Origin of the sequence: Lysinibacillus sp. NPDC056232, from assembly GCF_042267565.1 — a bacterium.
Taxonomy (GTDB): Bacteria; Bacillota; Bacilli; order Bacillales_A; family Planococcaceae; genus Lysinibacillus.
Window position 1 is genome coordinate 113,197 of sequence record NZ_JBHJTF010000003.1, and the last position, 50,973, is coordinate 164,169.

Sequence of the window (50,973 nt, forward strand, 5' to 3'; positions counted from 1 at the left end):
CAGAATGGCTAACATACTTAAATAATCATGCAAAGGAATATCCATTATGGTACAGCAAGGAGCCGGGGGACAAAGAAGTTTTACCGCAGGAAGCATTAGAGCTTGTGCATAAAATTACAGAAGGTGATGCAATTGTCACGACAGATGTTGGACAGCATCAAATGTGGGCTGCGCAATATTATCGATTAAACAATGATCATGGATGGGTAACGTCTGGTGGACTTGGTACGATGGGCTTCGGCTTCCCGGCTGCAATTGGCGCCCAGTTTGCGAAGCCAGACAAAAAAGTTGTTGCTATTGTGGGTGATGCAGGATTCCAAATGACTGCGCAAGAGCTTTCTATACTGCAAGAATTCAACTTACCGGTAAAAGTGGTGATTTTAAATAACAGTTGTTTAGGAATGGTTCGCCAATGGCAAGAAACATTCTACGAGGAGCGTTATTCATCTTCACTTATGCCGATCCAACCAGACTTTGTTAAATTAGCTGATGCATATGATCTGAAGGGCTATCGAATTAACACAATTGATGAAGCGGAAAGTATTTTCCGCGAGGCACTACTTTCTGATGAGCCAGTGTTAATTGATTGTCGTGTTAAACAGCTTCAATGTGTTTACCCAATGGTAGCACCAGGCAAAGGCTTACATGAAATGATTGGGGTGAAAAAGAATTGAAACGAGTAATTACAGTAACAGTGATTAACCAAAGTGGTGTCTTAAACCGTGTAACAGGTTTACTTATGAAGCGTCAATTCAATATTGAATCAATCACAGTTGGTCATACTGAACAGCCAAACTTCTCGAAAATGACTTTTGTTGTAAACGTTGAGGATGAGCGTAAGATTGAACAGCTAGTGAAGCAATTATCTAAGCAAATTGATGTGTTAAAGGTCAATGACATTACAGACAAATCAATCGTGCTTCGCGAGTTAGCGCTTGTAAAGGTAATTTCACCACCAAATTTACGACTGGAAATGAATTCAATTGTTGAACCATTCCGTCCGCAAATTATTGATACAGCGAAAAACGTTGTCACCTATCAAGTAGTAGGAGATCCAGATAAGATTGATGCTTTTATTGAACTAATTCGACCTTATGGTATTAAAGAATTAACGCGTACAGGGGCTACTGCATCTGTTCGTGAAACACAAAAAATCTCAAATACGCAGCTCTCTATTTTAAAATAGTTTGCATATAAAATGGATAGCTTTGGATACATAGACCTTAGTGGTTTACTAGCATCCGAAGTTTAAAAAAACAAACCAAAAATTAGGAGGAAACAAACAATGGCTACTATGTATTATGATCAAAACATCAACGAGGAAGTATTAAAAGGGAAAAAAATCGCAATCATCGGTTATGGTTCACAAGGTCATGCACATGCACTAAACCTTAAAGAATCAGGATTCGATGTAGTAGTAGGAGTTCGTCCAGGCGGATCTTTCGATGCAGCAAAAGCGGATGGATTAGATGTAAAGACTGTTGCTGAAGCAGCGCAAGAAGCAGATGTTATCCAAATTTTACTTCCAGATGAGCGTCAAAAAGCTGTATATGAGGCTGAAATCGCTCCACATCTTGAAGCGGGTAAAGCACTTATGTTTGCACACGGCTTCAACATTCACTTCGGTCAAATTACACCACCAGCAGATGTGGACGTATTCTTAGTTGCACCAAAAGGTCCAGGACACTTAGTTCGTCGTCAATTCCAAGAAGGTGCTGGTGTACCAGGTTTATTCGCAATTCATCAAGATGCAACTGGTCAAGCAAAAGATTTAGCTCTAGCTTACGGTAAAGGAATCGGTGCAGCTCGTGGCGGTTTACTTGAAACATCATTCAAAGAAGAAACTGAAACTGATTTATTCGGTGAGCAAGCAGTACTTTGCGGTGGTGCTACACAATTAGTAAAAGCAGGTTTCGAAACATTAGTAGAAGCTGGCTACCAACCAGAATTAGCATACTTTGAAACGCTTCACGAACTAAAATTAATTGTTGACCTAATGTTTGAAGGTGGTATGGCAACAATGCGTTACTCAGTATCGGATACTGCAGAGTGGGGTGACTATGTGGCAGGACCACGTCTTATCGACGACTCTGTAAAAGCTCGTATGAAAGATGTATTAACGGATATTCAAGATGGTACATTCGCTCGTCGTTGGATTCAAGAAAACGAAAACGGTCGTCCAGACTATACAAAATTCAAAGAAGCTGGTGCAAATCACCAAATCGAAGAAGTTGGTGCTAAATTACGTGCAATGATGCCATTCATCAACGAAGGTAAAGAAAAAGTTGTGAGAGAAGTGGCTACAAGTGCGAAAAATTGATATTTTCGATACAACACTTCGCGACGGCGAACAATCTGCTGGGATTAATCTAAACACCGCAGAGAAGATTGAAATCGCGAAGCAACTGGAGCGCCTAGGTGTGACAATTATTGAAGCAGGTTTTCCTGCTTCGTCACCCGGTGACTTTGAGGCGGTAAACCGTATTGCTGGAACAGTGAAAAACTCGATCGTAACAGGTTTAGCTCGCTGTGTACAAAAAGATATCGACACAACTTGGGAAGCCATTAAAGTGGCCGAACAACCACATATTCATATTTTCCTAGCAACTTCTCCAATTCATATGGAATACAAGCTGAAAAAATCACCTGATCAAGTGGTAGAACAAGCGGTGGAAGCCGTAAAATATGCGAAAAAATTCTTTCCGCTTGTACAATGGTCTGCAGAAGATGCATTCCGCTCAGATCATGAATTTTTAGTACGTATTATGAATGAAGTTGTTGCGGCAGGTGCGACAACCATAAATGTACCTGACACAGTAGGATATGCATCACCACAAGAATATGGTGCATTATTTAAATTCCTACTTGAAAACGTAAAAGGTGCGGAACAGGTAAAATTCTCTGCACATTGCCATGATGATTTAGGTATGGCAACCGCTAACACGATTGCTGCCATTGAAAATGGTGCCTCACAAGTAGAGGGCACGATTAACGGTATCGGAGAGCGGGCTGGAAATGTTGCGCTTGAAGAAATCGCAGTTGCCCTTCATATCCGTAAAGATATTTACCCTGTAGAAACAGGTATTCATTTACAAGAAATTAAGCGGACATCTCAATTAGTCAGTAAGCTCACGAATGTGGTTATTCAGCCGAATAAAGCGATTGTTGGTAAAAACGCATTTGCACACGAATCAGGTATTCACCAAGATGGTGTGTTAAAAAATCCTGAAACGTATGAAATTATTTCACCTGCTCTTATTGGTGAAGGGGAGGTACCGCTCGTTCTTGGTAAACACTCAGGTCGCGCAGCATTCCGTGACCGAGCAGAAACAATGGGCTTCCATCTTTCGGATGAAAAACTAAATAAAGCATTTACTGAATTTAAAAAATTGGCTGACCGTAAAAAAGAAATTACGGAAGAAGACTTACTAACGCTTCTTACTGAGCAACAAATTCAAATAGAAGATGTTCCACTTTACGAACTAAAGATGGTACAGGTGCAATATGGTACAGAAAATATACCAACAGCAACAGCGATTGTTTTAACACCAGAAGGTATAGAGAAGACAGTTGTTGCAACTGGTTCAGGCTCGGTGGAAGCCATTTTCAATACGCTTGAGCAACTTGTACAAGGGGATATTCATGTGATTGATTACCGTGTTAAGTCTGTCGGTAAGGGACGAGATGCACTAGGAGAAGCCGTGATTAATATCCGATACGATGATTTATCGACTACTGGACGAAACTCATCACAGGATGTTTTAGAAGCATCGGCAAAAGCTTATTTAAATGCCATTAACCGTCATTTGATACAAGCAAGCCTTCGTGCACAGCCTGTAAGTTAATCGATCTTCAAGCTTCAGTAAATGTCGCAGATTTTGATGGTAGTGAATGGAATCAGCATAATGCATATTCCAAACGCAATTATGCCAATTACGTGTAGTCGTAATATTACTGACCTCACCTATTCATATAGGTGAGAGTCTAACTAAAATAGCGTAGTCAACGCTATACAAAGAAAGGTGTTTTGACGATGGAGAAAAAAATTACAGTACTTCCTGGTGACGGAATTGGGCCAGAGGTTGTTGCTTCTGCTGTACGTGTATTGCAGGTGATTGGTAAGCGATTCAACCATACATTCCATTTAGGTTATGCAACAATCGGAGGCGCTGCCATCGACCAACACAATAATCCACTACCAGACGAAACAATTGAGATGTGCGAAAATAGTGACGCAGTTTTACTTGGAGCCGTTGGTGGCCCGAAATGGGATAATAATCCACCTGAATTACGTCCAGAAAAAGGATTATTACGTATTCGCAAACACTTTGACTTATTCGCAAACTTACGTCCAGTAAAGGCGTTCCCGAGTTTACTAGATGCTTCACCATTAAAGCGTGAAGTAGCCGAAAACGTCGATTTAATGATTGTACGTGAATTAACAGGCGGCGTATACTTCGGGGAACCACGTATGCGTACTGAGAATGGCGCGATAGATACAACTGTTTACTCAACTGCAGAAGTTGAGCGTATTGTTGAAAATGCCTTTGAATTAGCACGTTTACGTGGAGGCAAATTATGCTCTGTTGATAAAGCCAATGTACTTGAAACAAGTCGTTTATGGCGCGAAGTTGTAGAAGCGAAGAAAAAAGAGTATCCAGATGTGCAAGTTGAGCACAATTTAGTAGACTCAGTTGCTATGAAATTAATTACAAATCCTAGCCAATATGATGTGGTAGTTACTGAAAATATGTTTGGAGATATTTTAAGTGATGAAGCATCTGTTATTACAGGCTCTTTAGGCGTATTACCTTCTGCGTCCATTCGTGGAGATAATTTTGGTCTATATGAACCAGTACATGGCTCAGCACCAGAAATCGCAGGCCAAGGTGTAGCTAATCCGGCAGCAACAATTCTATCAGTTGCCATGATGCTACAATATTCATTTGGCTTAAAAGAAGAAGCAGCAGAAATCGAACGTGCTGTAAGTGCAGTATTTGATGATGGTTACTTCACCGCAGATCTTGCACGTGGTGGCAGTCGTATACTATCGACGAATGAATGGACAGATAAAGTAATTAACGAAATAGATACAAGCTTTGTTTCAGAAAGCATTATGACAACATACATTTAAGAAATGAGTGAAGATAATGGGTAAAAATATAATTGAAAAGATTTGGGATAAACATGTTGTTTATCAGGAAGAGGGCAAACCGGACCTGTTATATATTGATCTCCATTTAATTCATGAAGTAACTTCTCCGCAAGCTTTTGAAGGTCTACGTTTGAACGGACGTCAAGTGCGTCGTCCAGATTTAAGCTTTGCGACAATGGATCATAACGTGCCTACAAAAAATCTACCGACGATTCATGATCCAATTGCACGTAACCAAATTGAGACGTTAGCTAAAAACGCTGAAGAATTTGGCGTTGAGCTTGCAGGGATGGGGCACCCTGACCAAGGAATTGTCCACGTAATTGGGCCTGAGCTAGGCTTAACTCAGCCTGGTAAAACGATTGTCTGTGGGGACTCTCATACGTCTACACATGGTGCTTTCGGAGCGATTGCCTTCGGTATTGGTACATCTGAGGTAGAACATGTATTGTCAACACAAACCCTATGGCAAAACAAGCCAAAAACAATGGAAATTCGTGTTGAAGGTGAGCTATCTGTAGGTGTAGCTGCAAAAGATATTATTCTAGCGATTATTTCTAAATTCGGTATCGGTGTCGGCACAGGATATATTGTGGAATTCACTGGAGAGGCTATCCACAAACTTTCTATGGAAGAACGGATGACAATTTGTAACATGTCGATTGAGGCGGGTGCAAAGGCTGGGCTAATTTCTCCTGACCAAACAACTGTTGATTATATCCGTGGACGCAAACATGCACCTCAAGAAGAAAAGTTTGAGGAAGCGGCAAAGTATTGGTTAAGCTTAGCATCCGATGAAGATGCAACTTACGATACAGTTCGAATTATTCAAGCTGAAGAAATCGAGCCATTCATCACTTGGGGAACGAATCCGTCAATGGGTTCAGGTGTTTCAAGTAATGTTCCAACACAGGCAGATTATGAGGATGAATCAGATAAAGCAGCTCTTCGTAAAGCACTTGCCTACATGGACTTAGAGGAAGGTCAACCATTAACTTCAATTGATATCCAACACGTATTTATCGGTTCTTGCACAAACTCACGCATTAGTGATTTACGTGCAGCTGCAAATGTCATCGAAGGGCGTAAGGTACATGAAAATGTATCAGCGATCGTTGTTCCAGGCTCCTATTCGACGAAACAACTAGCAGAAGCAGAAGGATTAGATAAAATCTTTACAGATGCTGGCTTTGAATGGCGTGAGACGGGTTGCTCGATGTGTCTGGCAATGAATGATGATGTAGTACCAGCTGGTGAACGCTGTGCATCAACATCAAACCGCAACTTTGAAGGACGCCAGGGAGCTGGTTCTCGTACACACTTAGTATCACCGCCAATGGCAGCAGCGGCAGCAATTGCTGGTCATTTTGTGGATGTTCGTGAATTCGTAAAGGAAACTGTGTAATTTCCATTTACACGGAAGGGATGATTGCAAATGGAACCAATTAATATCGTAAAAAGTGTGATAACACCACTTGATCGTAAAAATGTCGATACAGACCAAATTATTTCGAAAGAGTTTTTAAAGCGTATTGAGCGTACAGGGTTTGGGCAGTATTTATTTTACCATTGGCGCTTCGATGCAGAGGGCAATGCAATAAAGGACTTTGTGTTAAACAAACCTGAATTTAAAGACTCTAAGATTTTAGTAGCACAAGATAACTTCGGCTGTGGTTCTTCTCGTGAACATGCACCGTGGGCAATCTTAGATTACGGCTTCAATGTAGTGATTGCACCATCATTCGCAGATATTTTCCATAATAACTGCTTCAAAAATGGGATTCTACCAATCAAACTAACTGAAGCAGAGTGTGATGAAATTTTAGCAAAAGGCTTAGAAAAATCGTACACGATGGAAGTCAATCTTAAAGCACAAACAGTAACGGGTGAAGATGGTACAGTCTATAATTTTAGCATCGATCCTTACTATAAAGAAACACTGCTAAATGGTTGGGATGAAATTGCCCTAACCTTTAAATACGAAGAACAAATCGCTGCTTACGAAGCAAAACGTATTGCATATTAATAGAATAAGGAATTTCCTTTTGACTGAAGACACACTTGATGTTGTCTTCAGTTTTTTTATTGCATAAGGAAAGAGTTGCCGGGTTGAAGTGAACAATGCTCAGGTAGTGAAAAACTCATTGATTGGAAAATGATTAGTCCTTACCACTTTACATAATAAAAATACAGCATTAGTTATTGTAATTTGTTAATTATTTGTAAAAGAAGTATAACAAATTGAAGCAATATTTTGATAATATATAAATAGAGTTATGGTAAATAAATGAAATGTCCTTTAGTTCAGTTAATAGAACATTTACCGAAAAAAACTTTTATGAAAAGTGGAAGTAAGCTCTTACTAAATATAAGGGGCGGAACTATCATGACAATTCTGCAAAAATACAGCTTGTTAATTGGGGGCTTAGGTTTTTCTAAATTAGGGGACTGGATTTACCTTGTAGCGCTTAATTTATTTATATGGCATTTAACACAATCGCCGGCAGCGATGGCTGGAATTTTTATTGTCGGACCAATAGCAAGAGTTTTAACAAGTTTGGTAGCTGGCTCTTTTATTGATCGTATGAATAAACGCAAGTTGATGATTGCAACTGATATTATACGAGGTTTCATTGTTTTTTGTATGCCTTTTATGGAATCTATTTGGCTCATTTATACGCTGTTATTTTTAGCGAATATAGCGAGTAGTTTCTTTGGACCTAGTAGTACCTATTATATTACAAAGTTTGTTCCCTCAGAAGATAGACAACGTTTTAACGCAATACTTGGCACGTTCAATTCAGGCTCGTTTTTAGTAGGTCCAGCACTAGCAGGACTCCTCATCATGCTTTTTAATACGACAGTTACGATTTGGTTTAATAGCTTTACATTTTTTGTTTGTGCTTTGATCATTTACTTTTTACCAGATGTAGATGAGCTGAAGGAAACTTTACGGCAACGTATAACTTGGCACCTATTAAAAAGTGACTATCTAGCCGTCATAGCTTTCATTCGACAAAATTCATTATTTATAACGATTTATTTACTGTTTCAAAGTGTGTTTATGATTGCATTTGCGCTTGATTCTCAAGAAACAACATTTATAAAACAAGATTTAGCTTTATCCGATAGCTTATACGGAACCTTTATAAGTAGTGCAGGAGCCGGAGCAATTATAGGTGGAATGGTTGCCGCAAGCTTCGCTAAAAAATGGTCCACTCGATCATATATAGCTTTTGGTTTGTTCCTGACAATGTTGTTTTACACCGCCTTTTATGCTTCGACATCAAGTATTTTGGCATGTGTAAGTTTAGTTTTTCTAGGCTTTTTTATGGCATTTAGTAATACTGGTTATGAAACGTTTTATCAGCAAAATGTACCGCCTGAAATGATGGGGAGATTCGGTAGTATTTCTAGTATTTTTCAAAATATTTTACAAATCTCCTTAACCTTACTATTAGGTCTATTTGCAGAATTATTTATGCTTCAAATGACTGCAATTATTTTCGGCATTATAAGTATTCTATTGTCGATTTCATTATATTTTGTGCTATATTCCCCAAAAAACTACATCGGGTTAAAGGAGGAAATATTATGATTAGCTATTTACTTCGTTGTATTTTTTGTAAGAAAACATTTGAAGTTGTAGAAGGGACAAAGAAATATAAATTATATAAACAAAATATGAATGGGAAATTTTCCTGTGAAGATTGTGATAGAAAAATTGAATTAGAGGCAAGGAAAGGTCTATTGGGAAAACTTTAAATAGGGTAACGATAAACGGCATAGTAGAACATCTAATAAGAAGATTAGTACTCCACAATTTTCTAATGTAAATGCCCTGTCTTTCTACGGATTTCTCAGTTAAAATGAAAAAATAAGATGGAAGGTAGGGTATAAAGATGATTACAGTTATAGGTAGCATAAATATGGATTTAGTTGTACAAATGGGGGTTTTTCCAAAGCAGGGAGAAACGATCCTCGGTAAAGATTTTCAAACGATTCCAGGAGGCAAAGGGGCTAATCAGGCAGTAGCTGCGGCACGTCTTGGAAGTGAAGTCACAATGATCGGCTGTGTGGGCTCCGATAGTTTTGGTGAAACATTGCGCACTGTTTTACAGCAAGAGCATGTTCAAACTGATGCTATTACAAGTGTATCGGCACCTACTGGGATTGCTAATATTTTACTCTACAATAATGATAACCGAATCATTGTAGTGCCTGGGGCAAATTATGAATTAATGCCTGCGCATATAGAGGCAGCGAAAGAAATCATTCAAAAAAGTCAGATGGTCATTATGCAGCTAGAAATCCCAATGGAAACGACCGCTTATGCAATAAAACTTTGCAAAGAAGCGAATGTACCTGTTTTATTAAATCCAGCACCGGCCACAAATTTTGATGTGCAATGGATGGAGGATATTACTTATATCACACCAAATGAAACGGAGTGTGCCGAAATTTTTGGAGATGATATTGAGCAAGCATTAGAAAAATATCCTAATAAAATGATAATGACGCTAGGTAGTGATGGCGCACGCTATTTTGATGGTGAATATCCTATTCATGTTCCGGGTTATTTGACGAGAGCGGTAGATACTACAGGTGCAGGTGATACGTTTAACGGTGCACTCGCTTATGCTTTAGTTGAAGGGCAATCATTAGATCAGGCAGTGTATTTTGCAAATATTGCTGCTTCATTATCAGTCGAGAAATTCGGTGCACAAGGTGGTATGCCAACACTTGGAGCGGTTTATGCACGTATGGCTGGAGTTGAAGAATAAAGAGGAGAAGACTAACTCATTTACAAATTTATAAAAAATATTATTTCTTTTAGTCTGAGTGAGGAATAATATCTATGGTAGAAGGTTTTGTAGAATAAGAGTTATTGCCTATTTGTGACAACTGAATTTAAGTATATTGTCCTTTTTTGTCGTTATTTCTTAGTACTATGTATTAATAAAGGAATATTTTCATTTATAATAACTTTAGATACATACGAAAAGAGGTTTTGAGTATGACAAATATTGATAATGTGCCGATCGAATATACAGCCTCAGCGAATAATATTTTGCCACAGCTTGTTGATCATTTGCGACAATTACATGGCATTATTGTACAAAATACATATGTAAAAGATACAGCTAAACACTTAAATCGAATCATTCAAGATGCTAACAACGAAACGATGATTCTTATAGTTGGGAAAGAGCGTGTTGGAAAAACAACACTTGTGAATGGATTACTAGGACGTCAAGTTTTGCCTATTAGTGATCAGCATCCAACAGGGGTAAATACATTTTTGCGATACGGTGAACATGAAGAAATAAAGGCGTATTTTTTAGATGGTGTTGTAGCCATATTCGATATGAGCAAGCTAGAATTATTGACAACTGGTGATACTTTTGCATCTCAAATACTACGAGAACATTTAGATTACTTAGAAGTATATTTAAAAAATGATTTATTAAAATCAGTGACAATTATTGATTCTGTTTCATTGGAAGCTGGGGGAGGAGAAATGGCCTACTTCCCAGAAGCATTGATGAACCGTGTTGACGAAATCTTTTGGGTGCTACGCTCAGGTTCGATGGCTATTTATCCTGAAATATTATTGATGGAAACGTTAAAGGACAAAGGTGTTGAGCCTCTTTGTGTCATCAATGCCATAGATTCAAATGAAAATACAAAGACGTTTATCAATGCTGAGAGAGAACGATTGGGTCATTTAATAAGTGATTTTGTTGCTATCTCTGCAAGAGAAGCAATTGAAGCTACACAGACTAATAGTGATGAGCTGTGGCAAAAAAGTCAGTACGAGCAATTAATTTCAGAAATTCATCGAGTTGCAGAAAATAGTGATAAGAAAACGTATGGCATTTTAATTCGCTTCTTGCAATGGCTTGAACGATTCCGCTTCGAATTAACTGTTATTCCACAAAGAGATCCATTCCAATCTGCTGTTAAGAACATTGAAAAGTATACAGGCGATACCCAATACGAATTTTCACGCTATCAACGTGATTTAGCGATTGTGACTGAATATGAGCAAGAATACGAACAGGTTGCCGATGTATTTAAAAATGTTCAAACATTATACCAACTTTTACAAACCATTTCACAAAATGATTATTTACAGGATGAAATCGTGGAAAGCTTTACAGAAAAGGCTGTTGCTTATCAACAAATGTTACGAGAATATCGAAATATGCATAGCGAATATATACGTGAATATGATCGATTGGACGCACAGCATAAAAAAATTCACGGAAAAGGTCTTATGAAGGCTATCTTTGGTCAGCATACACAAAATGGATTTTTCAAGGAACGTGTTAACAAGTTAAATGAGCAGCAATTGGTTTGTATTGCGCAATATGAAAAAGTGCAAGAAGCGGAGGCATTAATGCTTCAGTCCATTCATTCAATACAAAGTTACCTTATGGAGTTAACGAAAAAACGTTTGGTACGTATTGAGCAAAAAGTTCAAGAGCTAAATCAACAACGTTCAAAAGAAAAGTGCCAATTACAATTATACGCAAATAAATTGAATGAATTTTCTTGTTTGATGGAGGCGCAGGGCTATATTAAAGAAAATATTCAGCCATTTTTAATGGACGAACAAATGCCGCTCAAAGCAAAGGATATTGACATGCTAAAAGAAACGATTAACAGTATTATGAGCATTGACCTGTCCAATAATGGCCTACTTGCACGTAGTCAGATGAACAATAAAATGGAGAATGCTGAGATTCCTTTCGATGTTCAGAAGAAATATCCATTACATACGTTAGCTTTAGCAGAAGTAGATGTAAAATCAAACGATATACCAGAAATTCCGAAAAAACTAGATGTTCAATATGAAGAATAGACGTTAAAGAAAATGTTCTAAAAGTAATTTATACTTTTAGAACATTTTTTTAGTATCTCGTGATTTTTTGCTCTTCACCACACGTTACGCTGATGCCCCTGATTTTTCGTGAATTGGGATTAAATTGAAACGAAATGAAATGTTTTTTCGTATAGATAGTAGGAGGGATTAAAATGATACGAATTAACGGACGTTTTACGGATGCGAAAATTTATTCAAATACAGCATTACAATCAGCTATCGATCAAATTAAAGAATTGGCAAATCAAGCCTTTATGGAAGGAACAAAAGTACGGATTATGCCAGATTATCATGCAGGGAAGGGCTGTGTTATTGGCACAACGATTCAGCTTCAAAATCGTGTAGTGCCTAACCTTGTAGGCATTGATGTTGGTTGCGGGGTATTTGTAGCTGAGTTAAATGAGGCGGATATAGATTTTTCTAAACTCGATGCTACAATTCGAGCACATATACCAAGCGGAAAGGATATCCATCAGGAAGTATCTCCTGCACGCTATTTTGTTGAATTCGAGGGGAGACAGTTTGTAGCGAGTGGCTTAAAGGATGACTATACGAATTTATCGCTGGGAACACTTGGGGGAGGCAACCATTTTATAGAGCTTGCAAAAGATGAAGCAGGTACACATTACTTACTTATCCATACTGGCTCGCGTTACGTCGGAGCTAAGGTAGCAAATTGGCATCAAAAAAGAGCCTTTGAAACATTGCAACGGGAAGATTTAAAAGTAAAAATAGCCGAATTGAAAGATCAGGGGCGCGAAAAAGAAATTCAAGCGATGATTAAAGCTTATAAAGAGCAAAATCCAATTGTACCAAAAGATTTAGCCTATTTAGAAGGTGAATATTTCCATGATTATATTCACGATATGAAAATCGCTCAGCAATATGCTCGGATGAACCGCTGGACAATTGCTGAAACAATCGCCAAGCATATGAACTGGCATTTTAACGAAACTTTTGATACGATCCATAACTATATTGATACGGAAACAATGACGTTAAGAAAAGGCGCCGTTCGAGCAAATAAAGGGGAGAAGCTCGTTATTCCTATGAATATGCGAGATGGTTCGCTCATTTGTTTGGGAAAAGGGAATGCAGATTGGAATTACTCTGCACCACATGGGGCAGGTCGTATGTATTCTCGACGTGCTGCAAAAGAAGCACTAAACATGGAAGATTTTAAAGAAACGATGCAAGGTATTTGGACAACATCCGTAAACGAAGAAACATTGGATGAAGCCCCAATGGCATATAAGCCGATGTCAGAAATTACATCTGTTCTCGAGGAAACTGCGGATATATTAAAAGTGATTACACCCGTTTATAATTTTAAAGCTAGTGAAGCAGCTAAGCCTTATGAGCGAAAAAATAATTCCTAATAATAGAAATTAGTGATACTTGTACTTACCCTTATCTATTAACATTATTTCTGGAATAGTATAGAATAGGCTTTACAAAGATGAAGTGGGTGGTTTTTTGGTATCTTCAAAAGATGTAGCAAAGTATGCGGGTGTTTCTCAAACAACGGTTTCAAGAGTGTTAAATACTCCTGAACTCGTAAAGCCGAAAACAATTGAAAAAGTGATGAAGGCGATTGAAGAATTAAACTATGTTCCAAATGATATTGCAAGATCGCTTGTTCAGAAAAAAACAGGCATTATTACATTGATTTCAGGTCCATTACATAATCCTTTTTTTGTTGATACAACAACTGCAATCGTTAATTATGTTAACGCTAGGGGCTATAAAGTAAATGTCTATTTTGGGACTGAAGATAATTTAGAGTCTATTTATAATTCTGTTTTGGAAACGAAGGCTGACGCGATTATTTTATCGTCTATGTTATATGAAGATAACTTATTTTTTAAGCTTGAAAAACTAGGCATCCCATTTATCATGTATAACCGTAAGCATCAGGAAAATAGGCATTTTGTAGAGATTGATAATGTGGAAGCTGGCTATCTAGCGACGAATCATATTTTATCTTTAGGTCATCAAGATATATGCTGGATTGGCGGTCCACATGAAATAAGTACTTTTTATGGAAGGTACAAAGGCTTTAAAAATGCATTAAAGGACAGCGCTATAAATATAAATACAGTGCCATCATTATTTACAAATACTAACAAAGGTGATATTGAACGAGTGTTTGAAGAAATACTAAAGCTTCCCACGAGGCCTACCGCTATTTGTGCAGCAACAGATGCAATTGCCATTGAAATATTAAATCTTTGTTTAGAACGAGGCTTTCAAGTTCCTAAAGATTTTAATGTTATTGGCATTGATAATGTGGAGCTTAGTAAACACCATTCGATTGCCTTAACAACAGTGGGCTTAGAATCCGAAAAAAGCCTCGGATTTATTGCTATTGAAAAATTATTTGAGGTAATGGAGAAAAAAAGTGCTTGCATCCAACAAACAGAATCTGTTAGACTTTTTCCAAGAAATACAACGTGTGAAAAATGAACTGATGAACATCAGTTTGTTTTTTACACTGTAATGGTTACGTATTCATTATTTTATTTTTAGAAATGAATACGTAACCATTTAATGAGAGGAGTGAGTTAGGTCTTGAAAAGAGGCTTATTTATAAGTGGACAATGGCAAATGACTGATGAATATATGGAGGTTCATGCCCCCTACTCAAATGAGGTCGTAGCACAATTTGCTATGGCAACTGAAGAGGATGTACAGCATGCAATTGAAAGTGCTCATGCAGCAGAATCCGAAATGGCAGCCTTAACAGCATTTCAAAAAGCAGAGATTTTAGAACAATTATCTGATCTATTTACAGAAAATCGAGATGAGGCAGCTAGAATTATTTCACTAGAATCAGCTAAGCCGTTAAAATATGCCTATGCTGAAATTGATCGAACGATTGAAACTTACAAATTTGCAGCAGAAGAAGCGAAGCGACTATCTGGTGAAATGATTCCGATGGATGCATCTAAAAGTGGAGAGGGTAGATTTGGTTATACAATTCGCGAACCTTTGGGTGTTATTGCGGCCATTACACCTTTTAATTTTCCGCAAAATTTAGTAGCCCATAAAGTTGGACCGGCATTAGCAGCTGGAAATACGATTGTTTTGAAACCCGCAACACAAACAGCGTTATCTGCTCATTTTTTAGCAAACCTATTGGCACAAACAAATTTACCAGCAGGTGCATTTAACTTAGTAACTGGGCAAGGAAAACTAGTAGGGGATGCATTTTTAGCAAATCCAAAAGTGAAAATGATTACATTTACTGGGAGCCCGGCCGTAGGTATTTCTCTTCGCAATCGCGCTGGCTTAAAGAAAGTCACATTAGAACTTGGTTCGAATGCTGGTGTTATTGTTGATGAAGGGGTTCAACTCGATAAAATCATGGACCGAATTGTTATGGGGGCTTTTTCAAATCAAGGTCAAGTTTGCATCTCCCTGCAGCGTATCTATGTAAAAGAAAATATAATGGATGAATTTTTAGAGCAGCTAAAAGCAAAAGTAGAACGGTTAACAATAGGGGACCCACTTGATGCAACAACAGATTTAGCGATGATGATTTCAGAAACTGAGCAACAACGTGCTGTCACATGGATAAAAGAAGCGGTAGCAGAAGGTGCGAAGGTACTGACAGGTGGTCGTATTGAAAACAATATTTTACTTCCAACAGTGTTATTGAACGTATCCTCTAATAGTCGAGTATCTTGTGAGGAAATATTTGCACCTGTAGTTATTGTCAATACTGTTTCATCAGTAGAAGAAGCCATTGACGCTGTTAATGATTCAAATTATGGCTTACAGGCAGGGATTTTTACACCCTCAATCGAGACGGCCTTTAAAGCTTCAAAGAAACTACAAGTCGGAGGTGTCATCATAAATGACGTTCCAACATACCGTGTAGATCATATGCCATATGGTGGCGTTAAAGAAAGCGGAACCGGTCGTGAAGGAATCAAATATGCCGTTGAGGAAATGACAGAAATGAAGCTAGTGATTTGGAATAACAATTAATCATGAGTCATTTAGAAAATCGACAGAAGGCTATTATGAATAGATAGGAGTAGAACAATTATGCATAAATTAACCTTTACTCCTGCGAGTTATACAGGCTGGGGTTGTTTGAATCAGCTACTACCGGAAGTAGAAAAATTCAAAGCAAATAATATTTTAATTATCACGGACCCATTTTTAAAAGCATTAGGTTTAACAGATCCTCTTGAAAAGTCTCTACTAGAAAATGGGTACTCTACAACTATTTACACCGATATTGCCCCAGAGCCACCGCTCGCAATTGGTGAAAAACTAGTTGCATTTACAAGAAAACATCATTTTGATGTAGTGATTGGATTAGGGGGAGGAAGTGCATTAGACTTAGCGAAACTTGCCGCGGTTTTAGCAACACATGAAGGGAAAGTGGCAGATTACTTAAATTTAACGGGAACAAAAACTCTTGAAAATAAAGGATTGCCTAAGATTTTAATTCCAACTACATCTGGAACAGGCTCAGAAGTGACAAATATTTCAGTACTGTCACTTGAAACGACGAAGGATGTTGTGACACATGATTACTTATTAGCAGATGTCGCCATTGTAGATCCTGCGTTAACAATTTCCTTACCGCCAAAAGTGACTGCTGCTACAGGTGTAGATGCATTAACACATGCAATTGAGGCTTATGTTTCCGTAAATGCAAACGAAGTAACTGATGCACTTGCGCTACAAGCTATAAAATTAATTAGTGGCTCTATCCGAACTGCTGTGTATGACGGTCAAAATAAGCAGGCACGTTCGGATATGAGTTATGGCAGTTATTTGGCAGGCTTAGCCTTTTTCAATGCTGGTGTTGCAGGAGTACATGCATTAGCATATCCTCTTGGTGGCCAATTCCATATTGCACATGGGGATTCCAATGCAGTGTTATTACCTTATGTAATGGGCTATATTCGTCAAAGTTGCGAAAAACGAATGAAAGATATTTTAGATGTAATGGGTATATCATCAGTGTATTTATCGCAAGAAGAGGCTTCCTATAAATGTGTAGATGCATTAAAGCAACTTGTACAGGATGTTAATATTCCGTCAACATTAAAAGGATTTAATATACCAGAATTAGCACTGGAACAACTAACTGAAGATGCGGTAAAGCAAACAAGAATCTTAGCACGTAGTCCGATGCCGCTTAAGCGAGAAGACATCTATACTATTTATCGTGCTGCATTTGATGGAGAGGTTCGAGAACCTTAGCCATTATAAAAAGAAAAGAGAAAAGTTATTTATTTTTAAATAGTGATAAACGGATCGAAAAAGTACTCGAATTAAAATGTCTAGAGTATCATGCGGAATTAATATTTATGAATATTTTCTTAGATATTCTGGTTCTCTACCTTGTGATTTGGTATAAAGATTTAGGAAAACCATCTGTAGATGATAAAGCACATCTCTTCTACTTAAAAGGCGTTGAATGCTACTAAATCCGACCGAAGGATTTGGATTTCTTTTATATGCAGATGATAATTTTCATGAATTAGAAAAAGCTACTAAGTTTCCAGGAACGGAGACTTAGTAGCTTTTTGCATGATCCAAGCTAAATCTTCATTTATAAATTCTAAGCTTCAGCATCAGGTGTAAATGAACGTGTCGCTAATTCAGCGTCAAGCATAAAGATTGCGTTGGAGTCATTTTCTATGCGTTCAATTTTACGAATTAATGTGTCAAATGTTGATTCTTCTTCTACTTGCTCGTCAATGAACCATTTTAAGAAAGCCATTGTCGCGTGCTCGCGTTCATCTAATGCGATGTCTGATAAATGATAAATACGGCGCGTCACTTCTTTCTCGTGTGAAAGGGCAGTTTTGAAGGCGTGTAAAATAGACTCGAAATGATTATCTGGACTATCGAAGCCATGGATTGTTGCACGGTAGCCCATATCACTTAGGAAATTATAAAATTTCATTGCATGAAAGCGCTCTTCTTCAGCCTGTACTAAAAAGAAGTTGGCAAAGCCATCATAATCTTGATCTGTGCAATACGCCGCCATCGCCATATAAGCATGTGCAGAGTAAAATTCAAAATTCATTTGTTCGTTTAGTGCTGTGTGTAGTTTTTCAGATAACATAAAAGATTTCCTCCCTTTGCAGTAAATACCTTCTGCATCTCTTATAGTATACAGCGAAAAAGGGCAGTGTTGCAATTTAATTGATTTTTATTCTCAATTAGAAAATTTAATCAATTAATTTTTTTATACGCCAAATTACTTCTAAAAGATTGACAAATAAATTAATGAAATCTAAGTATAGATTTAACGCCATACCAACAACTTCAGCATCTGAAACGTGATTATGTCGGATTTTGTTAAAGTCATAGACCGTATAGAGACTAAAAAGTAGTACAGTAATTCCCGCAATGATCAATGCGATCATATTGTTAACAGGGATAAACATAAAGACTAGTGAAAATACAATTACGACGATTAATACAGTGAATAAATAGCTTCCCCAATTAGAAATGTCTTTATTCATCATCATACCAATCAGTGCTAGCACAATGAAAATAGCTACGGTTGCTACGAAAACAAGTAAAACAAGCTGTTGCCCTAGTTCTGCAATGTAAAATTGTGTTGTCCAAAATAGTAAAATTCCCATTAAAAAGGGGATTGTATACATAATAGAATTAGCGAGCTTCAGACTTCGCACAAAGCAGGCAATGATAATAAGTACAAGAGTAATAATAGATAGCGGCATGACAACCGCTGGAGGTAATAATGTTGCTATGTACATTCCGACAACTGTCAATACCCACATAAAAGCAAAGTGTTTTAAAATTTTGTTTAAGTTTTGATTTTTAGCATACGCCATAAAGAAGATTCCTTTCTTTTGTAAAATAGCTTCTATATTAACATACGAACCAATTTCGAAAAAGATTCAACCATAAAAAAATTTGTATCACCATAACGAGGGATGGATTTCCGTTTGGGAATTACCTCGGTCTGGTGATACAAACACTAAACTGGTCTTCTTAAGGACCAAGTAATATTTTTACATATTATTTTGCATTCTTTCTTTGGTTTTTTACGCCAACTAAATAACCACCAAGGGCAATTCCAATTAAGACAATCCAGAAAATAGCCTTCCATATAGTTGAGTGTGGAAATTCATGTGGAATAATACCTAGTTTTTCGTGTGCTAATGTTAAAACAGCCAGCTTAACACCAACCCAACCAACGATTAAGAAGGCAGCTGTTTCAAGTGATGGGAATTTATCGAGAACTTTCACGAACCAACGAGCAGCAAAACGCATCATAATAACCCCGATAATACCACCTAGGAACATCACTGCGAATTGACCGGCATTAATGCCGCCAACATCAAAATTTCCGATATGAGGTAGTGTAACTGCAATGGCAACAGCCGCTAATATTGAATCTATGGCAAAGGCAATGTCAGCAAACTCAACCTTCAATACGGTCATCCAGAAACCAGATTGTTTTTTATTCTCCTGAATTTCCTCGGGATTTTGTGTGGCTTTTCGCGAATCATAAATATGCTTCGTTGACATAATTAATAAATAGGCAGCACCTAGAGCTTGAATTTGCCAGAAGTTAACGAGCGTTGTAATAAGAAATAGTGCCGCAAAGCGAAAAACAAATGCTCCCACTAAACCATATAGCAATGCTTTTTGCTGTTGATCTTTTGGTAAATGCTTAACCATAACTGCCATAACAACGGCGTTATCGGCAGCTAATAAACCTTCCAGTACAATTAATACGACGAGAACCCATGCGTATTCTAGTAAAATTGCCTCCAAATGTATTTCCTCCTTTATACTTTGAACAGAAATGAATAAACTGCTTTTAACTTATTCTTTGCTTTTTTAGGCAAAATAAAAAGACCCCTGCCTAAAAAATAGGCAAAGGTCTTGCTAAGCTAATTAATTGGTTGTTGCACAGAATATCTGTACGCCAAGATATGCCTTCACACCCGATGGTAAATAACCATGTAATGACGAATGTGAAATCAGATGCTCGTTCACATCTGCTAGCTACTCCCCTTTGACAAAATTGTCAAAAGCTATTCAATTCTTTATACATGGATTATAACATGCTGATAGTTAATTGCAAATAAAAAATGTAAAGCTAATTAACTTCTTTCAGCATATATTTTTAGATTATTCCTTAATGGTCCCAGTAAATATTTTACGACCAGAATTTACTTGGTTAACGGTTATTTTTAATTTACTAATAGAATTAGGTGTTAGTGGGATTTTTCCATCCTTCTCTAGTTTTTTCCACACTTTCACATTTTTTCGATATAGCTGTTCAGAAAGGCGATAAATATCAATATCTTGCGCTAATGCTTCTTCATACGTTGTTTTAATTTCTTTTTTCACTTCTTTGATAATCTTTTTCCTTATTTCTTCTTCTGAAACATCTGTTTTGAAACCATTTAAAGTTGCATTTAATTTTACATTTACCTCAAAGGTTACTTGACTATTTTTAACAAGTGGTTTGATATTTACCTTTATTTTTTCCAATGTTGCCGTTAAATAATCTGTTTCGTTACCTTCTAACTTGAAAGTTATTTCACCTCTATGCGTGCTATTATGCATCCATTGTATGCCTCTTGCAGCATCATTTTTAATGAAGCCTTTAAACCCATCTTTAGAAAGCACACCGACCCCTATAAAGGCAGTATCCTGACCTTGTTGCGCTGCCGTTTCCCAGTTTTTATTGATGGTTACATAAGGGATGCCAATTTCGTGATTTGGTTCATTTAAACCAATAACTAAATTTTGAAAATTAACGGGCTCGATAAATGTTTCTTGATCTTCTGTGTTTAAAGGATTACTAAGCTTTGACGTTGTTATAGATTTATTCAAAATGGGCGTTAAGAGAAGGATGTCTTTTATAGGGTCTTTTGTACAATAGGTCCATATTTGATACCTTGTTTCCCTAGAGCGCAATACACTGTCTATAATGGAGAGGGCATTTTTATCTTGCATTGCTTCCTCGGAGAAAATAATGTAAGTCATATGCCCCCAAAACACTTTCTGGTCGATGGAACGAAATAATTTAAAAAGTGCTTCTTCCAACGTTTTTCCCTTAGCTTGTCCAACCTCTGCTGTTGCTGCTTGAGGATTAGAACTTTCGGATTTTGCTACATTGGTGAAGTTAATTAATTGCAGGTATATTTCATATTGACCCTCTTTATAATCAATACCAAGGCCATCAACGTAATACATTCTTTGAGGTTCGGTAACATCCCAACAACCTGAAAGAAGTAGTGAAGTAGCTAAGCTTGATAGTAAAATCATTTTTTTCTTCATTGCTTCTTCCCACTCGTTGGGGTACGAGTGTTATCTTGAGGTGCAAGTGCTTTATTTCGCTCCGTGTAACCTTTTGGCGATAAACGGAAGATCGATTTTTTAATAGTCATCCAGTTTAAATCTGTTGCAAGATTCATGTAAGAGTAACCATAGATCCGGATATTACATAAGTAAAGAAGTGTAAAGTAAAGTGAGATGAAAAATCCAAATAAACCAAAGAAAGCACTGGCAAGAATGAACGTAACACGCAATATACTAATGGTTGTGACAAGAGATTGGTTCACAAGAGTAAAGGATGCAATTGTAGAGATCGCAATAACCACAATCATTTCTGGACTTGTCACACCTGCACGAATGGCTGCATCACCAATAATTAAACCTCCAACAACACTTATCGTACCTCCAATAACAGAAGGCAGACGTAAGCCTGCTTCTCGAAACAATTCAAACATTAGTAGCATTATTAGCATTTCGAGAGAGGAGGGGAGAGGTAGACCTGTTTTTGCTTGGACAACTGTTGCTAAAAGTTGAAATGGTAGCTGATTTTGGTGATAAGTCGTCAGAGAGAGCCAAAATGCAGGCAACAGCAAACCAATTAAAATGCCCATAATCCTCAAAAGTCGTTCTATAGAACTGAAAACGATGGGATATTCATTATCTTCAGCAGATTTTAATAATAAAAATAAATTGACAGGTGTGATAACTGCATAAGCTACACCATCGACGAAAATGAGAAAACGTCCTCTAATTAGAGCCTGAATAGCATAATCAGGTCGTCCAGTATAATCGAATTTCGGGAAAAGCTTGGAGTTTTTATTAATTTTCTCCATTAAAATATCCCCACTAAAGACAATATCGGTATCTACTGTAGCAAGTTGTTTTTTAATTCCATGTAAAATATCCATATCGACAATATCGTCAAAATAAAGAATAGCCACAGTTGTTTTTGAACGTTTTCCTAATTCCACTTTTTCAACACAAAATGAATTTGTAGGTAAACGTTTTCGTAATAGTGCAATGTTGACGCGAATATCTTCAATAAAGTTATCCCTTGGACCCTTAACGAGTACTTCCATCCTCGTTTCTTCAGGATTTCGATTAGGCTTTTTAGCGATATTACTAGCATATAAAAGTTCTTCCTCTTCAAAATAAAGCAATAGGAAACCAGTATAGACAAAGGTAATGGCTTCTTCTTTATCTTTGACTTTTTGAAGAGTGGGGACATGAAGCTGCTGTGTAATATTTTCTTCAAAGGTTGTATTATCTAAATGATCATAAAGATATTGGATTCGCCGAACAATGACTTCATTGAGCATTTGCTGGTCGATCATCGCATCACAGGTAACGAAATGAACCTTTTTTTGATTAAATGTATATTCCTGAAATTGAATATCTGCGGATTTTTGAAATAGTTTTTTTAAAGTGTTTAGGTCTATAGCCTTCTCCTGCTGAGGCATTATGATTCACCACTTTCCATTTCTTGTTTTTCAGGTTTCCCTTTTTTAGAAGACTTCTTTGAAAAGAAAGCTACGAGTACGAAAAAAAATGACAAAAGTAAAAAGAAAATAAAAGTAATTGATAATATATAGTTCCCTTTCACCTTCAAAAATATGTTTTCATTTAAAATAATTAGCGGCAGACAAATTAGAAAGAAGGGAGGAGCTATCATTTTCCATATTTTCTTCGGATCCCCAGTCATTTTTAATAGATCCGCTATAACATATAAGAAGAAGCTAACTCTTATAAATGTTCCAGTAAGCCATTGATAAATAGAGAAAAAGTCAAGATGCTCAATATAGCGACCAATCGATACTAATCCCCATTCCTCGTAGGCAGGATATCTTTGCTTTGCAGCTTCGGTAGGACCAAATTCTGCAATTGCGCCCATGAGCGGCCCTAAAGTAAGCCCCAATAAAATGAAAAGCATAATGCCAAAATGATACCAACGAATGCGGTCTTTAAATTGGTGCTGTAAAAATAAAAGCGTTAATAATTCAATAAATCCTGATGCTGGGTAAATCATCCCTTTTAAAACGGGTTGGAACCCATGCTCAAAAAATGGACGTAATAACTCGTAATCTTTTACCTGTATATTTGTAAATGCTACAAAAAAACCAAAGACTACTACACCGAATAAGACAAAGACATTTAAAATAACAATGGTTTGTAAACTTGTTGTAACAAGTAAAATACAAAGAATTGTATAAATGAGTAATAAGATCATGGCCGGTGTTTGAGGTAAAAACGTTGAGTTTATCCATTGCAATGTTTCAACCATCGTAAAAGCAGCCAGAATGAGTAAATAAATTACTATAATATAAATGACAATTGTAGAGCCGATTTTCCCGATTTTCCCCTCTAACCAGTCTCGAATAGGTTCCTGATTTGTCTTTTTTTGAATATAAACTAAAAGAAATAGCCAGAAGAATATAATAACGGAGGCCAATAATACAGATGCCCAACCATCTCTCCCCGCGACGTCTAGTATAGGGGGAATAATGGTTACGTGATTTTTTAAGCCAATAACAGTCATAGATAAGAAGACAACATGTAAAATACTAATTGATCCTACGCCTTTCATATAAAAACCCTCTAACGTTAATTGATACACTTTAGCTTTGACAAAAAGTGAGAGGATTATAAGCGTGACAAACTACTCTGAAAAGAAGAATTTTAAAAAATAAACCTTTCATCAGCTTCGTAGTTTATTACAGAAAAAAGCGAGGTATTTGACGATTGAAATGCCAAATAACTCGTATTTTGGAATAATATTCTTTCTGTGTGCTGGAAGAAAAACTGCCCGTAAAAGTACGATGGGTGACGACTAATAATCCGTGGGGGAAAGAAACCTCCACGGATTAAAGAAGTTTAACTATATTAGCAAATGCTTAATGAATATAATTAGAGCTTACAAGATCATTTTTTAAGACATCAGTTGGGATTTCGAATTCTACTACACCCATAAAACCAGGCGCTACTTCATATTTATCGAATGAGATAACAAGTTTCCCTTTATTAGAAATATAAAATTGTTGGTCTGCTTTAATAGCTGTAAAATTGTCCATAAGATCTTCATCTGGAAGTCCTGCACCCTTTATCCAATAAACTTTATCTTGGTTCGATGCAGCGATTTGTTCACGCATTTGTTCCTTAATGTTTTCACTGATTGTTTTAATATAATCATTATCTTTAAACAACATTGGCAGTGTAAGTAAAATTTCATTTTGTTTATCAATTGTATCGTAGTGCATTACTGTAGAAGACGATGCAACTGTATTGACAGTATAACGTCCAATCGACAAGATTTGGTCATTATCTGTTTTCACTTCATAGCCACTATCTACGCCTAAATGACCGCCACCATTAGCCTTGATATCACCAACTTCGGCAATAAAGTCATTATAAAGAGCTTTCCCTTCTGAACGGTATTTTTCATTTAAAGTATTGGCAAGATCTTTATTTTCTAAGTTTTCAATAGAAGGTACTTTAATGTCAGCATCATAGGTTTCTTCTTTTACTTCATATTCAGTCCATGTTAAGACTTTTACGACACTACCAACAACTGGAATGTCTGAAAGTGTTCGTGCCATTGCAGGGCTGACATTTAAACCAGCTGTAAAAAGCATTGCAGCTGCCGCAGAGCCTAGTAACCATTGTGGTGCTCGTTTTTTTCTTTTCTTTTTACCTTGTTTTAGTGCGTTTTCAACCACAAAATCAAGCTCCTTTGGAATTGATACCTCATTATATTGTTTTTCTAATTCTTTTAATTTTTCATCCATGTGCTGTTTCTCCCTTCACATCTTGTAATTGAATTTTCAATAGTTTTAACGCTTTATAAAGACGGGATTTAGCGGTACTCAACTTAATGTTAAGGATATTTGCAACATCAGCGAGCTTTAAGTCTTCAAAATAGTGTAAAATGACAACTTCACGATACATAATTGGTAATTCATCTAACGCATGCTCTAAATCAACGTTTTCGTAAACATCCTCTTGCGCAGGAGTTAAATATTGCAATGTATCATCGTCTGTCACCTGTAAGCGTTTATGCTTACGTAAAAAATCTATGGATGTACGTACGACGATTTTATAAAACCAGCTTTTCATATACTCGACATTTTCTAGTCGATCGAGAGAAAGCATTGCTTTTTGAATACTGTCTTGTACAACATCAAGTGCGTCCTGTTCATTTTTCGTATAGCTATACGCGAGCAAATAAAAACGCTCTTTCTGTTCGCGAATTAACTGGACAAATACCTCTTCATGTTGAAATGCATTTCTTGTTTTCATGTCCAAAGAAGCTCCTTTTTAACATTTTTAAATTGTATACAAGTACTAGACGTATGAAAGGGGAAAAAAAGTTGAAAGCATAAAAAAACTTATCTTATTCTTGTTAACTTCAAAAATAAGTCATTGGTACTTGGTAATTTATCCCGCATAACTGTCAGTAAAAAATCGATTTGTAATAATCATCAGTGCGGATGAAGAAATCCTCCACTGGTAAAGTTGCACTATGCAGTACATTTTACTGTGGTGAAAAATCATAGCAAATTATAATCCTTTTACAATTGCTTAGAAAGGGGAAAGAGTAAATTGGTCACAATTACAAATAAAATTGGCTGGGGGAGGAAGAGCATCTAAGTAGCTGGAATTGCAATCGAAGAAAATATCCTAAAAATATGATCGAAATGAGAAAGTGTCTCTGGAATTTTTTCTACATGAACCATCTCGTACATATAGTAGAGTGAAAATACAAGCAATTACTCTTCAGCTGCTTTTTGGCAGGATATCTTTTATGTATGTTGATTGTATATCTTTCTTTAAGTTTTGCTCTTGGCCCTGGAATAGGTGAAATTTTTTCTCAGAAAGGAACATTAGGTATGAAAAAGTCAAAAGACGCTAAAGATTTAAAAGATAGTTTAATACCATTGGGAATCATTTTTGGTAGTGCTTTCGGTGAGATTTTTGGCATGTATTTCAAACCAAACTTTCTAGTATTTACAATTGGCTTAGGGGCTGGAATAGGTTATTTATTTGGAGTTATTGCTTATGGAATTTATAGTAAGAAAGAATAATTATAGACAGAGAAGTATGAATAACTGAACTTTAATAGAAGCATGCTGTATTTTTAGCATGCTTCTATTTGGTCGATAAATTGATAACTACTTATACAATTTCTTTAATGAAAAATGCCATAGCTAGTTTGATCTTCATTATAACTGCATGGAAAAATTGATAGATATAAGGAATCAATCATGAAAAATAGTCATATGTATTTTTCAAAAGTAATAGAATTGTCACAACGATAAATAAATTACGTACATACCCGCTGCCACGTTTAATGGCAAATTTAGAACCAACAATTGCACCAGCAATTTGTGCAAGTCCCATAGGCATAATTTATTTGCCCTAAGTATATAAACATAAGAAGGGCTGCGATATTACTTCCAAAATTCAGAAATTTGGCATTGCCCGCTGATTTTAAAAAGTCGAAGCCAACTATTAAAAAGGCAAACAGTAGAAATGAGCCTGTCCCTAGCCCTAAAAAGCCGTCATAGAAGCCGATTAAGGTAATAATCACGACAAAAAATGCGTAACGCTTAGGTGTTAATATTTTATAGGTAGAAATGCTACCCCAGTCTTTCTTGAAAATAGTATAAATAGCTACAGCTGCTAGCATGACAAGCATAAGTGGTTTTAGAACACTAGGATCCATAAGGTGGACAATCCATGCACCGATCATTGAGCCTATAAAAACAAAAGGGAACAGTTTATAAACGGCTTTAATATCCAATTTACCAGAGCGATAAAATGTTATAGTGCTCGTTAATGACCCCATAGTACCTGCTAACTTATTGGTAGCCACAGCTGCAGTTGGTGGAAGGCCAACAAACATAAGAGCGGGTAATGAAATAAGTCCGCCGCCTCCTACAACAGAATCGATAAATGCGGCAAGAAAGCCAAAAAAATAAGAATGAGTAAAATGTTTACATCTAAATCAAAAGGCACGTAGGTCATCTCTTTTCTATAATAATAATCTGATAGTAGCGAAATGAAAAGTAACTGTAAATAGCTTTAATTATATTTTTCTATTAATTTCGAGGATTTGATCTCTTTTGATATTTTTAAATTCTTTAAAAATCAAAAATATTCTACTTTATGTGTATATTTTAATGTATTATGTAGGTGATGATGTTTTTTGCGTAAAGGGGACGTGATGACATTTGAGTTTAGGAAATCATGTAAGAGTATTTGTTTGTGTTGTATGTATGGGGCTACTTGTCGGATGTGTGTATAATGCCAAAAAAGATATAACTGATAATGAATATATCGATACTGTAAAAGAAGGGTATTTGGGAGATTTTTCAGAAGTATCTGTTCGTAATGCATTTAATTATGCATTTTTTGAACCATATTGGCGATATTATCAGGCAAAAACAGGCGAGCATGTTGTCGAATTATCAGGTGATATTACATTTGAAGATGAAAAAGGACATGCCATTTTACAGTTCGTAGTGGATGAACAAACAAAGCAATTTTCTATTTATGCAATGAAATTTAATGATGTCGTATTGAATCCCAAACAAAACCGGTTGCTTATTGGCATGGTTTATGACACATGGCATGCAAAGCGGCTTGCCTATGAGTAAGGTCTTTTGCTTTGTAAAAAGAACTTCCTATATTACAGTAAGGAGGATGCTTAGACAGAGAGGGTGTCTTCAATGAGATTAAGTATTTTAGATCAAATGCCTATACCAAAAGATCATACTGCTGAGGAGGCTTTTCGGCGTACAGAACAAATAGCGCTTTTAGGTGAAGAGCTTGGCTATCATCGTATGTGGTTAGCGGAGCACCATAATAGCCATTCACTGGCAAGTTCAGCTCCCGAGGTTACAGCTGCTTTCCTAGCAGCGAAAACAAAACGTCTTCGTATCGGTACTGGAGGCGTGATGATGATGCACTATTCTCCATATAAGCTGGCAGAGGTTTTTAAAACATTAAGTGGCTTGGCACCAAATCGTATTGATTTTGGCGTCGGTAGAGCCCCTGGTGGTGACCATGCCTCTATTTATGCGCTAGCAGAGGGAAGAAGACAACGTTTTACAGAGCAATACGATAAGCTCGAAATCATTTTAAAACTGATGAATAATCAAAAAACAGGCGAAGATGTCTATGATCAAGTGATAGCGGCACCGGTGAATATCCAATTACCTGAGGCTTGGTTACTTGGGTCTAGTGGGCAAAGTGCTATGCAGGCAGGACGATTAGGTGTGGGTTACTCATATGCACAGTTTTTCACTGGCAATATGTCAAAGGATATATTTGATACGTATAGAGATTACTTTATACCTTCCTATTATATGGAGAAGCCACAAATTATCGTTACTTATGCGGCGACAGTTGCAGATACGTTAGAGGAAGCGGAATATTTGGCAAAGCCGATCGATATTACACGTCTTCATCTCATGAAGGGACAAATCATTCAAGCGATGTCACCTGAGGAAGCAAAGGATTATCCACTTACGGAGTTGGATAAAATGACAATCGCCAATAATCGAAAAGCCAATCTTGTCGGAACACCGAAGGAAATCGCTGAATTTTTAGTAGCAGAGCAAGAGCAATATGGATTTGACGAAGTGATGCTAAACTGCAACCAATACGCACTAGAAAGTCGCTTGAATACTTTTACGCTAGTTGCAAAGGAATTAATAGGAACGCCACAGCTTTAGCGGCGAGAGTACTTGCACAAAGAAGAATTGCTTTAAGTATTTTATTGAACTTACTAATCAACCAGAGTAGCTTCGAATTTGCTAGTGAAAACTATGAATCATGAAATAGGATGGACAGCAAATAATCAAGACAACACGAATTTAAGGATCGATACTAATGAACTTGCTTGCGTGGCAAATAGGGATTTCCTGTACAAAAATAATTAGGGGAAAACTGAAATGTGTACAGGTGATAGTGGTGAAAATATAAGGAACTTTGTGGAAAATAACAAAAGAGAAGCTATGTTCATCAGTATATGTGAACATAGCTTTTTTGATTTAAACTTATAAAATTAAGAGTTTAGGTCTTTAAAGAAATTAAGATTTTATTAATAATACGTTTTTGATGTTTTAAAGAGGTTTAGTAGTTCGCCCATGCTATAATGATAGTAATAAAAAAGAGGTGATACCTGATGAATCGAAAAGCAATACGAAGAATTCCGTTAGATAAGTTTTTTGATTTGAAGGTTGATTTTGCCTTCAAGCAATTGTTCGGAAATGAAAAGAATAAAAAAATTACTATTGTCTTTTTGAATGCGGTGTTAAAGCTTACTGGACGAGATACTATTAAAGAAGTAACATTTATTCAGCATGAATTGGGCGGTGAATATCAGGACGATAAACAATCTCGGCTCGATATTCTTGTGAAAACACAAAAGGGCGATTTTATCAATGTAGAAATTCAACTATCCAATCAGCATGATATGACAAAGAGAACGCTATATTATTGGGCAAAAATGTATGAGTCACAACTAGTAAGAGGTATGGGGTATAGTGAATTGCGCCCAACTATTACGATCAATATTTGTAATTTTACAATGTTTAAAAATAACAAAAATTATCATAGTACTTATCATCTGTACGAAGACAGAACGTTATCAAGGCTAATGCCAGAAGAAGATGTTTTGGAAATTCACTTTATAGAGATGAACAAGTTTATTACTCTCTGGCATGAAGAAAAGTTGGATGCCCTTGAAAATATATTAATTCGATGGTTGTTATTACTTGGTATGGTTGATGGTCGTAAAAAGAAAGTATATGCGGATATATATCGTGAATTGGAGGAGTTAGCGATGAAGGATGAAAACTTACGTGCAGCATTTGATACATGGGAAGAAATCAGTCAATCCCCTGAAACTATTCTTGCTTATCAGTCTCGTTTAAAGTATATCCTAGATGAAGAAGCTCGCTACATTGATGGGATCAATAAGGGAAGAGAACAAGGGAAAACAGAGGGAATAAAAGAAGGGCTAGAAAAAGGGCGTAAACAAGAGCAAATAGAGTTAGTGAAAAAATTACTACAACGTCATGAACCGATTGAAGAAATAATGGGTTTATTAGGCTTATCGAGAGAAAAAATTGAAAGAATAAAAAGTCTAAATTTACATGAGGAATAAGAAGAAGTAACAGATAATAACTTAACAGAACATTTATTGTAAGGCGAAAATTTCATAAATCCTATAAAAAATGTCCAATGCAAATGTATGCATTGGACATTTTCACTTTACACTCTAGCTGAGTCACTAATAAACTGTGTATCTTTATAGTACATATTTTTAACAAGAACGTTAGGACCTAAGCATTTTACAGCCGGACAGTGGCAGTTTAGTGATTTCGCTAAATCTGTTGCCATCCATTTATCAAAAATTGCTGGTAATTCGTCGTTTGCAATATTGCCGAGCGCTGGTGTATCGCCAAAGTCTGTCACAATGACATCACCTGTAAAGATATTGACATTTAAGCGAGAACGACCATCTGGATCATTGCGCATCGTAACGTTCTTTTCTTCTCGTAGTCGTTTTAGGAGTTTTTGATCTTCCTCATTCATGCTACATGGATAGAAAGGTAGCGTACCAAAAAGCATCCAAGTATTTTCATCTCGAACATCAAGTAGATGATGAATCGCATCACGAGTTTCCTCAAGTGATAGAGATGTAAGGGAACTTGCGAAATCTGAAGGGTACATCGGATGCACCTCATGGCGTGCACATTTCATTTCATTGATGATTTGGTTATGAATATGTTCTAAGTACGGTAAAGTTTTTTTGTTTAACATTGTTTCCGCCGATACCATTACACCGTGTTCTGCAAGCATTTTTGAGTTATCAATCATGCGTTGGAATAAAGCTGCACGCTGTTCATAAGTCGGTTTTCGCTCCATCATGGCAAAACCTGTTTCGACGAATTCATCGATCGTACCCCAGTTATGTGAGATATGTAGTACATCTAAATACGGTGCAATCAGTAAATAACGTTCAGGCTCCAATGTTAGGTTGGAATTGATTTGTGTTCGCACGCCACGTTCATGCGCATATTTCAATAAAGGCAATACATAGTTTTGAACGGATTTCTTAGACATCATCGGTTCTCCACCAGTAATCGAGATAGTTTTAAGGTGTGGAATATCATCAAGACGCTTTATAATTAGCTCAATAGGCAGTGCATCTGGATCTTTAGTTTGTAATGTATAACCAACCGCGCAGTGTGCACAGCGCATATTACAAAGTGTTGTTGTTGTAAATTCAATATTAGATAGGGTCATATGCCCATGTTGTTCAACATCTAAATACGCTTCCCATGGATCAAAGGCAGGCGTAATTTTTTGTAGAGTCGTCATAATTCGTACATCTTCCTTTCTAGCATTCTATTGTCTCATATTCGCTGTTATTTTCAAATATGAAATTATCGAAAGGGCTATTTTTAGGCAAGATGATCATTTTTATTACGCAATGAAGGAAATATTTTTCAAAGTTTCCCTTGTGTGATTATTCCTAAAATTCCGCAAAGTTGACAGGTGGGTGAATTTACTGTTATTTTTCTAAAAAAACGTTATGATAGAAGGAATGATATGGTAATATAGCACCAAAGAAAGTAGGGAATGACATGACTAACTATGAAACATTATTGTTTGACGTGGATGACACATTATTAGACTTTGACTTAGCTGAAAATGCAGCACTTGACCGTTTATTTAAACAGGAAAATATTGCAGCAACTCCGACGATGATAGCGCGTTATAAAGAGATTAATGAATCTATGTGGCGTGCTTTTGAACGCGATGAGGTGTCTAAAAATACATTACATAACACTCGATTTTCGATTGCGTTAAAGGAATTCGGCTTAGATGTAGATGGGGAATACTTTGAAGCGGTCTTTCAAAAATATTTGAAGGAGGCACATCATTTTGTAGATGGTGCCTACGAAGTAATCGAACAGCTTGCCGATAATTATGATTTATATGTCGTTTCAAATGGTAAAACAATGACTCAAAATAAACGACTAGAGGATGCAAATTTAGCACAATTTTTTAAAGACATTTTTATCTCGGAGCAAACAGGCTATCAAAAACCGATGCCAGCTTTTTTCGATTATGTTTTTGATCGTATCGATCATATAAATAAGGATAAAACCTTGATTATTGGTGATTCTTTAACATCGGATGTTAAAGGCGGACTACAAGCCGGAATTGATACATGCTGGTTTAATATACGTGATATTGAAAATACAAGCGATATTCAACCACATTTTGAAATTAAAAAGCTTCATGATTTACACATATTGTTAGATATTAAAGTAACAATTTGATAAGTACATGTCTAAACTACGCTTCAACTGTTCGTAAGCCCGAACAGTTGAGGTGTAGTTTTTTTGATAGAACCAAGCTCTAAAAGTACCATACTTATAGAGCCAAAATGTTAGCGGTGATTTTGAGCGTAGCTGGAAGAGTATAATAAATCAATTTAGCCGAGCATAATAACGTCACGGCTTTATTGTTGGGGTAAATGAGTGAGGGTAGTGCACTAAAATGTATAAAAATCTATAGAACGGGCAAAACCTTTTATGAGACTAGTTTCCATGAAAGGGGAAAATACAATGAATACTGTTTTAACTGTAAAAAAACGCGATAAAGGGCGTCAATCATCATTAACTCAACTTAGACAGAACGGTGCTATTCCGGGCGTTGTATATGGCTATCAAATGGAATCGACAGCGGTATCACTGGATGCCAGACAATTTGCGAAAATGTTAGCCCAATTCGGCAATAAAAATGTCTTTCAATTAGATGTAGACGGTAAACGGGTCAACGCAGTATTAACAGAAGTACAACGCTGTGCGTTAAAGGGCAATGTTAAGCATGTAGATTTTAAGTCCATTAATATGGCAGAGGAACTAGAGGTTGATATTCCAGTAACGGTTAGCGGTAAAGCTATTGGAGTTGCAGATGGTGGATTCCTATTACAGCCTAATCGTGAAGTTCGCATAAAAGTAAATCCAACAGAAATCCCTGAAACAATAGAGGTTGATGTGACTGATGTAGCCATCGGGACATCACTTTATGTAGGAGATATTCGCGAAAAGTTTACCTTTGAAATTTTACAAGAAGATGATTATACATTAGTGACGATTACGCCGCCTGCTGCTGAAAATGTGCAGGAGGACACAGTAGATGGAACCCCTGAAGTAATCGAGGCTACTGGGAAAAATACAGAGGAATCGTAAAAAGAAAAAAGCTACATCATTCCATCAGATTAGCCTAATGGATGATGTAGTTTTTATTATGTGTTTTAACAGATTTTTTAGATTTTATTTATATAAATAGGTTTACTGCATTCAATACTCTAGTTTTGTATAATGGAGGAGAAAGGGTGTGATAGTATGATAGAACAATTTTTGACTTCGTATTTTGTCAAAAATGGGGAACACCTTGAAGTACCTCCAAAATATTTTTCAGATACAATTAAGCAGTATACGGTAGCAAAACAAACTGCACGAACGTATCGCAATGTATCGTTTTTAAAGGTAGGGCAACTAACAACAACAAAGCCATCACAAGAGCTTATAAATTATAAATTTACAAAAAATGCAAAGCGAAAGCTAACAGAAGATTTTTCTACAATTCAAAGCTGGATTAAGGAAGGGTGGATTATAGAAGAAATTGTTTTCGCACAAGATGGACGTACCGCAAAAGCAATCCATTACCGAATTGGTCAAAGTTTAAAGTACTATTTTGATGCTCAGAACGAGCTGCAGACGCAAAGGTTAGAAAATTATGCATTGCAGCTGCAAAAAAGTGCTGACATACAACCAATAAAAGAACTCCAACAAGCTGTGCATCAATTAAATGAATTTGTAGCAATGCCAATCGAAAAATTGGCACATACGACAAAATTATTATCCCATTGGTCGATTGAAAAACGATTACGTTTTTTACATTTTTCAATCGGCTTTTTCCAATTGGCAAATGAAGGATTACTGTTTGATTTTAAAGAAATAGGTGCAACGCTTTTTGATAAAATTGGTGGCTCTAAAGTTTTCGACCGTGAGCAAAAAGAATTTATCGAAGAGCTAGAGCGTGTTTTCTCTATACAAACAGGCGATTGCGGATTAATTAGTTTAGGGAAAATTACTCCAGTCTTTTTTGCGGGTGAGTTAACGGGGACATTTAGCCATTATCAACAAGGTGTTATTCATGCATTAACCGATGATGCCATTCTAAAGGATACTTATAAAACTGATGCGAGTTTTATTTGGCTTGTTGAAAATAGAGCAATTCTTACACGAATGGCAAAGGAAACGAGTTTTTTACAGCGTACTAATTCCTTTATTTTATGTTTAGATGGTCAAATAAGGTCTGCGCATAAAATGTTGATTCGTCAGCTAGTCGCCACACAAACTGTGATTGTTTGGACAGATTTTGATGTTGCAGGCTTAACTATAGCTATGCATGCAGTACAAATGATGAATACACCGTATAAAATCATTGCTAGGGATAATCGGACTTTTTCTGATATCGAAGTCTATAAAAAGTGGCTACTGGGTGAACTTGAAGTAGCTGAACACGAACAAGAGCAGCAATTAGGAGATGTAGAGCAATGGATGAAATGGATACAGTAAAGCGTGCACCAATCTCTATTTTTAATGTTGAATCGAACACAGCTGAGCTTAAAACATCAATGCGTGATATTGCCTCATTGGCTGGAGTATTAAATGAGCTTGGGAGCCAGCAAATTTATGAGTCACCGCTTGAAATTTTGCGCTTTCTGAATACGATTCAGCTTTTATATGAAGAATCTTTAGGCCTAGCAGACGTGATTGAGGATACAGAAGTGCTGTATTATCGCTATCGCAATACATATATCGACGATGAACCACCAACCATTAAGCAACTTGATCACTTAATTTACATTTTGGCACGTAATAGCTGGCTCACGAAGCAAACGCGTCAAATAAAATTATTAGACCGTGGTAAACGGATGATGGATGCACTTATTCGACTTGCGAATGATTCATTAGCCTATTATTTACAGGATGATATTGGACGTTCGCTCTTCCAAGCACGACGAGATGCGGAGCTTAGTGCAGCCTATGATGATAATGGAATCTCAGGAGGCAATAAAATTGCTTCTATGATTCACAATGTTGAAGATGCAATTCAAAAACTGGAACTTCGTCAATTAGAATTTTTTGCTGATCGAAATGCCTTACCACAGCTTGAAATTATCCATCAGCTAATGCAGGAACTTGAACTAAAAATGCAAGAGCGACTTAGTCAGTTCCAAACAGTAGAAGAGAGCTTAGTGATGAGTGAATTAGTACAACGTGGAACAGCCATTTTATCAAAGGGAACAGCTCTTAGTCTAGGGATGCTTACGAAATATATTCGCTTTGTAACGATGCAGGATACGCCTCTCTCAGATTCGATTTCTCCAGAAAAGATACGTACATTTATAGTAAATATGTACAACCCACCAATCGATTCGAATATCCCAAACGCGTTCGATTTATTTAGTTTTATGGAGCAGGCACAGTATGAGGATGAGGAACTTGACGGTATTTGGATGCCAATTAAATTTGCAGCTCCAATAGGTGGACATGATATTGATGAAGCTATTCACTATTTAGAAACCTATGAGCCAAAAGTAAATGATCCAATTGAGACTAAGGAGGAAATCGACTTTGAAGAAACAGTTGTTGAAGGTGAATCCGTTCAACAATTGTTTGATGATGCAGCTTGGCAAATGACGAAGGCGATTATTAATACGGATGTCATCGAACACTACTTAGATGTACATGGTGAAAGTGAACTAGAGGAAGTGATGATAGAATCAAGCTCTGCTGAATGGGGAGATGCCATTCGTTCCCTTTTAGCTGTATCTGCTTTAACGAGTAAGCAAAAGATGAATATGAAGGAAGTATTGGACACAAAACAATTCGATAAACGATGGGAGTGGGTAGAAGATGACGACAGACGATTTACATTACAACGACATAAACGCACAACTCGCGACAATGAGTAACTTACGTGCCTACTTATCGGCGGAGGAAGAGCTAGCATTCATGCAGCTATTATTTTCATCCTCTGCAAGTGTACTAGGCAGTAATTACGGTTTAAGACGCAAGGATTTAGAAAAGCTATTAAACATAAAAAATGATGACAAGGCTTTTTATTCTTTTATTGAACGTGTAAATGCAGCAGTGCATCGCTACTTTCGTGTAATATATGATGAAAAAAGAACGCGTGTAATCGTTATGATGCGAGTTTCTGCAAAGGATGCAAAGTCGACATTAAGCAAAGAGGCACTTGCCATTTTACTGTATATGTTCTATCAGCAGGAAGTGCTAAATCATGAATATACATTAGTACAGCAAATATTAACAGATTTTGGACATGAGCTGTTAAATGCGAGTGCTAAATTACTGAAAAATATCGACCAACTGAAAAAAATCGGTGCAGTTGAAGAAAATGATATTTCAAAAAATGAAAAAGCTTACTCGTTAACAGCGATTGGTGTTCATATGTTTTCCGATTCGTTTTTACGAAGAACAGCCGAATTTGCTCAATCCACTCAGTTGAATAAAGAAGAAGTATTGAAATTTTTCAAACGCTATAATCTGTATATTCGGGAGGATGCACTATGATTCCCTATCGTCTGCAGTTTAGTGGAATACGTGACTATAAACCAACGCGCATCTTGTTTGGTGAAGCTAATGATCATATTCTAATCACCGGTCCAAATGGAACAGGAAAATCAACTATTTCATTTTGTATGGGAGCGGTGCTATATTCTTCAAAAATTGATTTAGAGGGCTTGCGTTCAAATAATTTACCAAGCCATCAAAAATGGAGAGCGATTGTAGAACTAACCTTTAAAAATGAAGGACCTTCTAGAATTGACGCAGCACCTGTCGTTTCATTTCGATTGGTGATTGAGCAGGATGCAAATAGGGGCGCATTGCAGCGTGAATATCATGTCCTAACAGGAGAAACAGAGGACGCATTGACTGTTAGTGATATTTATCGTTCAGGTGATACAAACCAACGTAATTTTACAACATATAAAGAAGATTTACAGTTTAAATATAAAATTGATTCAGATTTATTTTATTTAATATGGTATCAGCAAGAAGTGAATCAGTTTGCTGTAATGGCGCCAGAAGAGCGTTTTCGTCGATTTAGCGAAATGCATAATATTACTGAAATCCAGCAGTCATGGGAAACGGCAATTGAAGGTGTTAAAGAGCTGGAACAAGAACTGATAGCTGCAAAGACAGTTGTTAAGCAGGCTGAATTTAATTTGAAAATAGCAAAAGAAGAATTTGATCGTTTGAAAAATAACAAGGCCCGTCTATATGAAGCAGGAAAAGCGCATATCCTTTATACCATGTCACTTGTGCAATTATACAACAATCAAAAGCTAGAACTTGAAGAAAAACAAATAAAGCAAACGGACATTCGTCAAGATACAGAGGAAAAAATTGTACAAATAAAGAAACAAATCGAAAAAGCAAAACTCTTATTACAAGAGCTGCAAAAAAAACAACTGCAAATGGATGAGGAAAAGCGATCAAAATCAACATTACTTGAACAGTTATCCAAGAAACGAGAGACCTTGATTGTGGCAGAGCAGGAATTAAAGGATCAACTTGTTCATACAGAGGAACAGCGTAAACAGCTTCGATTTACAGAGGATGTTACAAAAGCAAAATTCAATGATGCACAGCAAGAACTAGTTATAATTGAACAGCAGTATATACAATTACAGCAGCAATTAACAAATTTGACTATGCATAAGGATGAGCTTAATGGAAATAGATTTACCCTTAAATGGGAGCTAGAGCAAATTGAAAAAGAGGAACAGGAAGCAATCGCACTTCTAGCAGAGCATACGAGTTCCCATCAAGTACAACAAAAAATTACACATCTTGAAGAGCAAATTCAAGATTATTATAAGAAAAAAGTTTCCTTAGAACAGGCACTTGAAGATACAATAATTGAAATTACACAACGTGAAAACAATCAAATATATTCAGCTCGTCAAATAGCGGGCTTACAACAATTCAAGCATCGAGATATCTCGGCTTATACATTCCGAGATTTAGTTACGTTAGCTGAAGGTACCACAATAGAGCATGAAAATCGTTTGAATTCAATTAAATACACCATTTTTTATGATGCAAAAGAGAAAGTAGCGTTTAATGATTTGTATCATGTGTCGTTACGTTCAATCGTACCAGAGCGTTTAACAACTAGTTTACCAGCGCAAAAATTAGTTATTCGACAAGGATTATCGGAAAAAGAACAAAATTTTGCCGTAAAAGCATTGTGGTGGGCACAGCAATTTTTCGAGATTCAAGCGCCAAAAATCCAAGGTGAATTATTAGTGGACGAGCACGGCTATCGAGGTGCGCAAGAAAAAAATACAGTTATTTTAAATGATAAAATGCTGAAAGAGCAGTTACTCACAATGCGCCAATTAAGAGTTCAGCTTGAAACACAGTTATCAACAGCGACAACACAATTTAAAGAAAACCAAATTAATTTGCAAAAACTAAATAGTATTATAAAGGATGTACAGAAGGCAGAAGCAAGTGTTGTAGATGCTGAATTTAAGCATCATAAGCTACAGTACAAAACAAAACTAGACGAGCAGTTTACAGCGCTTCAGAAACAAGAAATCCAGACGACAACAGCAATACAAAACGAGCAAGGGAAAAAAATAGCCATCCAATTTGAATTAGAAAAGCTAAAAACCGAGCTAGATATTTATGAGCAGCTTGGAGCTTTAAAGAAAGTTCAAGAACAGCTTGCAGAAACGAAATCAAAGTTAAAAGACATGAATGATACTATTGATGAGTCGAATAGCAAACTGAATCAATTAAAGGATGAGAGCTATAAACTTCATGATGTTTGTAGACAGAAGGAAAGTGATATTCGATCGCTTGAGCGTGATTTAACGGATGCGGAAAATGACGTGCAAGGTACGAAGAAGATGCTTGTCAAATATCAGGAAGAATTCGAAGTGGCAGAGGCTTCCATTTTGCAAGAACAGCTTTGTTTGGAAGAGCTAGCAACAATTATTCCAGATATTTTTGCTGCAGTGCAAGAAGTACCTCTATCATTAAATTGCACTATTCCAAAGTTAAAGAGTGATAATACCACAGCCCGTATCAACTTTGAGAATGCACGAGCAGAAAAGGTGAATCCGGAGGCAGAGCGTAATTATGTTGCAGTAAAAGATGACTTTGACATAAAAAAAGAGACAGTAGATCAGACACAGGAATACTTAGAAATTCACAGAAATCGAGCATTAGAAAATGAGAATCGTCTTGAAACAACCATCAATATGAATGTTCTTAAAATTAACAATTTATTTGCGAAATATATGGATGAATTCCAATTTGAAGGAAAAATCGAATATGAACGTTTTGAAGATAAAAAAGGTCGTACGATTTTTAAATTATATATTAAGGCACGGAAAATAGGTCATAGTGGTCGTTTAGAAGATGTTGGCACAAAGGCCAGACATGGTAAGCTAGGAAAAGGTGTGTCAGGCGGTGAAGAGTCATTAAGTTCACTATTATTTGCACTTGCCCTGCTACAAAATTTAAATACTTCACCAAGCTTCATCGTCCTAGATGAATTTGATAGTGCATTAGATGAAGAACGGAAAGAAAAAGTGTTTGATTTATATGTAAACGAATTACAACGAAAGCTTATTATTTTATCTCCGAAGGCTCACGATGACCAATATTATAATAAATTTTCAACTGTAGTCGTCGTCGAGCACGATTCAGCAGTACCGATTAGTCGTACTAAAACGATTCGATTGCTCCCGCATGAGATAAGAACCTAAGAAGATAGATATAATAGGAGTCGTTTTGATAGTATCCCCTTTAAGTAGAAAATGTTAAAAGAGCTACAGTAATCTATAGTTAACATCTACTTAAAAGGGATTTTCCGATGACTAGAAAAAATAATTCGTATACAAATGTTTAAAATTAGATGTTGTTCAGTCATATTTAACAGGTATCGAAAGCTATCTTTCTATTGCCAAACGATTTGGCGTTCAAATGAAGGGGCTAACTCCATAGGTGGTTCCTTGCTGTTTATTGTGTAAACTGCTGTATAAATTTGCGATAACGGAAATACATCACTACGTACATACTGCAAGTTGCTAAAAATAGCCAAGGTGGGATAAAACGCATGATGGCAAAGGGGGTCTCAAATAAAAAAGAAAAAAGGAAAGAGAAACCTTCTGCATCCCATAAACCTGGCGTATAATAAGCATCTTTTATATTGAAAAAGTAAAAGTTATCATTGGAGTAACAAAACATTAACCATATAAAAGAGAATATTGCCCAATTGCTGGCATGCTTCATCAATCGTTTATATTTAGCAATTTGCGAATCATTATCAGAAAATAATTCATCATTGCCATCTTTTCTTTTAAACCAATAATAGGTACCATCATACGATTTTTCTTTTAATGCTTGCCATCCAAAATCCTCATATAACTGTTTATAGTTAGATCGCTCTTCTCTCCGAAGATCCTGCTGAAAATCAATACGGATAACTTGTTCAAGATCAACCGTATTTTTAAATGTATAAAAACCGGCAGAATTTATGTTTGTACAAACCCATCCTTTGGACAACATTTGATTTAACCATTGCTCTTCCTTTTCGATATCAAAAAAGATTTTAAACTTTATCATGCCCATCTGCTCCCTCATATAAAGATAAAATTCGCTGCAATCTTTCTTGCTCGGCCGCTAATATGGCTAGTCCCTCAGCTGTTGTTTGATAAACCTTGCGCCTCGTATCTTGGGTCTCTATAGGCGAAATCCAATGATATTTCAACAAATTTTCAATTGCTCCATACATAGTCCCAGCCGCAATCCTTACACTACCAGCGCTCATTTCCTCGATTTTTTGCATCATTGCATAGCCATGTAACGGTTCACGTAAGGCGAGTAGAATATAATGCATGGTTTCGGATAAAGGTAGTAATTTATGTTTTTTCACAAGTTCACCTCGTATACAGTTCAACTATATAGTTTGATTATATATAGTTGAACTGTATATTGCAACCGAATAAAAAAAGACAATGCACTTTTGCATTGTCTTGTAAGCCTATACCACAGCGCTTTTCACGCCAGTCCATCTCAGAAATAATTTTTCATTAAACGTTAAAGCGAATTGTACAATCGGTCCGAGTCCGAAAGCCATTAGCACAGTACCAACGCCGATAGGACCACCTAGTAAAAAGCCAATTAAAGCGACAGTTACTTCCATAGTTGTTCGAGAGCGTGTGACACTCCAGCCAAGCTTATGGACCATTAGAAGCATTAATGAATCACGAGGACCAATCCCTAAATTGGCCACCATATACATACCGCAACCCCAGCCAAGTAATAGTAAGCCGCATACATATGAAAGTAGCTGCATCCAAAAACCATCTATATCAGGAAGCAAATAGTTAAAAATATCAATGAAAATTCCTGCTAAAAACATATCTATAAACGTACCCGCCATTGGAAACTTCTTTGTTATTACTATATCAAATGCAATTATGGCTAGTCCGATGAGAATGGACCAAGTACCAATAGTTAATCCCAATGTTTTAACTAGTCCAATATGTAACACATCCCACGAACCAACACCAAAAATCTGACCTTTAATTGTCAATGTTATACCTAAGGATAAAAGCAAAATACCCGTTAAGAAGAACAGACACCGTGTGAAAAATGCTTGCTTCATCATTATAACCCTCATTCTAAAAATTCATGTTGTTCAACAAGTTATTATAGCAATAGATTTTAAAATGAACAGAAGATAGTCAATTCGCATTTTTCGAAAAAATGATTAGGTAAGCTAAATAAGGACAAAATAGTAAGGATAAGAAAGGATGAGATGATATGACCTCTGTGCGAGATGAAATACTAGAAGTTTTAAATCGTGAAAAAATAGGAACGATGGCAACTGTCGAGAATGGCAAACCGTACTCACGCTATATGACATTCCAACATGAAGATTTTGTATTATACACAGTAACAAATCAACATTCTGAAAAGATGGAGGAGCTTCGCAAAAACCCATATACACATATATTATATGGATACGAAAATGGAGGCTTTGGTGACACGTACGTTGAAATAGAAGGAAAGCTAACAGAAATTCTAGAGGAAGGAATAAAAAATAAGTTAGCCGAATTTTTTACAAGCATTTTCGTTGGTAACCATGATGAAATGATTACACTAAAAATCGAGCCAATCCGTATGCGCTTGATGAATAAAAAAGGCGAGCCACCTAAAGAGCTTGAATTTACAAACGACCATTAAGAAGTGGTCGTTTTTTGATTGCCGCATGATTATGTACACATTATTTTTTGTTATTATTAGATATAGTGTTACAACATTTACCAGGATTTTTCTCGTCCATTTCGTTTTCAACATAATGAAACGACCTAAAAGCATAGCTGCTTTCAGGTCGTTTATTATATGGGATAAATACGTGCTTTTAATTTCTTATTTAATATGGATGCCTGTGAAAACGAAGAATTTCTCTTTGACAAAAGGAGATAATTACGACTTCGTTGACGTGCAAGATTTATTAAATAAATACGCTTCAGATAAAAAAGAATTAGCTACATACCTCCTTCCTATGGAGAAACAGCTGCACAGAACGATTAACGACTTAAATAATGCAAATGCCAAGATCAATGAAATGCAAGATGAAAATAGACGTTTACAAGAAAAGTTGGGGCAAGAACGAGAACGTTCAACTAAAATGCAACACCTTATTTATCAAATGTACAGCTCTTCTGGTGCCACTTTGGACAACATAATGAATACTGGAAACTCTAGGACTGAAAGAGTTTCAAATGCTTTGCAAAACGTATTTAACGATCCCAAAGAATTCCTTAATGGAATGAAGACCTTTATTCAAGAAGACGCCAAGGCTGTTGACAACGTTATTCAAGCTCAGTTCGGTAACAACAATGACTTAAATAATGAATGGGATCTATAAAAAACTAGTTTTTATTTGAATTTCAAAGATTAATATATAACAACAGTGCCTGTAATGGGTGCCATTTTCACGAAAACAACTTGTGTCTGGCGTCTATTGTTGATTGTTGTTCCCCTTGCGATGGCAACACTAGACCTTTTTCTTTGTTAAAGGCTGTTTTCGAAAAGATTGTTGCTATTCAACTCCCATGAAAGAACTTAATCATCTTTCATTTTCTGTGGTGAAGTGTTGATTTTTGGCGTCATGGATGGCTAACGGGGCAGTTTAGTTGAACAAGAGATGCTATACTATACACATTATTACCAGTAAAGAGGGTGAACTAATGGGACAAGTGCTAAAAGAAATGTTGTCTCCGAGTAATCAATATAAAGTTCAAATTATTAAGCGTAAGGATGGTCTTTTTACCACAGAGGTATATATGTGGCAGGAAGACTGCGGATATGAGTATTGGAGTCCTATAAAAAAAGGATTGTCTTTGATTGAGACGGAGAAAGGTGCAGTGACGTTAGCCATTGACCATTTAAGAGAATATTCTGGTGAAATTATCACTCCTTAATTACTTCACTAACAGAGCAGGATACTTTAATAAGGTTTATGGGTTTTTGTGGTTAAATATATTTATAGAAAAAATGAAGATCTAATTTTGCATAAGAGAAAATTCACATTTGAGATGTGAGGGGGAGGATTAAAAATATGATAAATCAAGCTGAATGGTTATGGCAGCGTATTATTGAAAGAGGTTCAAATAATGGAAGTAACTTTAAAGAATCATTAAATCTTCAGTCGGGTGCAATTGATCAAGAGTTTCAACTTCTTGAGGATACACTGGGTGTTATACTGCCTGAAGAACTGAAGAGCTTTTACAGGGTATATAACGGTCAAGTTTTGGAACTTGGGGCGAATCCATTTGTGAAAAATTTGACTCTATCACCTACTACTGAAATTATAGATAATTGGTTTTTTTTACTAGAAGAATTCGATCCAGATGATTTAGAGCCAGATATTGAAAAAGAGCTTAAGCCATTTCTTTGGAATTCAAAATGGATTCCAATTGCAGTTAATGGTGGTGGTGATTATCTTTGCATTGATACAGATCCATCTGAAGCTGGAGTGGTAGGACAGGTTTTATACTTTTGGCATGATTGGGGAAATCGTTCTATTAAGGCAAAGAATATTTTTGAATTCATCGAGATTTGTTTGAATGAAGAAATTTAAAATATATTAAGCGATTGTGAAAAAATACTCTTAAACTCCCATGAAAGAACGAAATAATCTTTCATTCTCTGTGGTGTATCACTGGTTTTAGCGCTACATGGATGGCTAACGGGTGCTTTAGTTCAATAAGAATTAAACAACTTTATTATCGCTATACATCAGAAAAATGCGGATTTACAACGTTATGCACTTTATGTTACCAAACGACGCTTTGGGTACTTTTCTTATTCAACTAAAGGGGCAGATTAATGAAGTAAGAATAAGGTAAAATAGTATTTACGGAGATAGATATGACTTCATATGAAAAACACAAGGTATTACCTATAGTAATACACTAAAAAGGATGGCATAGCAGAATGGAATTCAAATTTGGGGATGTTGCTATTGTTCTCCCCCCTTTACACATTACGATTATCGCAATAACTATTATTTTCTTTTTAGTAAGGTGGAGCAAGCAATTAGAAACAAGACGTTTTACGGTTTTCTTTTACTTTCTGATTAGTGCTTATATTATTACTCCGATTTTTACTTTCAATACAAAAGATGGTGTCTTTCAGTTATGGATCCCCTTGGGATTTATAATAGTCTTCTTTTACTTGTTTCGTAGCAAAAGAAATCATCCATCTAAAATGAAAGCGAGTATTTTAGGATTTTCCATAGCATTATATCAGTTAATTCTTCAATATTTCGGGTAGACTTTGGTATTTAACTAAAGAGTGCTTTAGTGCAACAAGGATTTGTAACGTATACATAAATAAACCTAATAACGTTCCCAAATGCAAGTTTTGGGACGAAATAAAACACTTAAAACGTTGTCATACCAATCTATTAAGTGTTTTTCTGTATTTCATTCATATACACCTTTTTATGCACTATCGTTTGAACTTAGATACAACAAAGCTTTCAATGCTGTTCAAAAGAAATTGCACTGAATCATATTTTGAATAAAAACTTGCATATACAGCGGATTCCTTAACGTTATAAATCAACCTTTTCTTTTAACATAGCCTTTTTCTTTATTCAACTAACTGGGTGCTTTACTTTTAAAGAGTTGCAAATGTAGCTCTTTTTTCTTTATTGAACTAACGGAGCAGGTGAGTTGAATAAGATAAGGTATAAGGTTTGAATATAATAGTGTAAAGAGGGTGGAAAAATGAAAAGACCTTTAGGAGTATCTTTAATTAGTTGTTTTTACATTTTCGGTGCAGTTGTATTGATTATCACAGCCATATTTTTTAATCAAGATGCAAATGAATTTGGCATAGCAGATAGGTTTGGTTTACCAAACTTTCCAGAACAGCTATTTAGGATTATATTGGCAGTTGTTTCCCTTATCATCATATATGGTTATTTACGTTTAAAAAGATGGGGATTTTGGTTGATGATTTTATATTCATTAGGATTTGGGCTAATAAGCTATATTCTATTATTCTCATATAATCAACAGCCGTTTATTGGGAATTTTATTTGGTCAGTAATCGTTTTAATTTATACATTTTATGTTAGAAAATCCTTTTTCCATGTAGAAAAAAGTGTATAACTCACTGATATGCTAAACTGGTGAAAATTCAAACCAATAATTAAGGACTTTGTGAAGTATTGTACTTAAAATAACGGGTGCTTTACTTGAAGATCATTGAGCTGTTTTAGACAGCTCTTTTTTCTTATTGTGCTAACGGACAGTTTAGTTCAATAAGTAATTTGGTCAATCATGGTAAAGTAATATTAGGTATGGGAGAGATGATAATGGACCAATTAAAAGGGAAAGTTGCGATTGTTACGGGTGTAAGCCGTCTGAAAGGGATAGGAGCTGCTATTTGTAAGGAGTTAGCTGATTCGGGTTATCATATATTTTTTACTTATTGGACGGAATATGATAAAAAAATGCCTTGGAGCATTGAATTAGATGAACCCGTTAAATTAAAAGAAGAATTAATAAAAAAAGGTATTAAGGTATCATTTATGGAGTTGGATTTAACTCAACATGATGCACCTGAACAACTTATAAATAAAGTTTCTGAACAACTTGGTAGTCCTGATATCTTGATTAATAACGCAGCATACTCAACCAACAACGATTTTTCTAATTTAACTGCCGAAGAATTAGATAAACATTACATGGTAAATGTGCGTGCAACGACACTATTAAGTAGTAGATTTGCTCAAAGGTTTGATAAGAAATCAGGTGGAAGAATAGTCAATATTACTTCAGGTCAGTTTCAAGGACCAATGCCTGGCGAATTAGCATATGCAACAACAAAAGGAGCAGTTGATGCTTTAACTATTACGTTGTCAGCTGAACTAGCCCCTTTAGGAATAACAGTTAATGCATTAAATCCAGGTCCAACTGATACAGGTTGGATGACAGAAGAAATAAAAAATGAATTAAAACCGATGTTTCCTTTCGGTAGAATAGGAAAACCGAGAGATGTTGCAAAAACTATTAAATTTCTAGTGAGCGATGAAGCAGATTGGATTACAGGCCAGATTATTCATTCAGAGGGTGGATTTAAAAGGTAAATTTAACTAAAAAGGCTTTGGTTTTAGAACCTTTTTGTTGTATTAAATTCCAAGGAAGTTATCAATTTGTGAAACATTGTACTTAAAGTAACGGGTAGCTTTACTTCAAGATGGGATTCCATAGAGAGCCCATCTTTTTCTTCTTCAACTCCCATGAAAGAACTTAATCATCTTTCATTTTCTGTGGTGAAGAGCTGATTTTTGCGCTTCATGGATGGCTAACGGGGCAGGTTATTGAAAGAAGAAATGGTTTTATTACATAGAGGAGTAGCAAGTGAATAATAAAAGTCGGCTTATTTCAGCATTAATCTTGGGAGTTTTATGAGGTTAACATTTGTTAATGATTGTTATCGGTAAATTCACCGATAAAGAAGGTTATAAGATCTACCTAATAAACAGCAATGAATAAAGCGTTAGTCATTACTCTGTAAAATTAAAGACAAGTGAATGTATTATAAAACAGTAATATCAAGAGGTTGTCTTTAATGTCACACATTATATTAAATAATTAGTACATCACTTATATAGTGGTGTACTTTTTTTGTTTGTTAGACCTCTAAACGAACCTATTTACTACCACGACTAACCTGTGTAAGGAAATATTTACAGTAATTAAATGTTGCGGTAAAATAGAACATACATTCCTAAAACGTACAATTCGGTTTGGAGGCAATAGCTTGAAAGAATATAAAGTAAAAGAAGTGGCTGACTTATTAGGTAAACACGAAGAAACTATTAAACGTTGGATACGGTCAGGCAAATTCCCTAACGCTTATAGAAATAGTGATAAAGAGGGTTGGAGAATTATTGAATCTGATTTATTGAAACTTAATAAAGTGATCCCAGTTAGTGAGGTTGAACAGAAAGGTACTATAAAACCAGAAGTCGATGAAACAGAGTTAGTGAAACTGGCGTATCAAGCAGTTACTCTTACTTACCCTACTGATGAAATGTTATCAATCCTGTCTGTTGTGGGGATAAAACGGACCTTGGAAATATTATTGATAATGCAACAGACACCATCGAAAGTGAAGAATCCTGGTGGGTTCATCAAAAAAGCAATACGTGAAAATTTAAGTCCGATTTCACCTCCTATCGAAGACATCAGGCAAACGAGCACGAAAATGTTTAAAATCCCCTTTATTAATAACAACTGAGAACCTTCTATCTCTGTTAATAACGGGCTGAAAGCAGATTAAAATTCATAAAGTAAGGTGATTAAGTATGTGTGATGAATATTATTACCAATATTGTCCAAAAGGAAAAGTAAGCCGTTATGAATTATTGGTTTTTAATAAAAACGGACCTTTTCTACCTTTAACAGACTATTATCACGATTGTATAGGGAGAAATGCCAAAAGTACGGCTATTGGCTATTTGAACAACCTTATTCCCTTCTTTAATTGGTTGGACGAGTATAGCAACTATCAAGGTAAAAGGGTTCAATGGGATGACAATCCGGAAGTCATACGAGTAGCTGTGGAAGATTACCTGATGAATGATATGCATTGTAAAGTTAGAGAAAAAGATACCTTTCGATTCGTTAACAAAACAAACAAAAGCATTAAAACGGTTAGTCGTCTTCTTTCAGCATTAAAATCATTCTATAAATCTCTGATTAGATTAAAAAAATACAAGTATTAAAGCATCATTTATCTCGCCATCTAAATTACTAAACCTACCAAAATGATGGGTAAAGCTTATTGGCGGTACTCTAAGCGGCAGTTTTAGTTCTTGTTTAAAATGTTTTTCAAACTCATCTAAAGCAGCTTCTACAGTTTTGTATCCTCCTTCAGTAAATAATTTCTCAAAGGATTGAGGAGTATCGTTTGTATTTCCAAAAACTTGTCCATTATTTGTTCCGAATAATAATACACCTAATAAAAACACTAGAAGTGGAATACTTCTATCCATTTTCATCACCCTAATCATATTTCGGTTTAGTTTGTCCGGTTCATCTGAAATAATTCCTTGTTCAACTAAAGCACCCCGTTAGCTTAATAAAGTTATTTTAATTCATTCACTAATAATTCCAGATGATAATTGGATAAATCAAGTAATTCAAAGTCTCTATTTTGTATTAACTTAGTAAGGGTGTTTACTTCATCCCAAGCTAAATCATAAAGAGATTTATCAATAATTCCATTTAAAAAAGCTTCTTCAAGCTCATCGGCATCTTTTAAGATTATTTCTCCAGAAGGTAACAAAATAATATCTAAATATAAATCATCCAAAAAGGGAATATCATTATCTACTCCATTTACAAGACAAACATCAATATACCATTGCACAATATTCCCATTACTATCAAACATTGTTGTTACTGAATGCTGTTTTTCTAAGGGGAATTGTTGAAGCCAAATGTAACCATCATCTACAATGCATATATTCTTTTCCTCATACCGAACGAATAATGGTTCAGCAACTTTAATTATATGTAATAAAGTTATATGGCCTTTAAATTCTTTAGTTTCAAGAAATGCTTGTGCATATTTTCTATCCAAGACACGTTTCCATTCTGAACGGTTTCCATATTTTCTCTTTACCATCTTCATCCTCCAACTGAAAAGTATTTACCTAATTATAATAACTGATTTCCAATTGTCATAAAATAGGTGGTTTTATCTTCAACTAAACTACTCCGATAGTTGAATAAGAAAAAGATGGGATCTCTGTGGAATCCCATCTTTAAGTAAAGCACCCCGTTAGTTGAAGAAGAACAGAGAGGCTTATTAAACAATTGCGCCCTTATGTGGAACAAAAAATTCTATACTAGTTTAGAAAATCCCTTTAACTATCTACTCTTTGTGGGTTTTCCCAGTATATAAAGCCATCCTTAGAATAAGTTCGACTCATTCCTATCTTTTCAAGGACTCTTATTGACGCTACATTCTCTTCAGCACACTCCGCGACTATTTTATTAACCTGGTTGGAAGAAAGGGCCCAATCTTTAATACCATTTACAGCTTCTGTTGCAAAACCATTATTTTGATAATCAGAATTAATTCCATAACCTATTTCTACAGTCTTTTGATCGTTTGGTTTCCCTTTAAAACCCACATCTCCTATAACCAAGTTGCTGTCACAGTGAATGACAAACCAAACGCCCCAACCGATAGATTTAATATCATTTTTTAACTCCTCTAAATGCATTTCAATGTGTGGCCCCATTTCATACTTATCAGAAAAAGCATTATAGCTTTCCGCAGTACAAGGAACGATCAACAAACGATCAGTTTTGATTTTCAAATTATATCCCTCCCAATTTTAATTAATTTTACCATTTAAAATCTACAGATTCCATTACTGCTTATTGAACTAAACTGCACCGTTAGTTGAAGAAGAAAAAGATGGGATCTCAGTGATCCCATCTTGAAGTAAAGCACCCCGTTAGCTTAATAAAAACAGTCTCTTAATTTAGAAACTAATTCTTTATATTGAACAAAGAAATCTTTTATAGGAAGAATTGCAAAGTACGAATAGACTTCATTATTAGCTAATAAACAGTCATCATATACTAAAATTATATTTAAGTGCTTTTGAGGTTCGACTCCACTATTCTTTAGAAAATTTGCCAATTCTAAATATAAATTTCGACCTATTTCATTGATAGACCTTTCTACTGCAAAACTCCCTGCAAAGCTATCCCACCACACTTGAAAAGATTTATATACTTCATTAAAACCTGTCAAACCATCTGCATTATTCATAAACAGTCTTTGATAGAATACATCTTTTTCTTCATAAAATATTCTTAAATCGCTACCATCATCATTATATATTTTTTCTGAGACTTCATTCCAAAGTTCCTTAT

49 protein-coding genes and 1 pseudogene (1 of these 50 only partly in view) are annotated in these 50,973 nt (G+C 36.0%); 33 read left to right on the forward strand and 17 right to left on the reverse strand.

What is annotated here, in order from left to right; translation table 11 throughout:
• The 15 genes from ilvB to ACFCYJ_RS03905 all read left to right on the forward strand — a co-directional run.
• On the forward strand, window positions 1–674 hold the end of the coding sequence (gene ilvB / locus ACFCYJ_RS03835; protein WP_376070899.1) for a biosynthetic-type acetolactate synthase large subunit. 1,093 nt of this gene lie to the left of the window's left edge; only the last 674 of its 1,767 coding nucleotides appear in the window; the start codon falls outside the window, past its left edge; its stop codon occupies window positions 672–674.
• Window positions 671–1,186, forward strand: coding sequence for an acetolactate synthase small subunit (ilvN, locus tag ACFCYJ_RS03840; RefSeq protein WP_049664470.1), 516 nt, complete (start codon window positions 671–673; stop codon window positions 1,184–1,186). The genes ilvB and ilvN overlap by 4 nt, the downstream gene beginning before the upstream one ends.
• 99 nt (window positions 1,187–1,285) lie before the next feature.
• Complete coding sequence (gene ilvC / locus ACFCYJ_RS03845; protein WP_376070903.1) at window positions 1,286–2,320, forward strand: ketol-acid reductoisomerase; 1,035 nt, start codon at window positions 1,286–1,288, stop codon at window positions 2,318–2,320.
• On the forward strand, window positions 2,307–3,845 hold the full coding sequence (locus ACFCYJ_RS03850; protein ID WP_376070906.1) for a 2-isopropylmalate synthase: 1,539 nt from the start codon (window positions 2,307–2,309) through the stop codon (window positions 3,843–3,845). The genes ilvC and ACFCYJ_RS03850 overlap by 14 nt, the downstream gene beginning before the upstream one ends.
• 188 nt (window positions 3,846–4,033) lie before the next feature.
• Window positions 4,034–5,134 carry a 3-isopropylmalate dehydrogenase gene (gene leuB / locus ACFCYJ_RS03855; protein WP_376070908.1) on the forward strand — a complete coding sequence of 367 codons (1,101 nt, stop codon included), beginning with the start codon at window positions 4,034–4,036 and terminating at the stop codon, window positions 5,132–5,134.
• Between the two features lie 16 nt (window positions 5,135–5,150).
• A complete protein-coding gene (gene leuC, locus ACFCYJ_RS03860) occupies window positions 5,151–6,560 on the forward strand; it encodes a 3-isopropylmalate dehydratase large subunit (RefSeq protein ID WP_376070911.1) in 1,410 nt (469 codons plus the stop codon).
• Between the two features lie 30 nt (window positions 6,561–6,590).
• A complete protein-coding gene (leuD, locus tag ACFCYJ_RS03865) occupies window positions 6,591–7,181 on the forward strand; it encodes a 3-isopropylmalate dehydratase small subunit (protein ID WP_376070914.1) in 591 nt (196 codons plus the stop codon).
• Between the two features lie 360 nt (window positions 7,182–7,541).
• On the forward strand, window positions 7,542–8,753 hold the full coding sequence (locus tag ACFCYJ_RS03870) for an MFS transporter (RefSeq protein WP_376070917.1): 1,212 nt from the start codon (window positions 7,542–7,544) through the stop codon (window positions 8,751–8,753).
• Window positions 8,750–8,920: a hypothetical protein gene (locus tag ACFCYJ_RS03875; protein WP_376070920.1), complete on the forward strand. Its 171-nt coding sequence runs from the start codon at window positions 8,750–8,752 to the stop codon at window positions 8,918–8,920. The genes ACFCYJ_RS03870 and ACFCYJ_RS03875 overlap by 4 nt, the downstream gene beginning before the upstream one ends.
• Before the next feature lie 137 nt (window positions 8,921–9,057).
• Window positions 9,058–9,939 (forward strand): ribokinase, encoded by an 882-nt coding sequence (gene rbsK, locus ACFCYJ_RS03880; RefSeq protein WP_376070922.1) that lies wholly within the window; start codon window positions 9,058–9,060, stop codon window positions 9,937–9,939.
• Between the two features lie 233 nt (window positions 9,940–10,172).
• On the forward strand, window positions 10,173–12,023 hold the full coding sequence (locus tag ACFCYJ_RS03885; protein WP_376070925.1) for a dynamin family protein: 1,851 nt from the start codon (window positions 10,173–10,175) through the stop codon (window positions 12,021–12,023).
• A gap of 173 nt (window positions 12,024–12,196) precedes the next feature.
• The gene (locus ACFCYJ_RS03890) at window positions 12,197–13,423 is read left to right on the forward strand and encodes an RtcB family protein (protein WP_376070928.1); all 1,227 of its coding nucleotides are present in this window, start codon (window positions 12,197–12,199) and stop codon (window positions 13,421–13,423) included.
• A gap of 97 nt (window positions 13,424–13,520) precedes the next feature.
• Window positions 13,521–14,510, forward strand: coding sequence for a LacI family DNA-binding transcriptional regulator (locus ACFCYJ_RS03895; RefSeq protein WP_376070931.1), 990 nt, complete (start codon window positions 13,521–13,523; stop codon window positions 14,508–14,510).
• A 105-nt stretch (window positions 14,511–14,615) separates the two neighbouring features.
• Window positions 14,616–16,037 (forward strand): aldehyde dehydrogenase family protein, encoded by a 1,422-nt coding sequence (locus tag ACFCYJ_RS03900; RefSeq protein WP_376070933.1) that lies wholly within the window; start codon window positions 14,616–14,618, stop codon window positions 16,035–16,037.
• A 60-nt stretch (window positions 16,038–16,097) separates the two neighbouring features.
• Window positions 16,098–17,270, forward strand: coding sequence for an iron-containing alcohol dehydrogenase (locus tag ACFCYJ_RS03905; protein ID WP_376070935.1), 1,173 nt, complete (start codon window positions 16,098–16,100; stop codon window positions 17,268–17,270).
• Window positions 17,271–17,631: 361 nt separating this feature from the next.
• On the opposite strand, the gene ACFCYJ_RS03910 is transcribed toward ACFCYJ_RS03905, so the two are convergent.
• From ACFCYJ_RS03910 to ACFCYJ_RS03945, 8 genes are all read right to left on the reverse strand, one after another.
• Window positions 17,632–18,141: a ferritin gene (locus ACFCYJ_RS03910; RefSeq protein WP_376070937.1), complete on the reverse strand. Its 510-nt coding sequence runs from the start codon at window positions 18,139–18,141 to the stop codon at window positions 17,632–17,634.
• 106 nt (window positions 18,142–18,247) lie between these two features.
• Window positions 18,248–18,880, reverse strand: coding sequence for a Bax inhibitor-1/YccA family protein (locus tag ACFCYJ_RS03915; protein WP_376070940.1), 633 nt, complete (start codon window positions 18,878–18,880; stop codon window positions 18,248–18,250).
• A gap of 187 nt (window positions 18,881–19,067) precedes the next feature.
• Window positions 19,068–19,829, reverse strand: a complete 762-nt coding sequence (locus ACFCYJ_RS03920; RefSeq protein ID WP_376070942.1) for a TerC family protein — start codon at window positions 19,827–19,829, stop codon at window positions 19,068–19,070.
• 360 nt (window positions 19,830–20,189) lie between these two features.
• Window positions 20,190–21,347 carry a Ger(x)C family spore germination protein gene (locus ACFCYJ_RS03925; RefSeq protein ID WP_376070945.1) on the reverse strand — a complete coding sequence of 386 codons (1,158 nt, stop codon included), beginning with the start codon at window positions 21,345–21,347 and terminating at the stop codon, window positions 20,190–20,192.
• Window positions 21,344–22,804, reverse strand: a complete 1,461-nt coding sequence (locus ACFCYJ_RS03930; RefSeq protein ID WP_376070947.1) for a spore germination protein — start codon at window positions 22,802–22,804, stop codon at window positions 21,344–21,346. Before ACFCYJ_RS03930 ends, ACFCYJ_RS03925 begins: the two co-directional genes overlap by 4 nt.
• Window positions 22,804–23,928: an endospore germination permease gene (locus ACFCYJ_RS03935; RefSeq protein WP_376070950.1), complete on the reverse strand. Its 1,125-nt coding sequence runs from the start codon at window positions 23,926–23,928 to the stop codon at window positions 22,804–22,806. Before ACFCYJ_RS03935 ends, ACFCYJ_RS03930 begins: the two co-directional genes overlap by 1 nt.
• Window positions 23,929–24,235: 307 nt before the next feature.
• A complete protein-coding gene (rsiV, locus tag ACFCYJ_RS03940) occupies window positions 24,236–25,126 on the reverse strand; it encodes an anti-sigma-V factor RsiV (RefSeq protein WP_376070952.1) in 891 nt (296 codons plus the stop codon).
• Window positions 25,119–25,637: an RNA polymerase sigma factor SigV gene (locus tag ACFCYJ_RS03945; RefSeq protein ID WP_376070955.1), complete on the reverse strand. Its 519-nt coding sequence runs from the start codon at window positions 25,635–25,637 to the stop codon at window positions 25,119–25,121. The genes rsiV and ACFCYJ_RS03945 overlap by 8 nt, the downstream gene beginning before the upstream one ends.
• Window positions 25,638–26,125: 488 nt before the next feature.
• On the opposite strand from ACFCYJ_RS03945, the gene ACFCYJ_RS03950 reads away from it, so the two are divergent.
• Entirely contained in the window at window positions 26,126–26,422 is a 297-nt protein-coding gene (locus ACFCYJ_RS03950) for a hypothetical protein (RefSeq protein WP_376070958.1), read from the forward strand.
• Window positions 26,423–26,600: 178 nt separating this feature from the next.
• Here ACFCYJ_RS03950 and ACFCYJ_RS03955 read toward each other — a convergent pair.
• Window positions 26,601–27,356: pseudogene (locus ACFCYJ_RS03955) on the reverse strand (TSUP family transporter).
• Window positions 27,357–27,571: 215 nt separating this feature from the next.
• Between ACFCYJ_RS03955 and ACFCYJ_RS03960 the strand changes: the two are divergent.
• The 3 genes from ACFCYJ_RS03960 (at window position 27,572) to ACFCYJ_RS03970 (ending at window position 30,513) form a co-directional block, all read left to right on the forward strand.
• On the forward strand, window positions 27,572–27,997 hold the full coding sequence (locus ACFCYJ_RS03960) for a hypothetical protein (RefSeq protein ID WP_376070960.1): 426 nt from the start codon (window positions 27,572–27,574) through the stop codon (window positions 27,995–27,997).
• 72 nt (window positions 27,998–28,069) lie between these two features.
• Complete coding sequence (locus ACFCYJ_RS03965) at window positions 28,070–29,077, forward strand: LLM class flavin-dependent oxidoreductase (protein WP_376070962.1); 1,008 nt, start codon at window positions 28,070–28,072, stop codon at window positions 29,075–29,077.
• Between the two features lie 452 nt (window positions 29,078–29,529).
• Window positions 29,530–30,513, forward strand: coding sequence for an Rpn family recombination-promoting nuclease/putative transposase (locus ACFCYJ_RS03970; protein ID WP_376070964.1), 984 nt, complete (start codon window positions 29,530–29,532; stop codon window positions 30,511–30,513).
• 107 nt (window positions 30,514–30,620) lie between these two features.
• Here the strand turns inward: ACFCYJ_RS03970 and yfkAB are convergent, their stop codons facing one another.
• A complete protein-coding gene (yfkAB, locus tag ACFCYJ_RS03975; protein ID WP_376070966.1) occupies window positions 30,621–31,733 on the reverse strand; it encodes a radical SAM/CxCxxxxC motif protein YfkAB in 1,113 nt (370 codons plus the stop codon).
• 266 nt (window positions 31,734–31,999) lie between these two features.
• On the opposite strand from yfkAB, the gene ACFCYJ_RS03980 reads away from it, so the two are divergent.
• The 6 genes from ACFCYJ_RS03980 to ACFCYJ_RS04005 all read left to right on the forward strand — a co-directional run bounded on the left by ACFCYJ_RS03980 (window position 32,000) and on the right by ACFCYJ_RS04005 (window position 40,251).
• The gene (locus ACFCYJ_RS03980; RefSeq protein WP_376070969.1) at window positions 32,000–32,701 is read left to right on the forward strand and encodes a YjjG family noncanonical pyrimidine nucleotidase; all 702 of its coding nucleotides are present in this window, start codon (window positions 32,000–32,002) and stop codon (window positions 32,699–32,701) included.
• Between the two features lie 288 nt (window positions 32,702–32,989).
• Window positions 32,990–33,616 carry a 50S ribosomal protein L25/general stress protein Ctc gene (locus ACFCYJ_RS03985; protein WP_376070971.1) on the forward strand — a complete coding sequence of 209 codons (627 nt, stop codon included), beginning with the start codon at window positions 32,990–32,992 and terminating at the stop codon, window positions 33,614–33,616.
• 156 nt (window positions 33,617–33,772) lie between these two features.
• On the forward strand, window positions 33,773–35,011 hold the full coding sequence (locus ACFCYJ_RS03990; RefSeq protein ID WP_376070973.1) for a DUF2399 domain-containing protein: 1,239 nt from the start codon (window positions 33,773–33,775) through the stop codon (window positions 35,009–35,011).
• The gene (locus ACFCYJ_RS03995) at window positions 34,990–36,414 is read left to right on the forward strand and encodes a hypothetical protein (RefSeq protein ID WP_376070976.1); all 1,425 of its coding nucleotides are present in this window, start codon (window positions 34,990–34,992) and stop codon (window positions 36,412–36,414) included. The genes ACFCYJ_RS03990 and ACFCYJ_RS03995 overlap by 22 nt, the downstream gene beginning before the upstream one ends.
• On the forward strand, window positions 36,356–37,036 hold the full coding sequence (locus tag ACFCYJ_RS04000; protein WP_376070979.1) for a hypothetical protein: 681 nt from the start codon (window positions 36,356–36,358) through the stop codon (window positions 37,034–37,036). The genes ACFCYJ_RS03995 and ACFCYJ_RS04000 overlap by 59 nt, the downstream gene beginning before the upstream one ends.
• Complete coding sequence (locus ACFCYJ_RS04005; protein WP_376070981.1) at window positions 37,033–40,251, forward strand: AAA family ATPase; 3,219 nt, start codon at window positions 37,033–37,035, stop codon at window positions 40,249–40,251. Before ACFCYJ_RS04000 ends, ACFCYJ_RS04005 begins: the two co-directional genes overlap by 4 nt.
• Before the next feature lie 253 nt (window positions 40,252–40,504).
• Here ACFCYJ_RS04005 and ACFCYJ_RS04010 read toward each other — a convergent pair whose 3' ends face one another.
• From ACFCYJ_RS04010 to ACFCYJ_RS04020, 3 genes are all read right to left on the reverse strand, one after another.
• On the reverse strand, window positions 40,505–41,110 hold the full coding sequence (locus ACFCYJ_RS04010) for a DUF2812 domain-containing protein (protein ID WP_376070983.1): 606 nt from the start codon (window positions 41,108–41,110) through the stop codon (window positions 40,505–40,507).
• A complete protein-coding gene (locus ACFCYJ_RS04015) occupies window positions 41,097–41,384 on the reverse strand; it encodes a PadR family transcriptional regulator (RefSeq protein ID WP_376071224.1) in 288 nt (95 codons plus the stop codon). The genes ACFCYJ_RS04010 and ACFCYJ_RS04015 overlap by 14 nt, the downstream gene beginning before the upstream one ends.
• A 144-nt stretch (window positions 41,385–41,528) precedes the next feature.
• A complete protein-coding gene (locus ACFCYJ_RS04020; RefSeq protein WP_376071226.1) occupies window positions 41,529–42,155 on the reverse strand; it encodes a YczE/YyaS/YitT family protein in 627 nt (208 codons plus the stop codon).
• 158 nt (window positions 42,156–42,313) lie between these two features.
• Here ACFCYJ_RS04020 and ACFCYJ_RS04025 point away from each other — a divergent pair, with 158 nt between their 5' ends.
• From ACFCYJ_RS04025 to ACFCYJ_RS04060, 8 genes are all read left to right on the forward strand, one after another.
• Complete coding sequence (locus ACFCYJ_RS04025) at window positions 42,314–42,736, forward strand: pyridoxamine 5'-phosphate oxidase family protein (RefSeq protein ID WP_376070986.1); 423 nt, start codon at window positions 42,314–42,316, stop codon at window positions 42,734–42,736.
• Between the two features lie 226 nt (window positions 42,737–42,962).
• Window positions 42,963–43,424: a coiled-coil domain-containing protein gene (locus ACFCYJ_RS04030; protein WP_376070988.1), complete on the forward strand. Its 462-nt coding sequence runs from the start codon at window positions 42,963–42,965 to the stop codon at window positions 43,422–43,424.
• Between the two features lie 322 nt (window positions 43,425–43,746).
• Complete coding sequence (locus ACFCYJ_RS04035; protein WP_376070991.1) at window positions 43,747–43,980, forward strand: hypothetical protein; 234 nt, start codon at window positions 43,747–43,749, stop codon at window positions 43,978–43,980.
• Between the two features lie 137 nt (window positions 43,981–44,117).
• Window positions 44,118–44,639: an SMI1/KNR4 family protein gene (locus ACFCYJ_RS04040; RefSeq protein ID WP_376070993.1), complete on the forward strand. Its 522-nt coding sequence runs from the start codon at window positions 44,118–44,120 to the stop codon at window positions 44,637–44,639.
• A gap of 1,153 nt (window positions 44,640–45,792) precedes the next feature.
• On the forward strand, window positions 45,793–46,179 hold the full coding sequence (locus ACFCYJ_RS04045; protein ID WP_376070995.1) for a hypothetical protein: 387 nt from the start codon (window positions 45,793–45,795) through the stop codon (window positions 46,177–46,179).
• A gap of 206 nt (window positions 46,180–46,385) precedes the next feature.
• Window positions 46,386–47,159 (forward strand): SDR family oxidoreductase, encoded by a 774-nt coding sequence (locus ACFCYJ_RS04050; protein ID WP_289417341.1) that lies wholly within the window; start codon window positions 46,386–46,388, stop codon window positions 47,157–47,159.
• Window positions 47,160–47,836: 677 nt separating this feature from the next.
• Window positions 47,837–48,316, forward strand: coding sequence for a helix-turn-helix domain-containing protein (locus ACFCYJ_RS04055; RefSeq protein WP_376070998.1), 480 nt, complete (start codon window positions 47,837–47,839; stop codon window positions 48,314–48,316).
• Window positions 48,317–48,383: 67 nt separating this feature from the next.
• Window positions 48,384–48,803, forward strand: coding sequence for a hypothetical protein (locus ACFCYJ_RS04060; protein ID WP_376071001.1), 420 nt, complete (start codon window positions 48,384–48,386; stop codon window positions 48,801–48,803).
• Here ACFCYJ_RS04060 and ACFCYJ_RS04065 read toward each other — a convergent pair.
• From ACFCYJ_RS04065 to ACFCYJ_RS04080, 4 genes are all read right to left on the reverse strand, one after another.
• Entirely contained in the window at window positions 48,783–49,073 is a 291-nt protein-coding gene (locus ACFCYJ_RS04065; protein ID WP_376071003.1) for a hypothetical protein, read from the reverse strand. The two genes, ACFCYJ_RS04060 and ACFCYJ_RS04065, sit on opposite strands and share 21 nt — an antisense overlap.
• 92 nt (window positions 49,074–49,165) lie before the next feature.
• Window positions 49,166–49,708 carry a ribonuclease FAU-1 family protein gene (locus ACFCYJ_RS04070; protein WP_376071006.1) on the reverse strand — a complete coding sequence of 181 codons (543 nt, stop codon included), beginning with the start codon at window positions 49,706–49,708 and terminating at the stop codon, window positions 49,166–49,168.
• Window positions 49,709–49,949: 241 nt separating this feature from the next.
• A complete protein-coding gene (locus ACFCYJ_RS04075) occupies window positions 49,950–50,408 on the reverse strand; it encodes a GNAT family N-acetyltransferase (protein WP_376071009.1) in 459 nt (152 codons plus the stop codon).
• A gap of 146 nt (window positions 50,409–50,554) precedes the next feature.
• Window positions 50,555–50,973 (reverse strand): hypothetical protein (locus tag ACFCYJ_RS04080; RefSeq protein WP_376071012.1); only part of this gene is annotated, 419 nt, incomplete at its 5' end.

Bases quoted from the DNA above. Each gene is read 5' to 3' on its own strand.
- leuD (WP_376070914.1), top strand. From the start codon at position 6,591: ATGGAACCAATTAATATCGTAAAAAGTGTGATAACACCACTTGATCGT.
- ACFCYJ_RS03985 (WP_376070971.1), top strand. From the start codon at position 32,990: ATGAATACTGTTTTAACTGTAAAAAAACGCGATAAAGGGCGTCAATCA.
- ACFCYJ_RS03970 (WP_376070964.1), top strand. From the start codon at position 29,530: ATGAATCGAAAAGCAATACGAAGAATTCCGTTAGATAAGTTTTTTGAT.
- yfkAB (WP_376070966.1), bottom strand. From the start codon at position 31,733: ATGACGACTCTACAAAAAATTACGCCTGCCTTTGATCCATGGGAAGCG.
- leuB (WP_376070908.1), top strand. From the start codon at position 4,034: ATGGAGAAAAAAATTACAGTACTTCCTGGTGACGGAATTGGGCCAGAG.
- ACFCYJ_RS04070 (WP_376071006.1), bottom strand. From the start codon at position 49,708: ATGGTAAAGAGAAAATATGGAAACCGTTCAGAATGGAAACGTGTCTTG.
- rbsK (WP_376070922.1), top strand. From the start codon at position 9,058: ATGATTACAGTTATAGGTAGCATAAATATGGATTTAGTTGTACAAATG.
- ACFCYJ_RS04025 (WP_376070986.1), top strand. From the start codon at position 42,314: ATGACCTCTGTGCGAGATGAAATACTAGAAGTTTTAAATCGTGAAAAA.
- ACFCYJ_RS04045 (WP_376070995.1), top strand. From the start codon at position 45,793: ATGAAAAGACCTTTAGGAGTATCTTTAATTAGTTGTTTTTACATTTTC.
- ACFCYJ_RS03905 (WP_376070935.1), top strand. From the start codon at position 16,098: ATGCATAAATTAACCTTTACTCCTGCGAGTTATACAGGCTGGGGTTGT.
- ACFCYJ_RS04065 (WP_376071003.1), bottom strand. From the start codon at position 49,073: ATGGATAGAAGTATTCCACTTCTAGTGTTTTTATTAGGTGTATTATTA.
- ACFCYJ_RS03930 (WP_376070947.1), bottom strand. From the start codon at position 22,804: ATGCCTCAGCAGGAGAAGGCTATAGACCTAAACACTTTAAAAAAACTA.
- ACFCYJ_RS03870 (WP_376070917.1), top strand. From the start codon at position 7,542: ATGACAATTCTGCAAAAATACAGCTTGTTAATTGGGGGCTTAGGTTTT.
- ACFCYJ_RS03875 (WP_376070920.1), top strand. From the start codon at position 8,750: ATGATTAGCTATTTACTTCGTTGTATTTTTTGTAAGAAAACATTTGAA.
- ACFCYJ_RS03910 (WP_376070937.1), bottom strand. From the start codon at position 18,141: ATGTTATCTGAAAAACTACACACAGCACTAAACGAACAAATGAATTTT.
- ilvC (WP_376070903.1), top strand. From the start codon at position 1,286: ATGGCTACTATGTATTATGATCAAAACATCAACGAGGAAGTATTAAAA.
- ACFCYJ_RS04000 (WP_376070979.1), top strand. From the start codon at position 36,356: ATGACGACAGACGATTTACATTACAACGACATAAACGCACAACTCGCG.
- ACFCYJ_RS03965 (WP_376070962.1), top strand. From the start codon at position 28,070: ATGAGATTAAGTATTTTAGATCAAATGCCTATACCAAAAGATCATACT.
- ACFCYJ_RS04040 (WP_376070993.1), top strand. From the start codon at position 44,118: ATGATAAATCAAGCTGAATGGTTATGGCAGCGTATTATTGAAAGAGGT.
- ACFCYJ_RS04020 (WP_376071226.1), bottom strand. From the start codon at position 42,155: ATGAAGCAAGCATTTTTCACACGGTGTCTGTTCTTCTTAACGGGTATT.
- ACFCYJ_RS03945 (WP_376070955.1), bottom strand. From the start codon at position 25,637: ATGAAAACAAGAAATGCATTTCAACATGAAGAGGTATTTGTCCAGTTA.
- ACFCYJ_RS03995 (WP_376070976.1), top strand. From the start codon at position 34,990: ATGGATGAAATGGATACAGTAAAGCGTGCACCAATCTCTATTTTTAAT.
- ACFCYJ_RS03885 (WP_376070925.1), top strand. From the start codon at position 10,173: ATGACAAATATTGATAATGTGCCGATCGAATATACAGCCTCAGCGAAT.
- ACFCYJ_RS03915 (WP_376070940.1), bottom strand. From the start codon at position 18,880: ATGGCGTATGCTAAAAATCAAAACTTAAACAAAATTTTAAAACACTTT.
- ACFCYJ_RS04005 (WP_376070981.1), top strand. From the start codon at position 37,033: ATGATTCCCTATCGTCTGCAGTTTAGTGGAATACGTGACTATAAACCA.
- ACFCYJ_RS04050 (WP_289417341.1), top strand. From the start codon at position 46,386: ATGGACCAATTAAAAGGGAAAGTTGCGATTGTTACGGGTGTAAGCCGT.
- rsiV (WP_376070952.1), bottom strand. From the start codon at position 25,126: ATGGATGAAAAATTAAAAGAATTAGAAAAACAATATAATGAGGTATCA.
- ACFCYJ_RS04010 (WP_376070983.1), bottom strand. From the start codon at position 41,110: ATGATAAAGTTTAAAATCTTTTTTGATATCGAAAAGGAAGAGCAATGG.
- ACFCYJ_RS04060 (WP_376071001.1), top strand. From the start codon at position 48,384: ATGTGTGATGAATATTATTACCAATATTGTCCAAAAGGAAAAGTAAGC.
- leuC (WP_376070911.1), top strand. From the start codon at position 5,151: ATGGGTAAAAATATAATTGAAAAGATTTGGGATAAACATGTTGTTTAT.
- ACFCYJ_RS03890 (WP_376070928.1), top strand. From the start codon at position 12,197: ATGATACGAATTAACGGACGTTTTACGGATGCGAAAATTTATTCAAAT.
- ACFCYJ_RS03925 (WP_376070945.1), bottom strand. From the start codon at position 21,347: ATGAAGAAAAAAATGATTTTACTATCAAGCTTAGCTACTTCACTACTT.
- ACFCYJ_RS03980 (WP_376070969.1), top strand. From the start codon at position 32,000: ATGACTAACTATGAAACATTATTGTTTGACGTGGATGACACATTATTA.
- ACFCYJ_RS03935 (WP_376070950.1), bottom strand. From the start codon at position 23,928: ATGAAAGGCGTAGGATCAATTAGTATTTTACATGTTGTCTTCTTATCT.
- ACFCYJ_RS04015 (WP_376071224.1), bottom strand. From the start codon at position 41,384: ATGCATTATATTCTACTCGCCTTACGTGAACCGTTACATGGCTATGCA.
- ACFCYJ_RS04035 (WP_376070991.1), top strand. From the start codon at position 43,747: ATGGGACAAGTGCTAAAAGAAATGTTGTCTCCGAGTAATCAATATAAA.
- ACFCYJ_RS03990 (WP_376070973.1), top strand. From the start codon at position 33,773: ATGATAGAACAATTTTTGACTTCGTATTTTGTCAAAAATGGGGAACAC.